The sequence below is a fragment of the Kitasatospora sp. NPDC058243 genome, from assembly GCF_042882025.1.
Lineage (GTDB): Bacteria > Actinomycetota > Actinomycetes > Streptomycetales > Streptomycetaceae > Kitasatospora.
On sequence record NZ_JBHVWW010000049.1, the window covers coordinates 1 to 57,671 of the forward strand.

The 57,671-nt window shown below is 74.1% G+C and carries 36 protein-coding genes (1 of these 36 running past the window's edge); 26 read left to right on the top strand and 10 right to left on the bottom strand.

From position 1 onward, the window contains the following. Nucleotides 1–326 precede the first annotated feature (326 nt). On the top strand, nucleotides 327–1,355 hold the full coding sequence (locus ACFVX9_RS27170; RefSeq protein ID WP_387983962.1) for a YncE family protein: 1,029 nt from the start codon (nucleotides 327–329) through the stop codon (nucleotides 1,353–1,355). Nucleotides 1,356–1,542: 187 nt separating this feature from the next. On the opposite strand, the gene ACFVX9_RS27175 is transcribed toward ACFVX9_RS27170, so the two are convergent. From ACFVX9_RS27175 to ACFVX9_RS27185, 3 genes are all read right to left on the bottom strand, one after another. Further along, nucleotides 1,543–2,514, bottom strand: a complete 972-nt coding sequence (locus ACFVX9_RS27175; protein ID WP_380482822.1) for an NADPH:quinone oxidoreductase family protein — start codon at nucleotides 2,512–2,514, stop codon at nucleotides 1,543–1,545. Then, nucleotides 2,511–3,269, bottom strand: coding sequence for an SDR family oxidoreductase (locus tag ACFVX9_RS27180; protein ID WP_380371597.1), 759 nt, complete (start codon nucleotides 3,267–3,269; stop codon nucleotides 2,511–2,513). The genes ACFVX9_RS27175 and ACFVX9_RS27180 overlap by 4 nt, the downstream gene beginning before the upstream one ends. 80 nt (nucleotides 3,270–3,349) lie before the next feature. Further along, the gene (locus ACFVX9_RS27185) at nucleotides 3,350–4,108 is read right to left on the bottom strand and encodes an SDR family oxidoreductase (protein WP_380371478.1); all 759 of its coding nucleotides are present in this window, start codon (nucleotides 4,106–4,108) and stop codon (nucleotides 3,350–3,352) included. Nucleotides 4,109–4,315: 207 nt separating this feature from the next. On the opposite strand from ACFVX9_RS27185, the gene ACFVX9_RS27190 reads away from it, so the two are divergent. The 5 genes from ACFVX9_RS27190 (at nucleotide 4,316) to ACFVX9_RS27210 (ending at nucleotide 10,772) form a co-directional block, all read left to right on the top strand. Further along, nucleotides 4,316–4,945: a TetR/AcrR family transcriptional regulator gene (locus ACFVX9_RS27190; RefSeq protein ID WP_380371475.1), complete on the top strand. Its 630-nt coding sequence runs from the start codon at nucleotides 4,316–4,318 to the stop codon at nucleotides 4,943–4,945. A gap of 65 nt (nucleotides 4,946–5,010) precedes the next feature. Beyond that, entirely contained in the window at nucleotides 5,011–5,640 is a 630-nt protein-coding gene (locus ACFVX9_RS27195) for a maleylpyruvate isomerase N-terminal domain-containing protein (RefSeq protein WP_380482824.1), read from the top strand. 234 nt (nucleotides 5,641–5,874) lie between these two features. Then, nucleotides 5,875–6,453 (top strand): GNAT family N-acetyltransferase, encoded by a 579-nt coding sequence (locus ACFVX9_RS27200; protein ID WP_387983966.1) that lies wholly within the window; start codon nucleotides 5,875–5,877, stop codon nucleotides 6,451–6,453. Between the two features lie 199 nt (nucleotides 6,454–6,652). After that, on the top strand, nucleotides 6,653–8,380 hold the full coding sequence (locus ACFVX9_RS27205; protein ID WP_380371468.1) for a glycosyltransferase family 2 protein: 1,728 nt from the start codon (nucleotides 6,653–6,655) through the stop codon (nucleotides 8,378–8,380). A gap of 244 nt (nucleotides 8,381–8,624) precedes the next feature. Further along, nucleotides 8,625–10,772, top strand: a complete 2,148-nt coding sequence (locus ACFVX9_RS27210) for an acyltransferase family protein (RefSeq protein WP_159398315.1) — start codon at nucleotides 8,625–8,627, stop codon at nucleotides 10,770–10,772. Between the two features lie 90 nt (nucleotides 10,773–10,862). On the opposite strand, the gene ACFVX9_RS27215 is transcribed toward ACFVX9_RS27210, so the two are convergent. Further along, nucleotides 10,863–11,366 carry a hypothetical protein gene (locus ACFVX9_RS27215; protein ID WP_380371464.1) on the bottom strand — a complete coding sequence of 168 codons (504 nt, stop codon included), beginning with the start codon at nucleotides 11,364–11,366 and terminating at the stop codon, nucleotides 10,863–10,865. Nucleotides 11,367–11,639: 273 nt separating this feature from the next. Between ACFVX9_RS27215 and ACFVX9_RS27220 the strand changes: the two genes are divergently transcribed. The 3 genes from ACFVX9_RS27220 to ACFVX9_RS27230 are packed head-to-tail and all read left to right on the top strand — an operon-like array spanning nucleotide 11,640 to nucleotide 13,112. Next, nucleotides 11,640–11,870: a hypothetical protein gene (locus tag ACFVX9_RS27220; RefSeq protein WP_063350865.1), complete on the top strand. Its 231-nt coding sequence runs from the start codon at nucleotides 11,640–11,642 to the stop codon at nucleotides 11,868–11,870. A gap of 25 nt (nucleotides 11,871–11,895) precedes the next feature. Further along, entirely contained in the window at nucleotides 11,896–12,402 is a 507-nt protein-coding gene (locus tag ACFVX9_RS27225; RefSeq protein ID WP_159398314.1) for a hypothetical protein, read from the top strand. Beyond that, nucleotides 12,399–13,112: a class I SAM-dependent methyltransferase gene (locus ACFVX9_RS27230; protein ID WP_387983971.1), complete on the top strand. Its 714-nt coding sequence runs from the start codon at nucleotides 12,399–12,401 to the stop codon at nucleotides 13,110–13,112. Before ACFVX9_RS27225 ends, ACFVX9_RS27230 begins: the two co-directional genes overlap by 4 nt. A gap of 43 nt (nucleotides 13,113–13,155) precedes the next feature. Here the strand turns inward: ACFVX9_RS27230 and ACFVX9_RS27235 are convergent, their stop codons facing one another. After that, nucleotides 13,156–13,629: a MarR family winged helix-turn-helix transcriptional regulator gene (locus ACFVX9_RS27235; protein ID WP_380371456.1), complete on the bottom strand. Its 474-nt coding sequence runs from the start codon at nucleotides 13,627–13,629 to the stop codon at nucleotides 13,156–13,158. Between the two features lie 404 nt (nucleotides 13,630–14,033). Here ACFVX9_RS27235 and ACFVX9_RS27240 point away from each other — a divergent pair, with 404 nt between their 5' ends. Then, entirely contained in the window at nucleotides 14,034–14,756 is a 723-nt protein-coding gene (locus ACFVX9_RS27240; RefSeq protein WP_387983976.1) for a hypothetical protein, read from the top strand. Between the two features lie 39 nt (nucleotides 14,757–14,795). Here ACFVX9_RS27240 and ACFVX9_RS27245 read toward each other — a convergent pair whose 3' ends face one another. The 5 genes from ACFVX9_RS27245 to ACFVX9_RS27265 all read right to left on the bottom strand — a co-directional run bounded on the left by ACFVX9_RS27245 (nucleotide 14,796) and on the right by ACFVX9_RS27265 (nucleotide 18,623). Beyond that, complete coding sequence (locus tag ACFVX9_RS27245; protein WP_387983979.1) at nucleotides 14,796–15,173, bottom strand: hypothetical protein; 378 nt, start codon at nucleotides 15,171–15,173, stop codon at nucleotides 14,796–14,798. Nucleotides 15,174–15,280: 107 nt separating this feature from the next. Continuing rightward, nucleotides 15,281–16,006 carry a class I SAM-dependent methyltransferase gene (locus ACFVX9_RS27250; protein ID WP_387983982.1) on the bottom strand — a complete coding sequence of 242 codons (726 nt, stop codon included), beginning with the start codon at nucleotides 16,004–16,006 and terminating at the stop codon, nucleotides 15,281–15,283. A gap of 113 nt (nucleotides 16,007–16,119) precedes the next feature. Then, on the bottom strand, nucleotides 16,120–16,626 hold the full coding sequence (locus ACFVX9_RS27255) for a hypothetical protein (RefSeq protein ID WP_387983984.1): 507 nt from the start codon (nucleotides 16,624–16,626) through the stop codon (nucleotides 16,120–16,122). 96 nt (nucleotides 16,627–16,722) lie between these two features. Beyond that, nucleotides 16,723–17,367 (bottom strand): response regulator transcription factor, encoded by a 645-nt coding sequence (locus ACFVX9_RS27260; RefSeq protein WP_363375491.1) that lies wholly within the window; start codon nucleotides 17,365–17,367, stop codon nucleotides 16,723–16,725. After that, entirely contained in the window at nucleotides 17,355–18,623 is a 1,269-nt protein-coding gene (locus tag ACFVX9_RS27265; RefSeq protein WP_244293481.1) for a sensor histidine kinase, read from the bottom strand. The genes ACFVX9_RS27260 and ACFVX9_RS27265 overlap by 13 nt, the downstream gene beginning before the upstream one ends. A gap of 298 nt (nucleotides 18,624–18,921) precedes the next feature. On the opposite strand from ACFVX9_RS27265, the gene ACFVX9_RS27270 reads away from it, so the two are divergent. From ACFVX9_RS27270 to ACFVX9_RS27345, 16 genes are all read left to right on the top strand, one after another. Continuing rightward, on the top strand, nucleotides 18,922–19,656 hold the full coding sequence (locus ACFVX9_RS27270; RefSeq protein ID WP_063351478.1) for an ABC transporter ATP-binding protein: 735 nt from the start codon (nucleotides 18,922–18,924) through the stop codon (nucleotides 19,654–19,656). A gap of 3 nt (nucleotides 19,657–19,659) precedes the next feature. Then, nucleotides 19,660–22,230, top strand: a complete 2,571-nt coding sequence (locus ACFVX9_RS27275; RefSeq protein ID WP_387983987.1) for an ABC transporter permease — start codon at nucleotides 19,660–19,662, stop codon at nucleotides 22,228–22,230. Between the two features lie 298 nt (nucleotides 22,231–22,528). Continuing rightward, a complete protein-coding gene (locus ACFVX9_RS27280) occupies nucleotides 22,529–23,743 on the top strand; it encodes a serine hydrolase domain-containing protein (RefSeq protein WP_387983989.1) in 1,215 nt (404 codons plus the stop codon). Nucleotides 23,744–23,761: 18 nt separating this feature from the next. Continuing rightward, the gene (locus tag ACFVX9_RS27285; protein ID WP_387983992.1) at nucleotides 23,762–30,106 is read left to right on the top strand and encodes an amino acid adenylation domain-containing protein; all 6,345 of its coding nucleotides are present in this window, start codon (nucleotides 23,762–23,764) and stop codon (nucleotides 30,104–30,106) included. After that, entirely contained in the window at nucleotides 30,103–42,579 is a 12,477-nt protein-coding gene (locus ACFVX9_RS27290) for an amino acid adenylation domain-containing protein (RefSeq protein WP_387983994.1), read from the top strand. The genes ACFVX9_RS27285 and ACFVX9_RS27290 overlap by 4 nt, the downstream gene beginning before the upstream one ends. Before the next feature lie 11 nt (nucleotides 42,580–42,590). After that, the gene (locus ACFVX9_RS27295; RefSeq protein WP_387983997.1) at nucleotides 42,591–47,201 is read left to right on the top strand and encodes an amino acid adenylation domain-containing protein; all 4,611 of its coding nucleotides are present in this window, start codon (nucleotides 42,591–42,593) and stop codon (nucleotides 47,199–47,201) included. 55 nt (nucleotides 47,202–47,256) lie between these two features. After that, complete coding sequence (locus ACFVX9_RS27300; protein WP_363375474.1) at nucleotides 47,257–48,030, top strand: alpha/beta fold hydrolase; 774 nt, start codon at nucleotides 47,257–47,259, stop codon at nucleotides 48,028–48,030. Nucleotides 48,031–48,291: 261 nt separating this feature from the next. After that, on the top strand, nucleotides 48,292–49,836 hold the full coding sequence (locus tag ACFVX9_RS27305) for a tryptophan halogenase family protein (protein ID WP_380490491.1): 1,545 nt from the start codon (nucleotides 48,292–48,294) through the stop codon (nucleotides 49,834–49,836). 30 nt (nucleotides 49,837–49,866) lie between these two features. Continuing rightward, nucleotides 49,867–51,129 (top strand): cation:proton antiporter, encoded by a 1,263-nt coding sequence (locus ACFVX9_RS27310; RefSeq protein WP_387984001.1) that lies wholly within the window; start codon nucleotides 49,867–49,869, stop codon nucleotides 51,127–51,129. After that, nucleotides 51,126–51,629 carry a flavin reductase family protein gene (locus ACFVX9_RS27315; RefSeq protein WP_380434202.1) on the top strand — a complete coding sequence of 168 codons (504 nt, stop codon included), beginning with the start codon at nucleotides 51,126–51,128 and terminating at the stop codon, nucleotides 51,627–51,629. The genes ACFVX9_RS27310 and ACFVX9_RS27315 overlap by 4 nt, the downstream gene beginning before the upstream one ends. A gap of 54 nt (nucleotides 51,630–51,683) precedes the next feature. Then, on the top strand, nucleotides 51,684–53,387 hold the full coding sequence (locus ACFVX9_RS27320) for a 2-isopropylmalate synthase (RefSeq protein ID WP_380373348.1): 1,704 nt from the start codon (nucleotides 51,684–51,686) through the stop codon (nucleotides 53,385–53,387). 139 nt (nucleotides 53,388–53,526) lie between these two features. Next, nucleotides 53,527–54,948 carry a PLP-dependent aminotransferase family protein gene (locus tag ACFVX9_RS27325; RefSeq protein WP_350880968.1) on the top strand — a complete coding sequence of 474 codons (1,422 nt, stop codon included), beginning with the start codon at nucleotides 53,527–53,529 and terminating at the stop codon, nucleotides 54,946–54,948. Between the two features lie 102 nt (nucleotides 54,949–55,050). After that, nucleotides 55,051–56,073, top strand: a complete 1,023-nt coding sequence (locus ACFVX9_RS27330; RefSeq protein WP_387984003.1) for a 3-oxoacyl-ACP synthase — start codon at nucleotides 55,051–55,053, stop codon at nucleotides 56,071–56,073. Continuing rightward, entirely contained in the window at nucleotides 56,070–56,351 is a 282-nt protein-coding gene (locus ACFVX9_RS27335; RefSeq protein ID WP_079135959.1) for a phosphopantetheine-binding protein, read from the top strand. Before ACFVX9_RS27330 ends, ACFVX9_RS27335 begins: the two co-directional genes overlap by 4 nt. Beyond that, entirely contained in the window at nucleotides 56,335–57,489 is a 1,155-nt protein-coding gene (locus tag ACFVX9_RS27340) for an acyl-CoA dehydrogenase family protein (RefSeq protein WP_380490488.1), read from the top strand. Before ACFVX9_RS27335 ends, ACFVX9_RS27340 begins: the two co-directional genes overlap by 17 nt. Next, nucleotides 57,486–57,671 carry the 5' end (the start) of an HAD-IIIC family phosphatase gene (locus ACFVX9_RS27345; protein WP_387984006.1) on the top strand. It continues 1,008 nt past the right edge of the window, so only the first 186 of its 1,194 coding nucleotides appear in the window; it begins with the start codon at nucleotides 57,486–57,488; its stop codon lies beyond the right edge, outside the window. Before ACFVX9_RS27340 ends, ACFVX9_RS27345 begins: the two co-directional genes overlap by 4 nt.

Here is a 57,671-nt window from a genome sequence, read left to right on the forward strand (position 1 = left end):
ACCACGACTCAACCTGCTCAACCGTCAACCCATAGGCACACAGTCAAGACAACGAACACCTACACCCACAGTCACGCCCAGATGCGGTTGCAGTATTAGGCGTACTGACCGCCGGGGAGCGAAGGCGAACAGTCGGGAAACTCGCACCCTCCCTCAAGCTCCCGCAATAACCTGTCCGGCATCAGCCCGAGTTGGAGAGGAGCGCCATGAACTCACTTGCTGTATACGGACGTTGTGGAGCATCGCTGGCCGCCTGCGTGCTGCTCCTGGCCTCTGGCGGCGGGACCGCCGTCGCCGACGACAGGGCGCCGGCAGTGGTGGGGGCAGTGGCAGTGGCGGGGGTGGTCACCGTCCCGGTCGGGACCCTGGTCTCCGGGATGGTGGTCAGCCCGGCCGGGGACAAGGTCTACGTCACGGCCGACGGCGCGCTCAAGACCGTCGACACCGGGACGGACACCGTCACCGCGCAGATCCCGCTGGCCAACGCCGAGAGCGACTACCACCAGACCGTGATCAGCCCTGACGGCAGGCGCGTGTACGTCGTGAGCGGTCTCGTCATGAACGTGGTCGACACCACGACCGGCACCCTCCTCGCCGCCGCACCGCTGCCGCCGCAGAACAAGCCCGCCGCCTGGTCCACCGGCCGTACGCACGACATCGCGCTCAGCGCCGACGGCGCGACGGTCTACGTCACCCAGGCCGGCGCGACGGGCTACAACGTGCCGCCGATCCCCCCGCCCGGGGTGCCCGCCGAGACTCCCGGACGGGTGCTGACCTTCTCGACCGCGCAGAACGCGTTCACCGGCGAGGTCGCGCTGCCCGGCAGTTACGCGCAGTCGATCGCCCTGCGGCCCGGCGGTCGCGACGCCTACGTCGCCGCCGGGTCCGGGCTGGTGCACCTTGACACCTCGGGCGCCCCCGGGGCCGCGCCGACCGTGGTCGGCTCGGTGTCGAACCTCCGGCAGGCGATCCGTCAGGCGGCGTTCACCCCCGACGGCACCCACCTGTTCGCCGTCGCCGACAGCGCCGCCAACCAGGTCTTCCCCGTCGACCCCGCCACCGACGCCGCGCAGGCACCCGTCACGCTCGCGCCGGTCGCCTCCGCCGGACTCACCGGTGTCTCCGTCAGTCCGGACGGGACCCGTCTGCGCACCGTTCGGTATGACCGCGATCCGCGGGCGGTCGCGCTGGTGGCCTTCGACACCGCCACCTACGCTCCGGTGCCGACCGAGACGGTCCCCTTCACCCTGGACAGCGTCAGCGACACGGCGGTGAGCGCCGACAGCAGCACCGTCTACGCGTTCGGCTGGCGCAACGCCACCCGCGACACCGCCCTCCAGATCGTCACCCGCTGACCGGAGTCCCCCGCTGACCGGCGGGGGAGCGCCGCCCTCCTGACGAGTACGGACGGAGGGCGGGAACGCGCAGGGCCCTACGGCGGCCTGCGCGTTCCGCGCAGTGCCGGAGGCCCTGCCGGCCTTGGCTCCGCCCGGCCCAGGAACACGAGCCCGCCCGCCGCAACACCTGAACCGCCGCCGGTCGTCAGTCCCCCAGGACGGCGATCCGGCCGGTGCTGCGCCCGGCGGCGACGAGCTCGACGGCGTCGGCGGCCCCGGCGAGCGGCACCCGGGCGCTCACCAGCGGGCGGACCGCGCCCCGGTCGGCGAGCCGGGTCAGCTCGTCATGGGCGGCGCGGACGGCCTGCGGGTCGTGGGTGTTGTAGAGGCCCCAGTGCAGGCCGAGGATGGCGTAGTTCTTCACCAGCGCGTGGTTGAGCGCCGGCGCAGGGATCCGGCCGGCGGCGAAGCCGACCACCACGATCCGGCCCTCGAAGGCGACGCACTTGGTGGAGCCGGTGTAGGCGTCCCCGCCGACCGGGTCGAAGACCACGTCCGCGCCGCGCCCGCCGGTGAACTCCTTGACGGCGGCGACGAAGTCCCCGGCCGTCCGGTCCACCACCAGGTCGGCGCCGAGCGCCCGGGCCGCCTGCGCCTTGGCGGGGCCGCCGACCACGGCGACCACCCGGGCCCCGGCGACCCGGCCCAACTGGACCGCCGCGCTGCCCACGCCGCCCGCCGCCGCGTGCACCAGCAGCGTCTCGCCGGCCGCCAGCCGGGCCCGGCGGTGCAGGGCGAACCACGCGGTCTGGTAGCCGATGTGCAGCGCGGCCGCCTCGGCGTCGTCCAGCGCCCCGGGCGCGGGGAAGGCGGCCGCCGCGTCCAGCAGGGCGTACTCGGCGAAGGCGCCGTGCGGCAGCACCGGGTTGCCGATCAGCCGCTCGCCCCGCCGCGCGCCGTCCGCCACCTCGCCGCACAGCTCCACGCCGGGCGTGAACGGCAGCGGCGGGCGGACCTGGTACTGGCCGCGCACCATCAGCGCGTCCGGGAAGTTGACCGCCGCGGCCCGCACCCGGACCAGCAGCTGCCCCGGCCCGGCCACCGGCCGCGCCACGTCGTCGGCCAGCCGCATCACCTCGCCCGGCTCGCCGAACTGTTCCACCTGCCAGGCCCTCACAGCGCCTCGCTCCTCTCCAGCCCCTGCTGGAGCCGGTTCATCCCGTTGATCCAGCGGTCCGGTTCGGTGGCCCGGACCCGGTAGTACTCGGCGACCTCGGGGTGCGGCAGGATCAGGAAGCGGCCCTCGCGCAGCCCGGCCAGCGCCGCCTCGGCGACGTCCTCCGGGTCCAGCGCGGTGGGTGCGAGCAGCGCCTCGCCGACCGCGCCGGTCGAGGCGAGCATGTCGGTGCGCACGCCCTGCGGGCAGAGCGCGTGCACCCGGACGCCGCGGTGGCGGTACGTCGCGGAGAGCCACTCGGCGAAGGCGAGCGCGCCGTGCTTGGTGACCGCGTACGGGGCCGATCCCAACATGGTGAGCAGCCCGGCGGCGGAGACCGTGGCGAGGAAGCGGCCCCCGCCGCGCTCCAGCCAGCGGGGGAGCAGCAGTTCGGCGGCCCGGACGTGGGCGAGGACGTTGACCTCCCAGGCGCTCGCCCAGGCCGCGGCGGGCGCGTCGGCCCCGCCGACCGGGGCGACGCCCGCGTTGGCGCACCACACGTCGATCTCGCCGAGCGCGGCCCGGGCCTGCCCGACCAGGGCGGCCAGCCCCTCGGGGGAGGCGGCGTCCCCGGGGGCGGCGGTGCCGCCGCAGTCCCTGGCGACGGCGCGGGCGGCCTCGGCGTCCAGGTCGTTGACCACCACCCGGGCGCCGGCCGCGGCGAAGGCCCGGGCCAGGGCGGCGCCGATACCGCGCCCGCCGCCGGTCACCACCACGCCCTGGCCGGCGAAGTCCGTCGCCGGTGCGTCCGCGTCCGCTGCGTCCGCGTCCGCTGCGTCCGCGTCCGCCGTGCCGCTCACAGGCCGCCGCCGAGGGTGACGCCGCCGTCCACGACCAGGGTCTGGCCGGTGATCCAGGCGGCGTCCGCGGAGAGCAGGAAGGCGACCGCGCCCGCGACGTCCTCGGGCACGCCGAGCCGGCCGAGCGGGTAGGCGGCGGCGACCTGCTCCTCCCGGCCCTCGTACAGGGCCTCGGCGAACCTGGTCTTGACCACGGCGGGGGCGACGGCGTTGACCCGGATGCCCTGGCCGCCCAGTTCGGCGGCGAGTTCGGTGGTGAGCCGGATCAGCGCGGCCTTGCTGACCCCGTACATGCCGATCCCGAGCGAGGAGCGGATGCCCGCGACGGAGGCCACGTTGACCACCGAACCGCCGTGCTCGCCCATCCAGGCGGCGTGCGCGCGGCGGGTCCAGGCCAGCGGGGCCAGCACGTTGACGGCGAGGATCTTGGCGGCGGCGGCCTCGTCGGCGTCGAGGACCGGGCCGTAGAGGGGGTTGATGCCGGTGTTGTTGACCAGGTGGTCGAGCCGGCCGAAGGCCTCCAGGGTGCTGGTGACGGCCTCCTCCTGGTGGACCGGGTCGTCGGTCCTGCCGGCGACGGCGATGGCGTTCTCCGGCCCGCCCAGGTCGTGGACGGCCTCGGCGAGCGGCTCGGGGTTGCGGGCGGTCAGGCAGACCTTGGCGCCGCGGGCGACCAGCTCGCGTGCGATGCCGAGGCCGATGCCCCGGCTCGATCCGGTGACGACGGCCACCCGGCCCTTGAAGGAGTACGCCACGGAGGGTCCTGCCTTTCGCGCGGAACGTTCGACGGGGGTGCCGGGTGGGCGCAGGCGCCGGTTCGGCGGGGATGCCCGGTCGGCGGGTGTGCCGGTCCACCGGCTGACTAAGCGCTTGCTCAGCATGGTGTCGGTGCGGGAGCCTGTCAACAGTCCGTCGACCGGGCGGCGGGAATGTGTGTACGAGTTCTCTGGGAGGATGGCGCCATGACCAGCACGCCCATCGCCGACCTCTGGCGCACCCTGCCCGGCGGCGCCGACTCCCGCCCCGAGGCGGCGTACCGGCTGCTCCAGGCGGCCGTCGAATCCTTCGCGGAGCGCGGTTTCCACGCCACCACCACCCGGGACATCGCCACCGCCGCCGGGATGAGCCCGGCGGCGCTGTACATCCACTACCAGTCCAAGGCCGCGCTGCTGGCCGAGATCAGCCAGGCCGGGCACGCGGCCACGCTGGAACTGGTCCGGGCGGCGGCGGCCGGTGAGGGCGGCCCGGTGGACCGGATGCGCCGGCTGGTCGAGGAGTTCACCACCTGGCACGCCCGGGCCCGCACGGTCGGCCGGGTGGTCAACTACGAGCTGCACGCGCTGCCCGAGGACGCCTACGCGGTGGTCGCGGCGCTGCGGCTGGACATCGAGCGCGAGGTCAGCGCGCTGATCGAGGCGGGCGTGGCGGCCGGCGCCTTCCAGGTGTCCGAAGTCCGGACGGCGGCCCGTGCGGTCACCTCGCTGGGCATCGACGTCTCCCGCTGGTTCACCGACCGATCCACCGAGACGCCGGATGAACTCGGCCGCCGCTACGGCGAGTTGGTGCTGCGGATGCTCGGCGCCCGGGTCTGATCCGCCGGTCCGCCCGGCGACCGGTAAGGTGACAACTCAGTTGCCATGTGCTCCGAGGAGGACCGATGACACGTCAGATCGGTGATGTACCCGCCCTGTTGGCCGAAGCCTGGGTCTCCTGGGCGGAACGCGGCGCGGCCCTGGACGACGCGTCGTGGGGGCTCGCCACCCGGCTGCCCGGCTGGACCGTCCGGGATCTGTACGCGCACGTGGCGCCGGTGCCGGAGATGTTCGCCGGGCTGCGCGGGGCCCTGGTGGACGGCCCGGCCGAGGTGACCACCGGGGTCGGCATCCTGCGGGCCTACAACCGGCCGGGCGGGATCGCGCACACCGCCGCCGAGCAGGTCGCCGAGGCGGCGAAGCAGACCGCCGCGGCAGCCGAACCGGCCGAGCTGGTCGCCCGCTTCGGGGCCGAGGGCCCGGCGGCCCTGGCCGGCATCGCCGACCTGCCGCCCGCCGCCGCGGTGGCCCACCCGCTGCTCGGCTCGGTGACGGTCGGCGCGCTCGGCGAGGTGGCGCTGATGGAGGCGACCGTCCACCTGCTCGACCTGATCGCGACGATCGGCGGCCCGCCGCCGTCCGACGGCGCCCTGCACTTCACCCGCACCCTGCTCGCCGAGGTCGCCGACCCGGTGGCCTTCATCGAGGCGGCAGCCGGTCGCGACACCACGGCGGTCCTGCCCGTCATCCGCTGACACCGGGGCGCGGCGCGTAGGCCGCGACGGCGGAGCCGGGCTCGGGGTGGACGGCGGCCGGGCCCGCGCTCCCGCCGGGCGGGCCCGCGGGGGCCGTCGCCGCAGGTCCTGCGGCTCGGGGCCGGTTCGCGGGCTGTGGCACGATGCCCGCAGGCCGGTCACCAGGGACGGCCCGCGCCACGCCGCAGGCACGAGCGGCGGGCGGTTCCACCGCACGCAGAATGAGGACCCGCCATGTCCGAGACCATCCCCAGCCACGCCCGGCCCACCGGGCAGCCCGCCTTCCGCCCCGCCACGCTCGCCGACGTACCGGCGCTGGTCGAGCTGGTCGAGTCCGCCTACCGCGGCGACGCCAGCCGGGCCGGCTGGACCACCGAGGCGGACCTGCTGGAGGGCCAGCGCACCGACGCCGAGGGCGTCGCCGCGGTCATCGGTCGCTCCGACGGGGTGCTGCTGGTCGCCGAGCGGGACGGCCGGCTGGTCGCCTGCTGCCAGCTGGAGCACCGCGGGGACCGCGCGTACTTCGGCATGTTCTCGGTGCGCCCCGGGCTCCAGGGCGGAGGCCTCGGCCGGGCCGTGCTCGCCGAGGCCGAGCGGCTGGCCGGCCAGGAGTGGGGCGTGGGCGAGCTGGAGATGACCGTGATCGAGCAGCGCGTCGACCTGATCGCCTGGTACGAGCGGCGGGGCTTCCGCCGGACCGGGGTCTTCACCCCGTTCCCGTACGGCGACGAGCGTTTCGGCGTCCCGCTGCGCCCCGATCTGCGCTTCGAGAAGCTGACGAAGGCGCTGAAGGAGTCGCTGGGGGAGGCCTGACCGCAGGGGTGCGGGCCGGCGGTGCTCGGGGTCGAATCCATGATCGCTTGACGGTTCGTCGGTACGTGATGACATGTCAAGTCACTGACCAGGGGCGATGCGGAGATGTCATACCTCGTTCATGATTGGTCTAGGCCAATGTGAGAGGCTGAGGGCGAACGGCCACGTTCCGTCCCATGCCCAGGGGGGCCACTTCCGCATGCCCGTACTCCATGGCACCGCCATGCCCGCGCCCGTCCCCGGCCCGCGCCGGATCCCCGCGGACCCCGACCTCCGCCTGCCCAGCCCGCCCGACGACGAGGAGCTCTACTGGTACTTCGGCCCGCAGCGCCGCTGGGTGCTGCTCTGCGCCACCCTCTCCTACGCGGGAGCCACCGCCACCCTCGGCCTGTTCGCCCTCAGCCGGCCGCTGCTCTGGCCCTTCCTGGTGCTCACCGTGCTCAACGCGGCCACCTGGCTGCTCTCGCTCACCGACGGCCAGCGCGCCCGCCGCTACACCCGCGACTCGCACGACCTGCTGATGCGCGCCTGGCAGCCCGCCCGCCACCCGAGCGTCGACCTGCTGCTGCCGACCGCCGGCGAGCCGCTGGCCGTCCTGGAGAACGCCTACCGCCACACCGTCGCCGTCCAGTGGGCCGGCGCGCTGACCGTCATCGTCCTCGACGACGCCGCCCGCCCCGAGGTGCGCGAACTCGCCGAGTCCTACGGCTTCCAGTACCGGGCCCGCCCCGACCGCGGCCGGTTCAAGAAGGCCGGCAACCTCAACCACGGCCTGGCCGAGGGCAACGGCGAGATCGTCGCCGTCCTGGACGCCGACTTCTGCCCCCGCCCCGACTTCCTGCACCACCTGGTGCCCTACCTCGACAACCCCGAGGTCGGCATCGTGCAGAGCCCGCAGTGCTTCGACACGGACGCCGACATGTCCTGGCTCGAACGCGCCGCGGGAGCCACCCAGGAGATCTTCTACCGCTGGATCCAGCCCTCCCGGGACGCGCAGGACGGCACCGTCTGCTGCGGCACCAACGCCCTCTACCGCCGCGCCGCACTCATGCGCGTCGGAGGCTTCGCCGAGATCGACCACAGCGAGGACCTCTACACCGGCCTCTCGCTCGCCCGCGCCGGGTGGACCACCCGGTACGTGCCCGCCCTGGTCGCCAAGGGCATGTCGCCCACCGGCCTGCCCGCCTTCATCAGCCAGCAGTACCGCTGGTGCCTCGGCTCCCTGGCGCTCGTCCGCGACCCGGACTTCCGCCGCGGACCGCTCCCTCGCTCCGCCCGGCTCTGCTTCTGGAACGGCATCCTCGGCTACGTCACCAGCGCGGTGAACGTCTTCGCCGTCCCGCTGCCCGCCCTGATCATGCTGTTCTTCGCCCCCGGTGAGATCCAGCCGTGGCAGGTGCTGCCGTTCCTGCCGCCGATCTGGGTCTCGCTCGTCCTGCTGCCCGCGATGTCCCGCACCCGCTGGCGCTTCGAGGTCACCCGGGTCCAACTCCTCGGCGGGCTCTGCCACGTGGTCGCCATCGCGCACGCGCTGCGCCGCCGCAGTGCCGACTGGGTGCCCACCGGCGCCGTGTCGGGCGGCAGTTCACTGGCCAAGGCGGTCGCCCGGATCGGCGTCGGCTGGCTGGGGTTCGTCGTCCTCGCGGGCATCGCCGGACTCGTGCGCGCGGCCATGCTGTACGGCTGGCAGCCCTTCTGGGCGCTCACCGCGCTGCTCGCGCTCACCGCGTACACCATGATCCCGCTGATCCGGTCCCTGTGGCCGCTCCTGCGCGGTGGCAACGGGGCCGCCGTCGGAGAGGTCGCCGCGCCCGTGCGGCGCCGGTCCGACCTGGGCTTCGGCCACGCGGAGGCCGTCGCCGTCACCGCCGTGCTGCTGCTCTGCGGACTGCTGGCCTCCGGCTGGGCCGATCCGCTGATCTTCTGACGCTCCGTCAACTCCGCTCCGTCAACTCCGCTCCGTCAACTCCGCTCCGTCAACTCCGCTCCGTCAACTTCATGAGCTCCATCAATTCCTGACGTCAAAGTCGATGTCTGACGACCCATCAACTTCGTTCGGATCCACCGCGTTTCCCAGCGCGTCGCCCCACCGGCGCGGATGCGCCGCCCGGCCGCCCCATCGGCCCGGCGGTCCCGACCACCCGCTGCCTGCCCCTGCGAGGAGCACCGCCGTGTCAACGGCCGTACCACCACCGTCGTCGTCCCCTTCCTCCCCTGCCGCCACCGCCTCGGCCGAACTGCTGCCCGGCGTCGTCCGAATGGACCGGCAGGCCGCGCCCGAGCGGCGCCCCTCCGCAGAAGCCGTCGCACCGCCGCAGGCCCAGCGGCGTACCGGCTTCCGCCCCGACATCGAGGGCCTGCGCGGAGTCGCCGTCCTCTCCGTCCTCGCCTACCACGCCGCCGTTCCCGGCTTCGCCGGCGGCTACGTCGGCGTCGACGTCTTCTTCGTCATATCCGGCTTCCTCATCACCGGACTGCTGCTCGGCCGCCCGATCGGCCTGTGGGACTTCGCCGCCCGCCGCGCCCGCCGCATCCTGCCCGCCGCCGCCACCGTCCTGGTCGCCACCGCCGTCGCCGGCGGCGCGCTGCTCGACCCGCTGCGCGGCACCGACCTCGCCCGCGACCTGATCGCCTCCGCCGGACAGGTCGTCAACTGGCGCTTCGTCGGCCAGCAGACCGACTACCTGGCCGCCGAACACGCCCCGAGCCCGCTCCAGCACTTCTGGTCGCTCGGCGTGGAGAACCAGTTCTACCTGCTGTGGGGCGTTCTGCTGCTCGGCCTCGCCCGCTTCCTGCACGGCCGCCGCCGCACCGTCGCGATCACCCTGGCCACCACGGCCATCGGCGCGGTCTCGCTGCTGCTGTGCGTCCGGTGGACGGCGACCTCGGCGCCGCTCGCCTACTTCTCCACCGGCAGCCGGCTCTGGGAGTTCGCGGCCGGCGCGTGCGCTGCGCTGCTCGGCGGCGCCCTGGCCGGCCGTGTGCAGCGGCGCGGGACGGCCTGGTCGCTGCGACTGCTCGGCTGGGCCGGCGCCGCCGCCGTCCTCGCATCGATCCTGCTCTACGACCGGAACACCCCCTTCCCCGGCACCGCCGCGCTGGTGCCCGTCCTCGGCGCCGCCGCCGTCCTGCTCGCCGGCCCCGCCCACCGCGCGCTCGGCGCCACCGACGCCGGACGCCTCCTCGACAACCGGCCGCTGCGCGCCGCCGGTCGCCTGTCGTACGCCTGGTACCTCTGGCACTGGCCGGTGCTGACCATCGCCCAGGCCCGCTACGGCGCCCTGCCCTGGACCACCCTGGCCGCCCTCGCCGCAGCCAGCGCGCTGCCCGCCTGGCTCACCATGCGGCTCGTCGAGCAGCCGCTGCGGTACGGCAGCAGCCCGGCGCCGCGCCGGGGCCTCGCGGTCGGCGCCAGCGCCCTCGTCATCCCGCTGATCGCCGCCCTCACCCTCGGCGGCGGCACGGTCCGCGCCCTCGGCGGCACCGCCGACACCCCCGCCGCCGCCCCGGCCGGGGCCCCGACCGGCCCCACCCTGCTCGCCCCCGGTGCGCGGGTGCTCGGCCTGACCCCCTCGCTGGCCCGCGCCCGGGAGGACTTCCCGCCCGGCAAGGGCTGCGAGATCCCGCTGAACGCCGACAGCAGCCCGCGCTGCCTGTTCGGCGCCGAGGACAGCCCCGACCGGATCGTGCTGCTCGGCGACTCGCACGCCGGCCAGTGGATATCGTCCGCACTCGCGATGGCCGAGCAGCGGCACTGGGCCCTGGAGGTCCTGGTCAAGCCCGGCTGCCCGCTCGCCACCCTCACCGTGCGCAACAACGTCCTCGGCCGCACCTTCGAGGAGTGCGACCGCTGGCGCGAGAACACCCTCACCCGGCTCACCTCCGGGCCCAGGCCGCGCCTCGTCCTGATGGCCGGCCTCAACAGGTACGGCAGCCAGGAGGAACGCACCCAGGGCTGGACCCGCACCCTGGACCGCCTCGCCGCCGTCGGCGCCCCGCTCGCCTACCTCGGCGACACCCCGATGCCCGGCAAGGACATCCCGACCTGCCTCGCCGCCTCCGACGGCCGCTCGGACGCCTGCTTCTTCCCGCGCGACACCGCCTTCGAGCCGGACCCGATGCTCGACGGCGGGCTCGCCGCCCGCTACGGCGTCCGCACCCTCGACCTGGGCCCGCTGCTGTGCCCCGGCAGCGGACCGGACTGCCCGGCGGTGCTGGAGGGCGTGGTGCTGTACCGCGACACCGGCCACATCACCGACACCCTGGCCCGCGTCCTGGCGCCGCGCCTGGACAAGGGAATCCTGGAGGCGGCCGGGTAGCGTGGCTCCGCCACCTGGGGCGCCCCGCCGGATCGATCCGGCGGGGCGCCCTCGTCGTGCGGGTGCGGGTGTGGCCGCGCAGGCGTTTTCTCAGCCGTAGATGCTGTGGCAGAGGCGGGCCTGCTCCGAGCCCGCGGGCCAGCGGCCGACGCGTTCGGCCTGGTCGCAGATGCCGCCCGGGCCGAGGGTGGGTAGCGCCACGCCGGTAGCCGGAGCCGCCGGGGTGGCGGCGGCCGGGGCGGGGGCGCCGTGGGTCGACGGCGAGGGGCGCGCGGTGCGGCCGGGCTTCGGGTGCGCGGTCGTCGCGTGCTGGGCGTCGGCCGGCTCGTCCTCGTTCGGCGCGGCCGCCGCCGTGGCCGGGACCAGGGCCGGGGCCGGTCCGGCGCGCTCCGGCGTGGGCGGCGGGAGCGGGGACGGCGCGGGTGTGGTGGGGAGCGGCGAGAACGCGGGCGGGTCCGGCGCCGCCGGGTCGGACGCGGAGGGGGAGGTGTGCGGCAGGGCCACCACGTCCAGGTCGTCTCCCGTCCCCGGCCCGCACATCGCCAGGACGGCGGCGAGGACGGCGACCGTCCCGACGGTCGCGGCGGCCCACACCTTCCGCGACCGCCGCGACGTCGGTGCGGGCGGCCGAACGGGGGCCGGCGCGAACGCGGTGGGTACCGGGGGTGGCTGCCAAGCGTCCTGCGGCCACTGCCACTGTCCTCCGGTGGACTGCCCAGTCATCTTGTCGTCCTTCCAGCGCCGAACCCCCCGTCGAATCCCCCGCCATGCCTTCCCCGTGCTCAACGAGCGCGCCGACGCCGGGACATGACCCGGAAGAGGGGTCTGGAGGGGCGCCGATTGCCGCCGCGCCACATGCTGGGGGGCATGGAGACCAACAGCACGTCCAAGCACCTGGTCGAGGTGGCCGACTTCCGGACCGACAGCCGCTACCGCCTGGTCCACTTCGAGGGCCACGGCTGGGAGCCGCTCGCCCCCGAGGAGTTCGAACCCCGGATCCACCAGCTCTTTCCGGACCTCGACCCGCGAGATCCGGTCCGCGTCCACTGGGCGGATCGCCCCTGGGAGTGGCCCCTCTGGCACCCCGGCGAGGCGTGAGCCGCGCTTTCGTTACGCTGTCCGGGTGAGCGTGGATCATTTCTGGCGCCGCCTGCCCGGCCAGGAGGTCGACACCTGCTCGCCGACGGAACTCGGCGAGCTCGTCCCCGACCGGCAGGACGTCCGCTACGGCCAGCTGGCCTCCGCCGGACTTCTCCTCGGCGTGCGGAGCACCGCCCGGCTGATGGAACTGGCCCTCACCGAGAACGGCCTGCACCCCGACCCGGCCGCGCGCCTGCCCGTGTACGGCGGCGAGCGCCGCGAACCCGACGCCGCGCAGACCGATCCGCTGGTGCTGAGCCCCGCGCAGGTCGCGGCCGCCTTCACCTTCCTGCGCGACTCGGCGCTCGGCGAACTCGTGCGCCAGCAGGACACCGTGCTGGCCCGGACGGTCGCGCGCCTCGGGTACCCGACGCCGTGGTCCGAGACGTGGGCGACCCGGGTGGTCGCCGACCTGCGGGAGCTGCGGGACTTCTTCGCCGACGCGGCGGCGGCCGGTGACGCGGTGGTCGTCCGGGACCGGAAGGCATGATCGGGGTGACCGGGGCGGCGGACACGAACGGGGTGGACGAGTTGGACGGGGTGGAGGACGTGAACGGGGTGGACGAGTTGGATGAGTTGAACGGGGTGGACGAGGCGGAAGGCCTGAACGGGCTTTCGAGCACTGCCGGTTACGCCGAGGCGGCGGAGGAGCTCGCCGTCCAGTACGAGAGCGTGACCTTCGCCGAGGTCCACGCGGACCTGCTGCACAGCTACCCGCCCCCGCCCGCCGCCGTCCTCGACGTGGGCGCCGGCACCGGGCGGGACGCGGCCGCCCTCGCCGCCCTCGGCCATCCGGTGGTGGCCGTCGAGCCGACCGCCGAACTCCGTTCCGTCGCCGAGCGGTTGCACGCGGGCTCCGGTGTGCGCTGGGTCGCCGACGAGCTGCCCGAGCTGCCGCAGCTGAGCGCCGGCACCGAACGCTTCGACCTCGTCCTGCTGACCGCCGTCTGGATGCATCTCGCCCCCGCCGAGCGGGCGTTGGCGATGGCCGCCCTCGGCCGGCTGCTCGCCCCGGGCGGGCGCCTCGCCCTGACCCTGCGCCACGGCCCCGTCCCGCCGGGCCGCCGGATGTTCGACGTCCCGCCCGAGGAGACCGTCGCGCTCGCCGCCGCCCAGGGCCTGCGGCTGCTCCACCGCACCGAACGCGGCGACCTGCACGGCCGGTCCGGCGTCCGCTGGACGAGCCTGGTCTTCGGGTAGGTCGCCCTCCTGGCGTCCGGGCCGCGCTCGCGCGGTGCGGGGGTCAGTTCACGTCGACGTTGTCGAAGAGTTCGAGCATCTGCGTGAGGACGTGCACGCAGGCGGTCAGGTCGGCGTCGGTCAGCTCGCCGCCGACCTGGCGGAGCAGGGCGTGCTCGCGGGCGCTCGCCGCGGAGACGGCGGCCCTGCCGTGGCCGGTCAGCCGGATCAGCGAGGATCGCTGGTGGGCGGGGTTCGGGGTGATCTCGACCAGGTCCAGGGCTGCCGCGTCGTTGACCATGCGTTGCACGAACTGCCTGCTCAGCGCCTGTGCGCGGCCCATCTGAGGGACGGTCATGGGCCCGTGTTCCGCGAGCAGGAGCAGTACGGCGCGCACGCCGACGGACAGCCCCTCGATGGGAGCCGCGAGTTCCACCGTGCGGAGCACCCGTCGGTACAGCGGGCCGACCAGGTCGAACACGTCCATGAGCCGGTGGGCGAGGACGTCGGGCGGGAGCGGGGCATCGGTATCGGTCACCCCGCCATCATGACACCCGGGTTGCCAATCCCCGTACGAGATGGCAACCGCCGGGTGATCGCGCCGGACGCCCGCGGCCACGGCGGATCCTCCAACGCGACCGGCCCGTTCCGGCACGCAGCCGACCTCGCGACCGGGCCCGCGCCGCACCCTCGACGACGTCGACCAGGACATCGTGCGCGCCTTGAAGGACATGACCCGGCGGACCCTCGCCAAGCACACTCCCGCCGAACCCGACCACGTCGTATCCGCACCTGCGACAACCTGAATATCCATCTGGGCAGTTCAAGCTGTCAGCGGCATGCGGATGACATCCGCGGAGCGGTTTCCTGGTTCAGTTGGAGAGCTTCGCTGTAGGATGCCGATCCTGGTGCTATTCCCCACCTCTGGAAACGAAGTACAGGATGCACATCCTGGACGATCCCTCCGAACTATCAGAGCGGGCACAGGATCTCCTCCGCCGTACAGGCCACCGCGAGAGACCGGTCAGGTTCGAAGTCCCGATCGAGATGTGGCGAGTGCGTGACCGCACGGGACGTCTCGTCCCAGCACCCATGGAACTCATCATCCGATGCGAGGGCTTCGAGCAGAGATTCGGCGGCCTGCGCTACCAGGTGCGGCGCAGTTGGACCCTGGACGGGGCGCGGTACGAGACGGGCCGCAGCTGGGAATACGACCACTTCGGTGTGAAGACAGGAGCCTGGCAGGATCCCGTGCGAGGCGGGTGGTATTTCGAGTGGCTCGGAGAACGCGTGTCGAAGCCGTGCCGGGACTTGCTTCACACCGACGGAGGTGTCGGCACGGACGTGGACGGCGGCAGTCCCTACCTCCCCGTCGCCCCCTCGGTCACGCACCTGATCGAGTCCCATGCCCTGACGGACGCCGTCTCCGTCTGGAGGCCCTGGCCTGTCGCAGGTTCCGCTGCTGATTCGGCCGCCGAGGCTCTCGGCGGACTCGTCGAGGTGCCGGAAGCTTCCTGGGAGACCTCACGATGGCGGCTTTCGGACTCGGTCGCAGTCTTCGACTGTGGAAGCTGGGACCGGGAGAATCCGAGTCGTCGTGTGCGGATCTGGTCGCGGAACGAGGTCGGACACCGTGAGGTTCGGAACGCCTTCAGGTTCGGGTGAGCGAAACTGCGACTTCGCGGGATACGAATACTCAACAGCTCAGTCAGTCCCGAATCGGGCCAACCGTCTGCGTAGCAGAAGGTTCTCACCTTGGGCAACCTCCAGGGCCTTGCGGAGTTTCTCCACTTCCTCCTGGTGGGCCGTCTTCTCCTGGGCGAGACGTGCGGTCAGCGCTCGCACCGCGGACGAGGTGGGCGAGGAGGCCGTTGGCTCGGGAACGGCGGCGCCAGGGCCTCCGCCCTTCGCGCGGTGACGCTCCACGAGGGCACACAGCCCCGGGTGTCGATAGAGGAAGTCGGTGCTCACACCTGCGGCACGGGCAACCGTGGTGAAGTTGATCCGCTTGCCGTTCTTGACGAGGCCCGCGAGCGCCGCGCGCCCGTTCCTTCGCTCCCTCACTCCGGGATCGGGTTGCATCCCACAGGTGGTCCGGCAATCCGGTCATGAAGTGGACTCCTCATATGGTGGAGTCGGGTATTGGAACTCTCGGAATTCCCAGGCTCAGGAGCTGTTCCTCCCGAAGGTCACAGTCGTTGAGCGACGAAGACGAACTCTTTGCCGGGACGGTCGGGAGCGTCTCGGACCTCTCGCAGCACGTAGCCCTGCGCGATCAAATCGGCCTCGACCTCCTGACGGTCCCGGAATCTCAGGGTCGAATCGGATATGAGGTGCTGCCCGTCCGCAGCGAACGCGTAGTTCCACCGAAACGTCACGACGGGTTGGCTCACGTCGACCAGCTCAACCCAGCTCTCGACCGTGCCAACACCCGGGATCTCCGTGACTCGGTGCGATGCTGTGCGGTTCCATGACTCCCAGGCGCGTGCAGCCGGGTTCCTGGTCTCGAACACCAGGTGCCCACCGGGTCGCAGAATCCTGTGAGTCCCCTTCAGCGTCTGCAGCCAGGCATCCGGGGCGACGATCGCCTGTGCGACGTTCGCCGTCATGGTGGCGAGGTCCACTTTCAGAGGCGGAAGGACTGCCGCGTCACCGCAGATCCAGTGGACGCGATCGCTGCCCGGCTTTTCCCTGGCCACGTCGATGGAGGCCTGGGCGGGATCGACGCCGACGACCTTGATCCCGCGATCGGCCAGAAGGAGTGCGAACTCGCCGGTGCCGCAGCCGATGTCCAGTACCCGCTTCGCGTCGAGTTGCTGGGCGAGGACGAGGTAGGCGTGGAGGTCAGTGCGATCTGGATCAAGCGGGTCATAGATTGCAGCCAGCCGTGGATGTCCGAAGATCTCATCAGCCATGCGCCCGACGGTATAGGCAGCGTGAAGCGGCTGCCGCTCAATTCGGCGGCAGGTGGACCGCTGTATGGGCTGCTGCAGACCAACTGAGGTAATCACCCTGGGTGATTGAGCGGTCAGTTTCGGTTCCGGCGGCTGACGTCTGCGGCGTAGGCGGCCCAGTCGCCGGCGGAGGCCTTCTGCCACTGGACGGCGACTTGGATGTGGGTGCCGAGCATCCGGGCCAGGATCGCGGCCGGGACTTCTTCGGCGAGGGCGAACAGGGCCGTCGACCGGGCCTGGCCGGGTTGGATTCCGATGGCGATCAGCTGTAGGCCGAGCCGGTCGGCGCTGATGTGTTGGCCTGGACGTTGGCCTGGAAACAGCCAGGGCGTCTGGGCGGCGTGTCCGATCACGGTGTAGGGGCGGCGTGTTGCGATCGCGTTCCGTGCCTGCGACCGCTGTTCCAGGAAGGACCACCACAGCGCAAGGCCTCGGGCGTAGATCTTGATCGTGTTGGGCGAGCAGTCGGCCGAGCGCAGGTACTCCAGGTACTGCTCGACCGGCCCTGCAACGCTGAAGTCGTCCGCGAGGACCGTCCACGTCGACCCGTCGCCGAGCCTCATCCGCTGACTGGCCGCCAACGTCCCTTCCCCCACAGCGTCGGGGGGGGGGGGAAAAGAGGGGGGGGCCGGCGCCCGACCGGCGCCGCCCCTCTCCGCACGTCTTCCTCCGGGCGTTCAGGCCCGCAGGTAGGTGAGCACGGCGAGCACCCGGCGGTGGCCGCTGTCCGGCGTGGGCATGTTCAGCTTGGCGAAGATGTTGCCGATGTGCTTGTTCACCGAACTCTCCGCGATGAACAGCATCTCGGCGATGGTGCCGTTGTTGCGCCCCTCCGCCATCAGCGCCAGGACCTCGCGCTCGCGCTGGGTCAGCGAGGATAGCGGGTCGTCGCCGGCCCGGCGGACCATCAGCTGCGAGATGACCTCCGGGTCCATCGCGGTGCCGCCGTCGGCGACCCGCTCCAGCGCGAGCAGGAACTCCTCGGCGCGCCCCACCCGGTCCTTCAGCAGGTAGCCGACCCCGGAGGCGCTCTGCGCCAGCAGCTCCGTCGCGTAAGCCCGTTCGACGTACTGCGAGAGCACCAGGACGGGCAGGTTGGGCAGTTGCTTGCGGGCCTCGACGACGGCCCGCAGGCCCTCGTCGCGGAACGTCGGCGGCAGCCGGACGTCCACCACGGCGACGTCCGGGCGGTGTTCGAGCAGCGCGGGCAGCAGGTCGTCCCCGTTGTCCACGGTGACGCACACCTCGTGCCCCTCGCTGTTCAGCAGCAGTACCAGCCCCTCACGGAGCAGGGCGTTGTCTTCGGCGATCAGGATCCGCATGGAATCTCCACCTTCAGTACGGTCGGGCCCCCGGGCGGGCTGAACAGGTCGGTGGTCCCGTCGAAGGCGGCGACCCGGCGCCGGAGTCCGAGGATCCCGCTCCCCGTGCCCTCGGTGGCGCCGCCCTTGCCGTCGTCCTCGACCCTGATCGAGATGGCGTCCGACGCGATCCGCAGCCACACCAGCGCGCTGCGCGCCCCGCTGTGCTTCGTGATGTTGGTGAGCGCCTCGGAGATCACGAAGTAGGCCGCGGCCTCGGCGGCGGCGGGCGCGCGGGGCGCCGCGCCGGCCGACTCGTCGATGTCTATCCGGGTCGGGACCCCGCACAGCGCGGTGAGCGCCCGGACGGCGTCGGTCAGCCCGCGGTCGGCGAGCACCGGCGGGTAGATGCCGCGGACGAGGTGGCGCAGCGACTCCAGCGCCTGCTCGGCGAGGTTCTGGGCCGCGTCCACCATCTCCGGGACCTGCTCGGGCCGTTGGCCGAGCGCGCGCTTGATCATGCCGAGCCGCAGCGAGACGGCGACGATGCCGGCCTGCGCCCCGTCGTGCAGATCGCGTTCGATCCGGCGCAGTTCGGCGTCGTGCGCGTCGAGCGCCTCGGCGCGGGTCACCGAGAGTTCGCGGACCCGCTGCGCGAGCGCGACCCGGGGGCGGGCGGTCAGCAGCCGGCGGGACATCCGGGCGTGCACGAGGGCCAGCCCGCGCATCGCGGCCATCGCCACCACGGCGTAGCCGACGCCGATGAACACCGCGACGAAGGACTTCAGCCACGAGTCGACGTTCATCAGGATGATCGAGTTGCGCTCGCCCGACGCGAGCTTCCACCACACCGGTGCGGACAGCCAGTTGAAGGCGTTGCCGCAGATGCTCAGGGCGAAGATGCACAGGGCCGAGCCGACGACGCCGTGGGTGATCACCCAGACCAGGTCCTTGCGGACGGCCGGGTCGCGCAGGGAGGGCTTGCGGGGGCCGGTGCGGCCGGGCTCCAGGTCGCGGTAGGGCGTGCGGACCTCGGTCTCCAGCAGCCGGCCGACCCACCGGCGGTGGACCTCCGCGTACCTGCGCAGCACCCGCAGTGTCCTGGGCAGCAGCAGGAAGCCCGTTCCGACCAGGCAGAGCGCGAAGATGATGGCGATCAGGTAGAACAGCAGCAGCCCGGCGAGTCCGGTCATCAGGCAGAGCAGGACGTAGCCCGCGGCCGGAGGGAAACGGATCACCGTCTGGCGGACCCACTGCTCGGGTTGTAAGCGTCGCAACTCGGCAATGCTGGGGGCGCGCACGGCTCCTAAAACCCTCCGAGTCGTCATCCCGATCACCCTACCACCGTCCCAAATGCGGCGGTGGGTGGCACTTTTCTGCACCATCGACTCTCCAGTTCGTGCCCTGGTTCCGCACCTGCTCCAGGACTTACCTTCGTGAACGTCAAGTAGTGCGTGCGAGTGGTGGAGGCCGGAAGTGAGCAGAAAGGGACGCGGAGCGCGGACGGAGGAGTTCCAGAGCGCGGCCGCGGAGGAGGAGTACGCGGCGCCGCCGCGGCCGGACGGCAGTGCCGCTCTGGACGCCCACTGGGTCGTCCGCCTCGACGGGGTCCGGAAGACGTACGGCAAGGGCGCCGGGGCCGTGCACGCGCTGCGCGATCTGTCCCTCGCCTTCGCCCGGGGCACCTTCACCGCGGTGATGGGTCCGTCCGGGGCGGGCAAGAGCACCTTCCTGCACTGCGCCGCCGGGCTGGACCGCCCGGACGCCGGCTCGGTGGTGCTCGGCGGTACCGAGCTGGCGCAGCTGAGCGAGGTCGATTTGACCATCATGCGCCGGGAGCGGGTCGGCTTCATCTTCCAGGCGTACAACCTGATGGCGGCGTTGACCGTCGCGGACAACATCACCCTGCCGCTGATGCTGGCCGGCCGCCAGCCGGACCACCAGTGGTTGCAGCAGGTCGTGACGCAGGTGGGTCTCGCCGACCGGATGAGCCACCGGCCCTCGGAGCTGTCCGGCGGCCAGCAGCAGCGGGTGGCCATCGCCCGGGCGCTGGCGGCGCGGCCCGAGGTGGTCTTCGCGGACGAGCCGACCGGCGCGCTGGACACCCGCACCGCCAAGCAGGTGCTGACGCTGCTGCGCGAGGTCGTGGACAGCCTCGGACAGACGGTGATCATGGTGACCCACGACCCGATCGCCGCCTCCTACGCGCACCGCGTGGTGTTCCTCGCGGACGGGAGCTACGCGGAGGAGATGACGCACCCCACTCCGGACCGGGTGGCCGAGCGCATGACCCGGCTGGGGGAGTGGTGAGACGTGTTCAGGCTCGTCGTACAGACCGTCAAGGAGCGTAAGGCCGGGTTCGTCGGGGCGTTCGTCGCCCTGTTCGGCGCGTCCGTGCTCGTCACGGCCTTCGGAATCATCCTCCAGTCCGGCATCGGCAACGGGGTGCCGGTCCAGCGCTACTCCGGCGCTGCGGTCGTGGTCGGCGGTCAGAAGCACTTCACGGTCCACGAGGCCAAGAAGAGCAAGTCCAAGGACCTCAAGGACGCCGTCGGCGTCCCGATCGACCTGGTCGACAAGGTCGCCAGGACCGAGGGCGTCGACAAGGCCGTCCCGGTGCTCACCTTCCCCGCGCAGGTCGTCTCCAACGACGGCGAGGAGCTGGTCAAGGGCGCCGACGACCGGACGTCCAACGGCACCAACTGGGGCGCGGCCGCGCTCGGCCCGTACGACCGCAACGGCGACGAGCCGAAGCGCGCCGGCGAGGTGGTGCTGGAGAAGTCCGTCGCGGACCACCGCAAGGTGAAGGTGGGCGACAGCGTCAAGATCGCCTCCACCCGGGACGCCAGCTCGTACAAGATCGTCGGCATCGTCACCTACAAGGGCGGCGGCGGGGCGCTGCGCACCCCGCCGGTGTTCTTCTCCGACGACGAGGCGCGCACCCTGTTCGGCCGCACCGACCAGGTCAGCGCCATCGGCGTGCTGGCGCCCAAGGACACCAACGCCGGCAAGCTCGGCGACCGGATCGACAAGGCGCTCAAGGGCTCCGCGATCGACGTCTACACCGGTGACGGGCGCAGCAGCGTCGAGAACCCGGACGTCGCCTCGGCCCGGGGCAGCCTGAAGGAGCTGGCGGGCTCGCTCGGCGGCACCGTCGTGCTGATCACCATGATGGTGGTGGGCAGCACCCTGGCGCTCAGCGTGCACCAGCGCCGGCGCGAGCTGGCGCTGCTGCGCGCGGTCGGCGCGACGCCCAAGCAGATCCACAAGATGATCTCGGGCGAGGCCCTGGTGATCTCGCTGGTGGCCTCGATCCTGGGCTGCTTCCCCGGCATGCTGGCCGCCGGGGTGCTGCGCGGGGCGCTCGGGGCGATCGGCATCCTGCCGGACGACTTCGAGTTCTCCTACGGCCCGATCCCGGCGATCGCCGCGGTCGGCATCGGCGTGATCGCCGCGCAGGTGGCGGCGTTCGCGGTGGCCCGCCGGGTGGTGTCGATCCGGCCGGTGGAGGCGCTCAGCGAGGCCCAGACCGAGCAGCCGGGCATCGGCGGCGCCCGGGTGGCCATCGGGATCCTGCTGTTCGTCCTCGGCTTCTGCGCGTCGCTGCTGCCGCTGTTCTTCGGCAGCATCTTCGCGGTGGCCGCGGCCGGCAGCGGCGGTCTGATCATGGTGATCGCGATCCTCATGCTGGCCCCGCCGGTGGTGGCGAAGGCGACCAGGCTGATGGCCGCGCCGTTCCAGCGGCGGTTCGGGACCCTCGGGTTCCTGGCCGTGGCCAACACCCGGGCCAACGCCCGGCGGCTGGCGGCCGGTATCGGCCCGCTGATCCTGGCGATCGGCTTCGCCTCGGTGCAGCTGTTCATCCCGACCACCACGTCGGGTGCGGCCGAGGCGCAGGCCCAGGCGGGCGTCGTCGCCGACTACACGGTGACCAGCGATTCCGGCGGCCTGCCGGTCACCGCGCCGAAGTTCATCGCCGGCCTGGACGGGGTGGACGCCGCGGCCGGGACGGTGCGGGTCGACCTGTTCGCCTCGACGAAGATGCTCGGCTCGCCGGAGATCTTCGACTACAAGGCGCAGGGGCTGACCCCGGGCAACCTGAGCCGGGTCGTCGACCTGGACGTCTCCGAGGGCTCCCTGGACAACCTGTCCACGGACACGGTGGCGATCAGCAGCGGGGCTTCGGCCACGCTCGGCGCGAACGTCGGCGGCCAGATCAAGGTGCACATGCCCGACGGGCAGACGCTGGAGCCGAAGGTGATCGCCGTGTACAAGCGCGGCCTGGGCTTCGGCGACATCACCCTGTCCTACGACACCGTGCTCCAGCACAGTTCGCGCCGGATGTACGACTCGGTGCTGGTGCGGGCCAAGGACGGCGCCGACAAGAAGAAGGTGATCGGGGAGCTCACCGGGCTCAACGACCGCTACCCCGGGGTGCACGTCCAGGACAAGGGCGGCCTGTCCGCCGCCCAGGAGAAGGCCGGCACGGCCAACCTGTTCGGCAGCGCGCTGCCGCTGGTCCTGGTCTTCGGGTACATCGCGGTGGCCGTCGCCAACACCCTGGTGATGACCACGCTGTCCAGAGCACGGGAGTTCGCGCTGCTGCGGCTGGTGGGCGCGACCCCCGAACAGGTCATGCGGATGATGCGCACCGAGACGCTGATGCTGATCCTGATCGCGGTGGTGGTCGGCAGCCTGGTGCCCATCGTGCCGTTGATGACGGTGAGCATGGGCCTGACCGGGTCCCTGGTTCCGCACATTCCGCCGCTGCTCTACCTGGCGATCGTGGCGGCGACCTCGGCCCTGGCCGCGGCGGCCGTTCTGGTGCCGACCAAGCTCGCCCTGCGCGCCCGCCCGGTGGAGGCCATCGGACTGCGCGAGTAGCTCCGCCCCCACCATTGCCACACCGACCCGCCGATGGGGTCCGCGACCGCGGACCCCATCGGCGTTTTCGGGTTTCCGGGCAGGTCGAACGGCGTTTCGCAGTGCGGCAACCAGGGTCATTCGGCTGCCGCTTAACGACCCTGACCGGCCCCGCCGCCCGGTGTTAGCCTGCATTCACCAGAGCGAATTCCCCTTTTGCGTAATCCCCGTACCGACGAGCCGTGGACGGAACACGGCCGAACGGGGCTGTTGTGCTGCGCCTTTTTCGGATTCCGGTGAATGCGGTGGGTGGGTTTTAGTGAATTCACAGTCATGGCGTGAAAAGGCCGGACGGCTCGCGCGCGAACACGGTGTGCGCTCCCTCCGGTGCGCGTTCTACGACGCCGGCGAACTCCACGTCGCCGAGGCGGGTGCGGAGCCCGGGCCGGCGTCCGCCGCGCCGTTCGCCTCGCTCACCAAGCTCTTCACCGCGACGCTGGCCATGCAGCTGGCCTTCGACGGCGACCTCGACCTGGACCTGCCGGTCGGCGAGTACCTGACCGAACCACCCTTCGCCGAGCTGGGACTGACGACCCGCCACCTGCTCAGTCACTCCTCCGGGCTGGTCTGCGACGGCCCCGGCGACGGCGGGCTGAGGGCCGCCGTCGCGGCCGGCCCGCTGTTCGCCCCAGGCACCGCGTTCTCGTACTCCAACGCCGGGTTCGCGCTGGCCGGAAAGGTCATCGAGGCCGCCGCCGGGGTGAGTTGGCGCAACGCCGTGACGGACTTCCTGCTCCGGCCGCTGGACATCGAGCCGGCCTTCCTGGCGGCCGACGAGATCCCCCGCGACCTCGCCCCCGCCGCCGCGATCGCCGGCACCGTCACCGACCTGGTCGCGTTCGCCCGGCTCCACCTGGACGACCGCGACGCCTCGCACGCCGCCCTGCTCGACCAGGAGGCCGTCCGGGAGCTGGCCGAACCGCCCTTCGACACCCTGCCGTTCGGCCTGGCCGACGGTTGGGGCCACGGCTGGGCCCGGTACGGCAACGGCGCCGACCGCTGGCTCGGCCTCGACGGCGTGGGCGCGGGCGCCACCTGCCACCTGCGGATCCAGCCGGAACGCGGCACCGTGATCGCCCTCCAGGCCGACTCCGCGGCCGGCCTCGGCGCCTGGCAGGACCTGCTGGCCCAGCTCCGGGCCGAGGGCGTGGACGTCGCCGGCTACGCGCCGGGCCCCGCCGCCGGCGCCGCGCAGGACCTGTCGGACCGCGTCGGGCAGTGGGCCAACGGCGAGACCGTCTACCGGATCCGCCCCGGCGCCGACACGGCGGACGGCGCACACCCCGGCGCCACCGTCCTGGTCGACGACGACGGGATGGAGTACGACCTGACCGGCCGAGGCGAGCGCTTCTTCGCCGCCCGGCACCCGCGGCTGCCCGAGGTGGAACACCTCGGCCGCTTCCTGCTCGACCCGGAGACCGGGCGCGCGGACCACATGCAGTTCGGCGGCCGCGTCCTGCGACGCGTCGCCTGAACAGGCTGGAGAGCGAACGTGACGATCACCAACGACAGTGTCCTGTCGCCGGCGCAGCAGCGCCTGTGGTTCCTGAACCGCTTCCAGGAGGGCGCCGCCGGCCACACCCACACGGTGGCGCTGCGGCTGGCCGGCGGTCTGGCTCCGGAGCAGCTGCGCGCCGCGCTGGACGCCCTGGTCCGGCGGCACCCGCTGCTGGGCACCGTGCACCGCGAGGCCGAGGGTCGCTGCCGCCCCGAACCCGCCCCCGACGGCGGGGCGTTCGCCGGGCTGCGGCCCGAGCCGGTCGCCCCCGACGAGCTCGACGAGGCGCTGACCCGGGCGGCCGGCCAGGGCCTGGACCTCACCCGGGAGCCCCCGCTGCGGGCCCGGCTGCTGGCCACCGGTCCGGACGCCCACGTGCTGGTCCTGGCGGTGCACGAGATCGCGGCCGACGAGCGCTCGCTCGCCGTGATCGTCGACGACCTGGCCCGGGCGTACGCGGCGGCCACCGCCCCGGCCGCCCCCGGCGCGCTCGAGCCCGCCCCGCAGTACGCCGCGGCCGCCGCCGCCGACCGGGAGCTGAACGGCGCCCCCGAGCGGCCCACCGAGCACGCCGCGGCCGAACTCGCCCACTGGCGCGCCACCCTGGACGGCGCGCCGGCGCAGCTCGACCTGCCCGTCGACCGGCCGCGCCCGGCCGTCACCCGCTACGCCGCCGACGAGTACCGCAGCGAGCTGGACGGCCCGCTGGCCGCGGCCCTCGCCGACCTGGCCGCCGACTGCGGCGCAGGCGTCGAGGCGGTGCTGCACGCCGCCGTCGTGGCGCTGCTCGGCCGCTTCGGCGCCGGCGTCGACGTCCCGCTGGTCGGCAGCCTGCCCGGCCGCGACGGCGGGCGGCGCGCCGCCGTGGTCGGCCCGCTGGCCAACCCGGTGGTGCTGCGGGTCCTGCGCCGCCCCGGCGCCTCCTTCCGCGAGCTGGTCGGCGACTGCGCGGCGGTCGCCGACACGGCCCGGCGCCACGGCGGCGTCCCGTTCGAGACCGTGGTCGGCGAGCTGCGGCCCGAGCGCGCGCTCAACCGCCACCCGCTGGCCCAGGTGGCCTTCGACCTCGCCGAGGACCTGCCCGCCCGGCTCGACTTCGGCGCGCTCGACGCCCAGGTGGCCCAACTTCCCCGCCAGCACTCCCCGTTCGACCTCCAGCTGCGCTTCCGCAGCGCACCCGACGGCTCCGGGCTGCGGCTGGCCGCGACCTTCAGCACCGAGCTGTTCGACCCGGCGACCGTCCGGCGGCTCACCGACGCGCTGCCGCGCCTGCTGGCCGCCGCCGTCGCCGCGCCGGACGCCGACCCGGACGGCTACGAGGTGCTGGACCCGGCCGAGCGGCACGCCCTGCTGACAGCGTGGAACGCCACCGACCGGCCGGTGCCCGACGCCGACGTCTCCGCGCTGTTCCGGGCCCGGGCCGCCGCCCAGCCCGCGCGGACCGCCCTGATCGCCGGCGACACCGTGCTCAGCTACGCCGAACTCGACGACCGGGCCGAGCGGCTGGCCGGCGAGCTGCGCCGCCACGGCGCCGCCCCGGGCCGGCTCGTCGCCCTGGCGCTGCCGCGCTCCGCCGACCTCGTCGTCGCCCTGCTCGCGGTGGCCCGCACCGGCGCCGCCTACGTGCCGCTCGACCCCGACTACCCGGCCGACCGGATCGGCTACATCCTCGACCACGCCGCCCCCTCGGCACTGGTCACCGACAGTGCGACGGCCGGGCGGCTGCCCGCCACCGCCGCCCACCGGCTGCTGCTGGACGACGAGGAGGTGCGCGCCAGGCTGGCGACGGAGCCCGCCGGGCCGCAGGGCCCCGCCGCGACCGCCGCCGACCCGGCCTACGTCATCTACACCTCCGGCTCCACCGGCCGCCCCAAGGGCGTCGTCATCAGCCGCCACGCGCTGACCAACTTCCTGGTCTCGATGGCCGACCTCTTCCCGCTCGCCGCCGAGGACGTCTGGACCTCCGTCACCACGATCGCCTTCGACATCGCCGCCCTGGAGCTCTACCTGCCGCTGGTCGGCGGCGCCACCGTGGTCCTCGCCGACCGCGCGACCGTCACCGACCCCGCCGGGCTGGGCGCCCTGGTCGGCCGCACCGGCACCACGATCATGCAGGCCACCCCCAGCCTCTGGCAGGCCCTGTGCGACGAAGTCCCGCAGGCGCTGCGCGGCCTGCGGATGCTGGTCGGCGGGGAGGCCCTGCCGGCCGCCCTCGCCGAGCGGATGCGCGCGCTCGGCAGCGAGGTCACCAACCTGTACGGGCCCACCGAGACCACCATCTGGTCCACCGCCGCCCGCCTGGACGACCGCCCCGGCGCGCCGACCATCGGCCGGCCGATCGGCAACACCCGGGTCCGGGTCCTCGACGAGGCGCTGCGCCTGGTGCCGATCGGCGCCGCCGGCGAGCTTTACATCGCCGGGGACGGCGTCGGCACCGGCTACCTGCACCGCGAGGACCTCACCCGGGACCGCTTCCTGCCCGACCCGTACGGCGCCGAGGGCGAGCGCATGTACCGCACCGGCGACATCGTCCGCTGGGCCGCCGACGGCAACCTGGAGTACGTCGGCCGCGCCGACTTCCAGCTGAAGGTCCGCGGCTTCCGGATCGAGCCCGGCGAGATCGACGCCGTCCTGGAGCGGCACCCCGCGGTGGCCCGCGCCGTCACCGTCGCCCGCGAGTACGGGGCCGGCGACACCCGGCTGGTCTCCTACGTGGTGCCGGCCGGCGAGGGCGGCGCCGACCCGGCCGAACTGCGCGCGCACGCCGCCGCCACGCTGCCCGGCTACATGGTCCCGGCCGTGGTGGTGCCGATCCCCGAGATCCCGCTGACCCCCAACGGCAAGACCGACCGGGCCGCGCTCCCGGACCCGGGCACCGCCGCCGCCGGCAGCGGGCACGGGCCGCGCAGCGCCCGCGAGGAGCAGCTCTGCGACCTGTTCTGCGAGGTGCTCGGCGTCGCCTCGATCGGCGTCGACGACAGCTTCTTCGACCTCGGCGGCCACTCGCTGCTCGCCACCCGGCTGATCGGGCGCATCCGCTCGGTGCTGGACGTCGAGGTGCCGATCCGCACCCTGTTCGAGTCGCCCACCGTCGCCGGGCTGGCCGGCCGGCTGGGCAGTGAGCCCGCCCGCCGGGCCGGGCTGGTGCCGGTCGGCCGCGACCGGCCGCTGCCGCTCTCCTACGGCCAGCAGCGGCTCTGGTTCCTGTACGACTACGAGTCCCAGGGCACCGAGTACAACTCGCCGCTCGGCCTGCGGCTGACCGGGCCGCTCGACCGGGACGCCCTCGGGCGCGCCGTCGACGCCCTGGTGGCCCGGCACGAGGCGCTGCGCACCACCTTCGCCACCGAGGGCGGCCAGGGCGTGCAGGTCGTCCACGCCCCCGGCCCCCGGCCGGTGCGCTTCACCGACCTCGCGGCCGAGGGGCGCGTCGACGACCTCGACCAGCTGCTGCGCACCGAGCTGAGCCGCTCCTTCGACCTGCGCGGCGGCCCGCTGCTGCGCCCCTGGCTGATCCGGCTGGCCGACGCCGAGCACCTGCTCGTCCTCGACATGCACCACGTCGTCACCGACGGCTGGTCCAAGGAGGTGATGGCCCGCGAGCTCGTCGCCCTGCTCGGCCAGGAGGCCACCGGCCGGCCCGCCGCGCTGAGCGAACTGCCCCTTCAGTACGCCGACTTCGCCGTACACCAGCACGGCGAGCGGGGCGCCCGGGAGGCCGCCGACCTCGCCTACTGGAAGCGCCGGCTGGACGGCGTGGTGCCGCTGGAGCTGCCGACCGACCGGCCCCGGCCCGCCACCCGCGCCACCCGGGGCGCCGGTCACCCCTTCGAGCTGAGCCCCGAGCTGGTGGCCGCCCTCACCCGGCTCTGCCGCCGGGAGGGCGTCACCCTGTTCACCGTCCTCACGGCGGGCGTCCAACTGCTGCTGTCCCGGTACGCGCGCCAGCGCGACATCGCCGTCGGCACCATCGTCTCCGGCCGCGAGCACAGCGAACTGGAGGACGTGCTCGGCTTCTTCGTCAACACGCTGGTGCTGCGCTCCCGGACCACCCCCGACACGACCGTCGGCGCCTTCCTGGCCGACGTCCGGCAGGGCGTGCTGGAGGCCTTCACCCACCAGCACCTGCCGTACGACCGGCTGATCGACGAGCTCAAGCCGGACCGCGACCCCAGCCGCACCCCGCTGATCCAGGCCGCGCTGATGCTCAAGCGGGCCCAGGACGCGCTGCCCGGCCCCGACGGCCTGCGGGTCGAGGAGAGCGCCCTGCCGCGGATGCACGCGCTGTTCGACATCGGCTTCGAGTTCGAGGAGCGCGACGGGCGGCTCGGCGGCCTGGTCGAGTACAGCACGGCGCTCTTCGACCCGGAGACCGTCGCCCGGACCGCCCGCCACCTCACCGTGCTGCTGGAGGGCATGGCGGCGGCCGACCCGGACCGGCTCGTCGACGAGCTGCCGCTGATGGACGAGCAGGAACGCCGGCTGGTCACCACCGGCTGGAACGCCACCGCGACCGGCGCCCGGTTCCACACGGCGACCGTCCACGGCCTGGTCGCCGACCAGGCCCGGCGCACCCCGGACGCCGCGGCCGTCACCACCGAGGACCGCAGCCTGACCTTCGCCGAACTCGACGCGCTGACGGACGCGCTGGCCCACCGGCTGGCCGACCGCGGCGTCGGCCCGGGCACCGTCGTCGGCGTCCGGACCCGGCGCGCCGCCGAGATGACGATCGCCCAGCTCGCCGTGCTCAAGGCCGGCGCCGCCTACCTGCCGCTCGACCCCGAACTGCCCGACGACCGGACGGTCTACGTGCTCCAGGACGCCGGGGTGCCGGTACTCCTCACCCAGCGCGACCTGCCCGGGCCCGAGGCGCCGGAAGGCGTCGAGGTGCTGTACGTCGAGGACACCGGGCCCGGCACGCACGACGGGCCGCCCGAGGTCGCCGTCGGCCCGTCCGACCTCGCGTACGTGATCTACACCTCGGGCTCCACCGGCAAGGCCAAGGGCGTGCTGATCGAGCACCGCGGCGTGGTCAACCTGTGCGACTGGTACCGGGACTTCTTCGACGCCGGGCCCGGCGACCGGGCCACCCAGATGGTGCCGCCCGGCTTCGACCCGACGGTGCTGGAGCAGTGGGGCGCCCTCGCCTGCGGCGTGGAGATCCGGTTCGCCTCCGACCGCGTCCTGGAGGACCCGCACCTGCTCGCCGGCTGGATCGTCGAGCAGGGGATCACCCTCATCCTCATCCCGGCCCCGCGCCTGGAGGCCCTGCTCGACCAGCCCGCGCTCCACCAGGGCCGGGTGCGCCACATCCTCACCGGCGCCGACGTGGTGCGCCGCCGGCTGCCGCGCGGCTCCGCGATGGCGCTGTCCAACCTGTACGGCCCGACCGAGACCACCGTGCTCACCACCGGCACGGTGCTGGAGGCGGAGGAGGACGCCCCGGTCGGGCGGCTGCCCTCGATCGGCCGGCCCATCGCCAACACCACCGGCTACGTGCTCGACGAGCACCGCGAGCCCGTCCCGGTGGGCGTGCCCGGCGAACTGTACGTCGGCGGCGCCGGGGTGGCCCGCGGCTACCTGGGCCGCCCGGAGCTCACCGAGGAGCGGTTCGTCCCGGACCACCTCGCCGCCACCGCCGGCGCGAGGCTCTACCGCACCGGCGACCTGGTCCGCTGGCTGCCCGACGGCACGCTCGAATTCCTCGGGCGGATCGACAACCAGGTCAAGGTGCGCGGCTACCGGATCGAGCTGGGCGAGATCGAGACCGCGCTGCTCGACGACGAGAGCGTCGAGCAGACCGCGGTGGTCGCCCGGACCAGGCCGTCCGGGCAGACCGTGCTGACCGGCTACGTGGTGCCCGCGGACGGCGCCGCCGACCCGGAGAAGATCCGGGCCCGGCTCGCCGAGCGGCTGCCCGGCTACATGGTCCCGCCGGTCGTCATCGTCCTGGACGCGTTCCCGATGACCACGAGCGGCAAGATCGACCGGCGGGCCCTGCCGGAACCGGAGGAGCAGCGGCCGGCCGCCGAGCCCACCGCGCCCCGGGACGAGACCGAGGCGGCGCTGGCCGGGATCTGGGCCGAGGTGCTGGGCGTGCCCGTCGTGGGGGCCGAGGACAACGTCTTCGACCACGGCGCCAACTCGGTGCTCACCCTCCAGGTCACCGCCCGGATCCGGGAGGTGTTCGGCGTCGGGGTCTCGGCCCGGCACGTGTTCGCCGCCCGCACCGTGGCGGCCCTCGCGGACCAGGTCCGCAAGCAAGTACTCGAAGACGTGCGCCGGACACCGGCGGACCGGACGACGACGCGCGGTGGCGCGCGGGGGAGCAACCGATGACAGACCAGCGACACAGCGAGGGCCAGGACGCCGACGAGATCCTGCGGCAGCGACTGGCAGCCGCCGGCGCCGGCGGCGGCGACCGCGACGCGATCCGGCCCGGCGGCGACGGCCCGGCCCCGCTCTCCTTCGGCCAGGAACGGCTCTGGTTCCTCCAGGAGTTCGAGACCGACGCGGTCGAGTACACCACCTCCTTCGGCCTGCGGCTGCGCGGCGGCCTCGACCTGGCCGCGCTGCGCACCGCGCTGACCGGCCTGGTCGAGCGGCACGAGCCGCTGCGCACCGTCTTCACCACCGAGGACGGCGTGGCCCGCCAGGAGGTCCGGCCCGCCTACGCCCCGGACACCGAGCCGGTGGACCTGAGCGCGCTGGGCGCCGAGGAGCGCGAGGCCGAGTTCGCCGCGCTGCTGCGCCGCGAACTCGCCACCCCCTTCGACCTCGCCAGCGGCCCGCTGCTGCGCTCCACGGTCGTGCGGCACGGCCCGGACGACCACGCGCTCTTCCTCAACCTGCACCACATCGCCGCCGACGGCTGGTCCAAGGGCCTGCTGACCGGCGAGCTCGGCGAGCTCTACCGGGCCGCCGTCGAGGGCCGCCCGCACACCCTCGCCCCGCTGCCGGTCAGCTACCGCGACTACTCCCGCTGGCAGCGCGAGCGCTGCACCGAAGACCGCCTGGCCGGGCAACTGGACTACTGGCGCGACGAGTTGGCGGACATCCAGCCGCTGGAGCTGCCCACCGACCGGCCCCGCCCGGCGGTGCGCACCACCGTCGGCGCCCTGCACACCTTCCAGGTCGACGCCGAGGTCGCCACCGGCCTCGACACGCTCGGCGCCGAACGCGGCACCACGCTCTTCGCCGTGCTCGCCGCCGCCACCCAGGTCCTGCTGGCCCGGCACACCGGCCAGCGCACCGTGGGCCTGGGCACCGTGTCGGTCGGCCGCGACCGCACCGAACTGGAGCCGCTGGTCGGCTTCTTCGTCAACACCCTGGTCCTGCACGGCCGGATCGACCTGGACGAGGCCTTCGGCGACCTGCTGGAGCGCACCACCGACCAGCTCTGGGACGCCCTCAGCAACCAGGACGTCCCCTTCCACCGGCTGGTGGACGAGATCCAGCCCGAGCGCGACCCGAGCCGCACCCCGCTGGTGCAGGCCGCCCTCGTGCTCCAGAACGACCCCGGGGCCCTGCCCGACTTCGGCGGCCCGGCCGTCGAGGAGTTCCGCGCGCCCTCGGTGTCCTCCATCTTCGACCTGACGCTGGAGTTCACCCCGGCCGCCGACGGCACGCTGGGCGGGACGGTGGAGTACAACACCGACCTGTTCGACGCCTCGACCGTCGACGCGCTCTGCGCCCGACTGCTGCTCCTGCTGGCGGGCGTCGCCGCCGACGCCGACCGCCCGGTCGGCGACCTGCCGCTGCTCACCGCCGCCGAACTCGACACCGTCACCCGCGACTGGGCCGAGAACCGAGTGCCCTACCCGGCCGACCGGACCGTCCACTCGCTGGTCGCCGAGCAGGCCGCGGCCACCCCCGACGCCATCGCCGTCACCGCCGCCGAAGGCGAGCTGACCTACCGTCAGCTCGACGAGCAGGCCGACCGGTTGGCCCGGCTGCTGCTCGACCGCGGCGCCCGCCCCGGCCAGCACGTCGCGGTCTGCCTGCCCCGCGGCACCGGCCTGGTCGTCGCCCTGCTGGCCGTGCTCAAGGCCGGCTGCACCTACGTGCCGCTGGACCCGGACTACCCGGCCGACCGGCTGGAGTTCATGCTCGCGGACACCGGGGCCGCGCTCTGCGTCACCGACCGGGAGCTGCTCGAACGGCTGCCCGACCTGGCCGTCCCGGCCCTGCTGCCCGCCGAGCGCACCGCCGAGCTGGCCGCCCTCCCGGCCGGGCCGCCGGCCACCGACGCGGGGCCCGAGAGCGCCGCCTACGTCATCTACACCTCCGGCTCCACCGGCCGGCCCAAGGGCGTCGTGGTCGAGCACCGCTCCATCGTCCGGCTGGTCCGCGGCGCCGACTACGCCCCGCTGGCGGCCGACGACGTGGTGGCGCAGGTCGCCGACGCCACCTTCGACGCGGCGACCTTCGAGTTCTGGGGCCCGCTGGTGGCCGGGGCGCGGATCGCCGTCATCACCAAGGACGTCCTGCTCGACCCGCCGGCCTTCGCCGCCGCACTGCGCTCGACCGGCGCCACCGCGATGTTCCTCACCGCCGGCGTCTTCAACCAGGTCGTCGGCCTGGAGCCCACCGCCTTCGGCGGCATGCGCCACCTGCTGGTCGGCGGCGAGGCGCTCAACCCGCGCCGGATCGCCGAACTGCTGGCCGGCGGCGCCCCGCCGCAGCGGCTGGTCAACGGCTACGGCCCGACCGAGACCACCACCTTCGCCGTCTCCCACCTGATCCGCGAGACCGACGGCGTGCGCGCCATCCCGATCGGCCGCCCGATCTCCAACACGGCGGTGTACGTCCTCGACGAGCGCCGCCGCCCCGTCCCGCCCGGCACGCCCGGCGAACTCTGGATCGCCGGCCCCGGCGTCGCCCGCGGCTACCTGGGCCGCCCGGAGCTGACCGAGGAGCGCTTCCAGCCCTCGCCGTTCGCGGCGGAGCCCGGCGAGCGGATGTACCGCACCGGGGACGTGGTGCGCTGGGCCGACGGCCTGGTCGAGTACCTCGGCCGCGCCGACACCCAGGTCAAGGTCCGCGGCTACCGGATCGAGCCCGGCGAGGTCGAAGCCGTCCTGGAGGCCCACCCCGCGGTGGCCGAGGCCCTGGTGGTCGCCCTCGCGGACGGCGACCACAAGCGGCTGGTCGGCTACCTGCGAGCCGAGCCCGGCGCCGTCATCGCGCCGCTGGACCTGCGCGCCTTCGCCGAGCAGCGGCTGCCCTCCTACAGCGTCCCGACCGCCTTCGCCACCCTCGACGCCTTCCCGCTCACCCCCAACGGCAAGGTCGACGTCCGGGCCCTGCCGGCGCCGGACGCCCCCCTGGAGCGGGAGGACTACCGGGCCCCCGAGGACCCGGCCGAGCAGGCGCTCGCCGAGGTCTGGTCGGAGGTGCTCGGCATCGGCAAGGTCGGCGCCGACGACAACTTCTTCGAACTCGGCGGCGACTCCATCCTGAGCATCCAGGTGGTCGCCCGCGCCCGCCGGGCCGGCCTCGTCATCACCTCGAAGGACATCTTCTCCCGGCAGTCGCTCGCCGACCTCGCCCGCGCCGCCCGCCCGGTGGAGCAGGCCCCGGTCGTCCAGGTCGACGCCGACGACCACGAGCCGGCCCCGCTCGGCCCCGTCCAGGAGTGGTTCTTCGCCCACCACACCCGCGGCGCCCACCACTTCAACCAGTCCGTGCTGATCACCCTGGACGGCGCGGTCGACGAACCCGCGCTGGCCCGCGCCCTGGCCGGCCTGGTCCGCCGGCACGAGGCCCTGCGCACCCGCTTCGCCACCGGCCCCGACGGCCGGCGGGTCCAGACCGTCACCGCGCCGGACACCGACGCCGTGCCGGCCGAGGCCCGGATCGAGCGGATCACCCTCGACCAGGCCGCCCCCGGCGAGCGCGCCGCCGCCATGCGCACCCTCGCCGAGGCCGCGCAGGCCTCGCTGGACCCGGCCGAAGGGCCGCTGGTGCGCACCCTGCTGTTCGACCACGGCGCCGGCGAGCCCGCGCGGCTGCTGATCACCGTGCACCACCTCGCCGTGGACGGCGTCTCCTGGCGGATCCTCCTGGAGGACCTGGAGAGCGCCTACCGGCAGGCCGTCCGCGGCGAGGACGTCGACCTCGGCCCGGCCGGCACCTCGTACCGCGGCTGGGCGCGCCGCCTCGCCGCCTTCACCCGGGACGGCGGCCTGGACGACGAACTGGCGCACTGGGCCCGCCCGGTGCCGGCCGGCTCCGCCGACCTGCCCACCGACCGGGAGGGCCGCAACAGCGTCGGCGACACCCGCGCCGTCTCGGCCGGCCTCGACGCCGAGCGCACCCGGCAACTGCTCCAGGACGTGCCCGCCGTCTACCGCACCCAGGTCAACGACGTCCTGCTGACCGCCCTCGGCCGCGCGCTCGCCCGCTTCACCGGCCGGGCCCGCACCCTGATCACCCTGGAGGGCCACGGCCGCGAGGAGATCCTCGACGGCACCGACGTCTCCCGGACGGTCGGCTGGTTCACCTCGATCTTCCCGGTGCTGCTGGAGTCCCCGGCCGACCGCCCGCTCGGCCGGCTCATCCGCGACACCAAGGAACTGCTGCGCGCCGTGCCCGGCCGCGGCGCCGGCTACGGCCCGCTGCGCTACCTGCGCGGCGACCAGCCGCAGGCCGCCGCCCTGGCCGCGGCGCCGCAGCCGCAGGTCAGCTTCAACTACCTCGGCCAGTGGAGCGACGCCGCGGCCGGGAGCGAGCTGTTCCGCGCCGTCGAACCCGACTACGGCCTGGACCACCACCCGGACGAGGAGCGGCCGCACCTGCTGGACATCGTCGGCGAGGTCCGGCACGGCGTGCTGACCTTCGACTTCCACTACGCGCCGCAGCGCCACGACCAGGCCACCGTGCAGCGGCTCGCCGACGACTTCGCGGCGGCCCTGACCGAACTCGTCGAGCACTGCCTGACCCCCGGCGCCGGCGGCGCCACCCCCGGCGACTTCCCGCTGCTCACCCTCGACCAGGCGACCGTCGACCGGCTGGTGCCGGCCGGCTCCGCCGTCGAGGACATCCACCCGCTGACCCCGATGCAGAGCGGGATGCTCTTCCACACCCTCAACCAGGACGGCGTCGGCGCCTACTCCGACCACGTCGCCTTCCGGCTGGAGGGCGTCCGCGACGTCGACGCGCTGGCCGCCGCCTGGCAGCAGGTGGTCGACCGCACCCCCGCGCTGCGCACCCGGCTGGTCTGGGACGGCGTCCCCGAGCCCGTCCAGGTGGTCGAGCGCTCCGCCCGGCTGACGGTGCGCCACCTCGACTGGACCGGCCTGCCCGCCGCCGAACTGGACCGCCGGCTCAAGGCGCTGATCGACGAGGAGCGCGCCACCGGGATCGAGCTGTCCCGGGCGCCGCTGATGCGCCTCGCCCTCGCCCGCGAGGACGAGCGGACCGTCCGCGTCGTGTGGACCTTCCACCACGCCGTCCTGGACGGCTGGAGCACCTCGCACCTGTTCGCCGACCTGTTCGCCGCCTACCAGGCGCTCACCGACGGCAGGGGCAAGGCCCCGGCCCTGCCCGAGCGCCGGCCGTTCCGCGACTACGTCGCCTGGCTGGCCCGGCAGGACAAGGCCGCGGCCGCCGCCCACTGGAGCGCCCTGCTGGGCGACCTGGACGCGCCGACCCAGCTGCCCTTCGGCCGCTCGGTGCCCCAGGGCCACGAGTCCCAGTCCGCCGGGCAGGTCCGGGTGGGCCTGTCCGGCGCCGAGACCGACGCGCTGGTCGCGATGGTCCGCCGCCACCGGCTCACCCTCAACACCGCCGTCCAGGGCGCCTGGGCGATCCTGCTGGCCCGCCACTCCGGGCAGCGCGACGTCTGCTTCGGCACCACCGTGGCCGGCCGCCCGACCGAGCTGCCCGGCGCCGACACCATGGTCGGCAACCTGCTCAACACCCTGCCGCTGCGCACCGAGGTCGACCAGGACGCCCCGCTGGTGGAGTGGCTGGCGGCCCTCCAGGCCGAGCAGGCCGAATCCCGGCGCTTCGAGTACTCCTCGATCGCCGAGATCCAGCGCAGCAGCAAGGTCCCGCGCGGCAGCGCGCTGTTCCAGACCCTGGTGGTGTTCGAGAACTACCCGGGCAACGGGGCCGCCGCCGAACGCCACGGACTGCGCCTCAGCGACGTCCGCGCCGTCGACACCACCAGCTTCACGCTGGACCTCACCGCCTACGACGACGACGGCTCGCTGACCCTGCTGCTCTCCTACGACCCGGCGCTCTACGACCGCGCCCAGGCCGAGGTGCTCGCCGACCAGCTCGCCGTCCTGCTCGGCAGCATGCCCACCGCCCCCGGCCAGCGGGTCGGCGACGTCCCGATGCTGTCGCTGCGCGCCCGCGACCGCGTCCTGTACGAGTGGAACGACACCGGCACCCCGGGCGCCGACGCCTGCCTGCACGAGCTGATCGCCGAGCAGGCGCAGCAGACCCCGGACGCCGAGGCGGTGGTCTTCGAGGAGACCGTGCTGACCTACGCGGAACTGGAGGCCCGGGCCAACCGGCTGGCCCAGCACCTCGTCGGCCAGGGCATCGGCCCGGAGACCGTCGTCGCGATCTGCCTGGACCGCGGCCCGGACACCGTCGTCGCCGCCCTCGGCGTCCTCAAGGCCGGCGCCGCCTACCTGCCGCTGGACCCCGCCCACCCCGCCGAGCGGCTGCGCCTGGTGCTGGACGACAGCGCCGCCGCCATGCTCGTCACCCAACGGGACCTCGCCGAGCGGCTCCCGCTGTGCGACGCGACCGTGCTCTGCCTGGACGCCGACCGCGAGGAGATCGACAGCTGGCCCGCCGAGGCGCCCAGCACCGAGGTGACCCCGGACAACCTCGCCTACGTCATCTACACCTCCGGCTCCACCGGCAAGCCCAAGGGCGTCACGGTCGAGCACCGCAGCGTCGCCCGGGCCGCCGCGGCCTGGCGCGAGGCCTACCGGCTCGACCGCGGCCCCGTCCGCCAGCTCAACCTCGCCAGCATGGCCTTCGACGTCTTCGTCTCCGACCTGACGCACGCGCTGACCACCGGCGGCGCCCTGGTGCTCTGCCCGAAGGACGCCACCACCGACCCGGTGCGCCTGCTCGACCTGATGGAGCGCCAGCGCGTCACCCACGTCGAGACGGTGCCCTCGCTGGCCAACGCGCTGGCCGACGAGGCCGCCCGCACCGGCCGGGCCTTCCCGCCGCTGCGCTACCTGGCCGTCGGCTCGGACAACTGGCGCACCGACGACTGCCGGCGGCTGCTGAAGAGCGTCGCCCCCGGCACCGTCGTGCTCAACTCCTACGGCGTCACCGAGGCCACCGTCGAGTCCTCGTACTTCACCGTCACCCCGCAGAGCCTGCCGGACGTCGCGTCCGTGCCGATCGGCCGGCCCATCCCGGGCACCCGGATGTACGTCCTGGACGCGGACCTGGAGCCGCTGCCGGTCGGCGTCGTCGGCGAGCTCTTCCTCGGCGGCACCGGCGTCACCCGGGGCTACCTGGGCCGCCCCGACCTCACCGAGGAGCGCTTCTCCGCCGACCCGTTCACGCCCCACCCCGACGGCCGGCTCTACCGCACCGGCGACCAGGCCCGCTTCCTGCCCACCGGCGACGTCGAGTTCCTCGGCCGCGGCGACGACCAGGTCAAGATCCGCGGGTTCCGGGTGGAACTCGCCGAGATCGAGGCCGTCCTGCGCCGCCACCCCGACGTCCTGGAGGCCGTCGCGGCGCTGCGCTCCGAGCCGGGCGCCGTCCTGACCGGGTACGTCGTGCCCCGGCCCGGCACCGCACCGGAGAGCGCCGAGCTGCGCCGCTACCTGGAGGGCTCGCTGCCCCGCCACATGGTGCCGCAGGCCTTCGTCCGGCTCGACCGGCTGCCGCTGAACGCCAACGGCAAGGTGGACCGGCGGGCGCTGCCGGCCGCGGCCGCCGACGACCGCCCGGCCACCACCAGGACGGCCCCCCGCAACCCCGCCGAGCAGGCGCTCGCCGGGCTCTGGGCGGAGGTCTTCCGGGTGCCCGAGGTCGGCGTCGACGACAACTTCTTCGACCTGGGCGGTGACTCGATCCTGAGCATCCAGGTCGTCTCCCGGGCGCGGCAGTTGGGACTGCGCCTCAGCTCGCAGGACATCTTCAGCCACCAGACCATCGCCGGGATCGCCGCCGCGATCTCGACCCACGAACCCGAGGAGCCGGCCGGCGTGAACACCGAACCCGTCACCGGAAGGGCGCCGCTGACCCCGATCCAGCGCGCTTTCTTCCAACACCACACCGAGGCCCCCCAGCACAGCACCATGTCCGTGCTGGCCGAGCTGCGCGAACTCCCCGACGAGGCGCACCTGCGCACCGCGCTCGACGCCCTCCTCACCCACCACGACGCCCTGCGCACCCGCTTCCGCACCGTCTACGGCCGCTGGCAGCAGGAGATCGCCGCCCCCGGCGACGGCTGGCCGCTGGAGCGGCTGGACCTCACCCTGGAGGCCGACCCGGAGGGCGCGCTGCTGGCCGCCGCCACCGCCGCCCAGTCCGGCTTCGACCTGGCCGAGGGCCCGCTGGTGCGGGCCGTGCTGGCCGACCTCGGCGGCACCGCCGGCGCCCGGCTCTTCCTCACCGCCCACCACCTGGTGGTCGACGCGGTCTCCTGGCAGACCCTGCTCGGCGACCTGGAGACGGCCTACCGGCAGGCCGCCGAGGGCCGGCCGGTCGACCTCGGCTCGCGCGGCACCTCCTTCCTCGACTGGTCCCGCCGGCTCTCCGAGCACACCGCGGTCGGCGGCTTCGACGAGGAGCTGGACCACTGGTTCGCGGCCGGCCGCGCCGGCGGCGAGCCGCTGCCCGCCGACCTCACCGGCACCCCGACCGTCGCCACCGCCGCCGCCGTCCGGGTCGGCCTGGACGCGGAGAGCACCGACGCGCTGCTGCGCGAGGTCCCCGCGGTCTACCGCACCCAGGTCAACGACGTCCTGCTGACCGCGCTCGCCCGGGTGCTCGCCGACTGGACCGGCCGCTCCGCCGTCCTGGTGGACCTGGAGGGCCACGGCCGCGAGGAGATCTTCGACGACGTCGACCTGAGCCGCACCACCGGCTGGTTCACCACCTCCTTCCCGGTCGCCCTGGACACCGCCGACGGCGCCGACTGGGGCGCCCGGCTCCGCTCCGTCAAGGAGCAGCTGCGGGCCGTCCCCCAGCGCGGCATCGGCTACGGCGCGCTGCGCCACCTCAGCCCGGCCGGGGCGCCCGGCGAACTGCTCGCCGAAGGCCCCCGCGCCCAGGTCGGCTTCAACTACCTCGGCCGGGTCGTCGACGGCCACGACGGCGGCCTGCTGCACGACGTGCGGCTCGGCTACGGCACCGAGCAGGCGCCCGGGGAACTGCTGGAGTACCCGCTCGACATCGTGGCGTACGTGCGCGACGGCAAGCTCGGCTTCGAGCTGTTCCACTCCACCGCGACCCACACCACCGAGACCGTCCAGCGGGTCGGCGACCAGCTCGTCGAGGCCCTGCGCGGGATCGTCGCGCACTGCCGCGAGGTCGGCGCCGCCGCCTCCGGGGCCACCCCCTCGGACTTCCCGCTCGCCCGGGTCGACCAGCCGCTGCTGGACGAACTGACCGCCCTGGGCCGGATCGCCGACCTCTACCCGGCCACGCCGATGCAGCACGGCCTGCTGTTCCACAGCCTCACCGAGGAGGGCGAGGGCGTCTACCTCGGCCAGCTGTCCTTCCTGCTGGAGGGCGGCGTGGACGCGGACGCCTTCGCCGAGGCCTGGCAGCGCCTCGCCGACCGGACCCCGATGCTGCGCACCGGCTTCGCCCGGGTCGACACCGACCAGCCGCTCCAGGTGGTCCGCGAGCACGTCACCGTGCCCGTCGAGCGGCTGGACTGGAGCGCCCTGCCGGCGGCCGAGCGCGAGCAGCGGTTCGCCGCCTACCTCGCCGAGGACCGCACCCGCGGCATCGACCTGGCCGTGGCGCCGCTGATGCGCCTGGCCCTGATCGACGAGCCGGACGGCGCCCTGCGGGTCGTCTGGACCTCGCACCACCTGCTGCTGGACGGCTGGAGCAGCGCCGAACTGGTCTCCGAGGTGGTCGACGACTACCTCCGGCTCACCGGCCACGACCGGCCCGGCCCGGTCGCCCGCCGCCCGTTCCGCGACTACGTCGCCTGGCTCGGCGAGCAGGACCTGGCCGACGCCGAGCGCTACTGGCGCGAGCTGCTCGACGGCTTCACCGCCCCGACCGCCCTGCCGGCCGACCGGGCCGGCGAGGAGGCGGCCCGCCAGGGCAGCGAGGCGACCAGCGTCTTCCAGCTGGAGCCCGAGGTCACCGAGCGGCTCGCCGAGGTCGCCCGGCGCCACCGGCTCACCACCAACACGCTCGCCCAGGGCGCCTGGGCGCTGACGCTCTCGCGCTACGCGGGGGAGCGGGAGGTCTGCTTCGGCTCGGCCGTCTCCGGCCGCCCCGCCGACCTGCCCGACGTCGAGTCGATGATCGGCCTGTTCATCAACAACCTGCCGGTGCGGGTCGAGGTCCGCCCCGAGCAGCCCGTCCTCGACTGGCTGGGCGACCTCCAGCGCGACCAGGTCCAGGCCCGCAGCTACGAGTACGTCTCGCTGGCCCAGATCCGCGGCTGGACCGGGCTGCCCGCCGGGGTCGACCTGTTCGACAGCTACGTGGTCGTCGAGAACTACCCCTTCGACGGCGAACTGGGCTCCGACCAGGGCATCCGGATCCGCGACGTGCGCTCCCAGGAGCCCACCAGCTACGCCATGGTGCTCGCGGTCTTCGCCGGCGAGCAGCTCTCCTTCCGGCTCGCCTACGACCCCGGGCTCTTCGACGCCGACACCGCCGACCGGGTCACCGGCGACCTGCGCGCCCTGCTGGAGGAGATCGCGGCCGAGCCCGAGCGCACCCTCGCCGAGCTGCGCGCGCTGGCCCCCGCCCACCGGGAGCGGCTGCTCACCGGCCACAACGAGACCGCCACCGCGCTCACCACCGACGCCCTGGTGCCCGAGCGGTTCGCCCGCCAGGCCGCCGCCACCCCGCAGGCCGTCGCCCTGGTCCACGGCGGCGAGCGGATCACCTTCGCAGAGCTGGACGAGCGGGCCAACCGGCTCGCCCACCACCTCGCCGACCGGGGCGTCGGCCCCGAGGTGCCGGTCGCGGTCTGCCTGCGGCGCGGCCCCGGCCTGATCACCGCGCTGCTCGCGGTGCTCAAGGCGGGCGGCGTCTACACCCCGCTGGACCCGGCCGCCCCGGCCGAGCGCCTGCGGCTGCTGGTCGAGGACGTCAAGCCCCGGGTGGTGATCGCCGACGAGGCCGCGAGCACCACGCTGGCGCTGCCCGCCGACGTCGCCCTGGTCGTCCCCGAGCGCGAGCGGGACGCGATCGCGGCCCGGCCCGCCACCGCCCCCGACCCGGACCTCGCCCCGGAGCACGCCGCCTACGTCATCCACACCTCCGGCTCCACCGGCAAGCCCAAGGGCGTGCTGGTCGAGCACGGCAGCCTGGCGAACCTGCTCGACAGCCACCTGCGGACCGTCTTCGAGCCGCTGCGCGAGGCCTGCGGCGACCGGCAGGTCCGGGTCGCCCACCTGGCGCCCGCGTCCTTCGACGCCTCCTGGAACCCGGTGCTGTGGATGGTCGCCGGCCACGAACTGCACCTGGTCGACGACGAGGTGCGGCGCGACGCGCACGCCCTGGTCGCCTACCGCGCCGAGCAGCGGATCGACTTCCTGCAGACCACCCCGTCCTGGTTCCGCCAGCTCGACGACGCCGGACTGCTCGCCCCCGGCACCCACCCGCTGCGCGGCGCGGCGCTCGGCGGCGAGGCGATCGGCCAGGCCCAGTGGGACCGGCTGCGCGCCCAGTCCGACCTGATCGCCTACAACTTCTACGGGCCCACCGAGGCCACCGTGGACGCGCTGGTCTGCCGGGTCGCCGACAGCCCCCGGCCCGTCCTCGGCCTGCCCGTCCAGAACGTCCGGGCCTACGTCCTGGACCCGGAGCGCAACCTCGCCCCGGTCGGCGCGCCCGGCGAGCTGTACCTGGCCGGCGACGGCCTGGCCCGCGGCTACCTGGGCCGCCCCGACCTGACCGAACAGGCCTTCCTGGCCGCGCCGTTCGACCCCAAGGAGCGGCTGTACCGCACCGGCGACCGGGTCCGCCGGCTGTCCGACGGCCGGCTGGAGTTCCTCGGCCGGCTCGACGACCAGGTCAAGCTGCGCGGCTACCGGATCGAGCCGGGCGAGATCACCGCGGCCCTGGACGCCCACCCGGGCGTCGCCGAGTCCGTCGTCCTGGTCCGCGGCGAGGCCGAGCACGCCCGCCTGGTCGCCTACCTGCGGCCGGCCGCGGGCGGCGTCCCCGGCGCCGCCGAGCTCGCCGGCTACCTCGCCGAGCGGCTCCCGGCCCACCTGGTGCCGGCCGCCTTCGCCGAGGTGGAGTCCTTCCCGCTCACCCGGCACGGCAAGATCGACCGGGCCGCGCTGCCCGACCCCGCCGAGACGGCCGTCGAGGCCGCCGAGGAGTGGGTGGAGCCGCGCGACGAGACCGAGAAGCTGATCGCCGGGATCTGGTCCGAGACCCTGCACGTGGAGCGGGTCGGCGCGCACGACAGCTTCTTCGCCCTCGGCGGGCAGTCCCTGACCAGCGTGCAGGCGATCACCAGGATCAAGCAGACCTTCGGCATCCGGATCGCCTTCCGCAGCCTCCTGGAGAACCCCACCGTGGCGGGGGTGGCGCGACTCGTCGAGGACGCGCTGCTGGAGGAACTGGAGCGAGAGGCCGCGCGCCAGTCGGCGCCGGCGGCGGAGTAGGGGCAGCCGACATGAGTGAAACCCAGACGTCCACGTCCCGCGAGGACCGCATAGCGGCCCTGCCCGAGCACCTGCGGGCCCTGCTGCGGGACCGCCTGGCGGGCGCCGAGACACCCGCCCCCGAGGCCGCCGCGAGCACCGCGCTGCGCCCCGCCGACCGCGACCGCCCGCTGCCGATGTCCTTCGCCCAGCAGCGGATGTGGTTCCTGTACGAGTTCGACCCGGAGTCGGTCGGCTACAACTCCTCCTTCGCGCTGCGGCTGCGCGGCGACCTCGACCGCGCCGCGCTGCAGGGCGCGCTGGCCGCCGTCGTCGACCGGCACGAGGCGCTGCGCACCACCTACGACCAGGTGGACGGCGTCCCGGTGCAGGTCCCGCACCCGAGCGTGGACATCCCGCTGCCGGTCGTGGAGGCCGGCGGCGGGACGCCCGAGGAGCGGGAGGAGGAACTGCTGCGACTGGTCCGCGAGGAGGCCGGCCGGCCCTTCGACCTGCGCACCGGCCCGGTGCTGCGGACCCTCCTCGTCCGGCTCTCCGACCGCGAGCACGTGCTCGTCCTGAGCATCCACCACATCGCGCACGACGGCTGGTCGCTGTCGATCGTCACCCGCGAGCTGGGCCAGTACTACGCGGCCGCGCTCCAGGGGCGCGAACCCGACCTGCCCGCGACGGGGCCGCAGTACGCGGACTACTCGGTGTGGCAGCGCGAGCGGGCCTCCGGCGGGCGGCTCGACGAGCAGCTCGACTACTGGCGCGAGCAGCTCGACGGCGTCCCCGTGCTGGAGCTGCCGACCGACCGGCAGCGCCCCGCCGTGCCCACCGGGGCGGGCGCCTTCCACGAGTTCAGCGTCCCGGCGGAGACCGTCGCCGGGCTGCGCGAGCTCACCGAGTCCGCCGCGGCGACGCTGTTCATGACGCTCACCGCGGCCACCCAGCTGCTGCTGGCCCGGCTCTCCCGGCAGGAGGACGTCGCGATCGGCACCCCGGTGGCCGGCCGCGACGAGCCCGAACTCGCCGACCTGGTCGGCCTGTTCCTCAACACCCTGGTGCTGCGCGCCCGGACCGGGCCGGGCCTGGGCTTCCGGGACTTCCTGGGCCAGGTCCGCGACACCGTGCTGGCCGGCTTCGACCACGCGGAGGTCCCGTTCGAGCGGGTGGTGGACGCCGTCCAGCCCGAGCGCGACCCCAGCCGGATGCCGCTCGCCCAGGTGCTCATCGTCCTGCAGAACGCCCCCGAGGCGACCCTCGACCTGCCCGGGCTGACCATGGAGCAGCTCGCCCTGCCGCAGGCGAGCACCGGCTTCGACCTCGTGGTGGCCTTCGAGGAGCGCCCCGACGGCAGCCTCTGGTCCGCCCTGGAGTACAGCACCGACCTGTACGACGAGGCCACGGTGCGCCGCTTCGCCGGCCACCTGACCACCCTGCTCGGCTCGATCGCCGCCGACCCCGACCAGGAGCTGGGCCGGCTCGACCTGCTCGACCCGAAGCAGCACAACCGGCTCACCGTGGACTGGGCCCGCAACCCGGTGGCCTTCCCCGAACAGGACCCGGTGCACCTGCTGGTGGCCAAGCGGGCCGCCGAACGCCCCGACGGCCTCGCGGTGGTGCGCGGCGACGAGCGCCTCAGCTACGCCGAACTCGACCGCCGGGCCGGGCTGTTGGCCGAGCTGCTGCGCTCCCGCGGCACCCGCCCCGGCGACGTCGTCGGCGTGTGCTGCGAGCGCGGCCCCGACCAGGTGGCCGCCACCCTCGCGGTGCTCAAGGCCGGCGCCGCCTTCCTGCCGCTGAACCCGCGCTTCCCGGCCGCCCGCCGGGAGCTGATGCTGGCCGAGACCGGCGCCCGGTTCGTCTTCACCGAACGCGCGCTGGCCGCCGACGCGGGCGAGTCCGCCGCCGAGCCGCTGATCCTGGAGGACCTGCGCCCGCAGCTCGACGCGCACACCGGACCGGTGCCCGAGGGCGACCGGGTGGGGCCGGACGCGCTCGCCTACATCGTCTACACCTCCGGCTCCACCGGGACGCCCAAGGGCGTGCTGCTGGGCCACGGCGGCCTGACCAACGTCGTCAACGCCTCCCGGCTGATCGTCGGCACCGGCCCCGAGAACACGGTGACCCAGCTCTCCTCGCCCAGCTTCGACGGCGCGGTCTGGGAGACCTTCCTCGCCCTGGTCTCCGGCGCGGCGCTCGCCCTCCCGGCGAACGAGTCCGAGGCGCTGGGCAGCGAGCAGCTGCGCGCCATGGCGGGAGGCCGGCCCACCGTCCTCGCGCTGCCGCCCGCGGCCCTCGCGGCGGTCGAGCCCGAGGCGCTGCCCGCAGGCTCGGTGGTGCTCGCCGTCGGCGACCGGTGCCCGGTCGGCCTGGCCCGCAAGTGGTCGCGGGTCCACCGCTTCATCAACGGCTACGGCCCGACCGAGAACACCGTCGGCGCCACCATGTTCGAGGTCCAGGACGAGGAGGCCGGCAGCCGGCTGTCGATCGGCCGGCCGCTGCCCAACACCGAGGTCTACCTGCTGGACCCGCACGGCAACCCGGTGCCGCCCGCCGTCACCGGCGAGATCCACCTCGGCGGCCGCGGCGTCGCCCAGGGCTACCTGGGACGCCCGGAGCTGACCGAGCAGCGGTTCGTCCCGCACCCCTTCGCGGACGACCCCGGGGCCCGGCTCTACCGCACCGGCGACCTCGGCGCCTGGCTGCCCGACGGGCGGATCGACTTCCGCGGCCGGGCCGACGACCAGGTCAAGATCCGCGGCTTCCGGGTCGAGCCCGGCGAGATCGAGTCGGCCATGCAGCGCCACCCCGCGGTCGACCAGGCCGCCGTGGTGGTCCGCGAGAGCGACCGCGGCAAGCAGCTCGTCGGCTACCTGGTCGCCGCGCCCGGCCGCGACCGGGGCGAGGCGGTCCGCGAGGTCCGCGAGGCCCTGACCGAGGAACTGCCCGCCTTCATGGTGCCGGCCGCGCTGATCCCGATGGACGCGATGCCGCTCACCACCAACGGCAAGGTCGACCGGGACGCCCTGCCGGACGCCCGGGAGGCCCTGACCAGGGTCTCCACCCCGCCGAAGGGCCCGGTGGAGACCGCGCTGGCCGAGGTGTTCCGCTCGGTGCTGGGCATCGAGGACGTCGGCGCCGAGGACGACTTCTTCCTGCTCGGCGGCGACTCCATCCTCTCCACCCAGGTGGTCGCCCGGGCCCGCCAGGAGGGCCTGCACTTCACCGCCCGGGACCTCTTCCAGCACAAGACCGTCGCCGCGCTCGCCAAGGCCGCCGGGACGGGGGAGAGCGGGCCGGCCGAGGAGGACCCGTACGCCACCGGGCCCGTGCCGCTGACCGCCGTGCAGCAGTGGTTCTTCGAGCACCACACCGTCAACCCGGGCCACTTCAACCAGTCGCTGCTGTTCGAACTCGTCCCGGGCACCGACACCGAGGCCCTGCGCGCCGCCCTGGCCGCGCTGGTCGGGCAGCACGACATGCTGCGCGCCCGCTACACCCGCGACGCCGAGGGCGCCTGGTCCCAGGAGGTGGCGGCCGAGGCCGACGGCTGCTGGGACTTCCAGCGGCTCGACCTCGCCGGGGCGCCGGACGCCGAGGAGCGCGCCACCGAGGCGTTCCGGCAGGCCCAGAGCGGCCTGCGGCTGGCCGACGGGCCGCTGCTGCGCGCCGTCCTGGCCGACCTCGGGCCGGACCGCCCGGCCCGGCTGTTCCTCACCGCGCACCACCTGGTGGTCGACGGCGTCTCCTGGCGCATCCTGCTCGACGACCTGCGCTCCGCCTACGCCGACCTGGCGGCCGGCCGCCCCGCCAGGCCCGCCCCGCGCTCCACCTCCTTCGGCCAGTGGTCCCGCCGACTGCGCGAGCACGCCCTGACCGGCGGCTTCGACGACGAGCTGGCGCACTGGCGGTCGCTGCCCGAGCCCGCCGGGGAGCCCCTGGACACCGGCCTGTTCGGCGACCGCCGCACCGCGCGGCACACCCTGACCGGGGACGAGACGGAGGCGCTGCTGCGCCGGGTGCCCGGCGTGCTGCGCGCGCAGGTCCACGAGGTGCTGCTGACCGCCCTCGCCCAGGCGCTCGCCGCCCAGGGCCACGCCGGCGACGGCGGCACCGTGATCGACCTGGAGGGGCACGGCCGCGAGGAGATCCTGGACGGCGTCGACCTGTCCCGCACCGTCGGCTGGTTCACCACGATCTACCCGGTGCTGCTCGACGTGCCCGCGGAGCTGGCGCCGACCGCCGCCGTCCGGGTGGCCAAGCGCCGGCTGCGGGCCGTCCCGCGCCGCGGCATCGGCCACGGCGTTCTGCGGCTGGCGGCGGCCGCCGAGGCCCGGGAGGACCTGCTGGTCCCCGCGCCCAAGGCCCGGATCGGCTTCAACTACCTCGGCCAGTGGGACAACCAGCTGCCCGAGGGGGACCGGCTGATCCTGCGCCACCTGGACCACGGCGGCGGCGACCACGAGCCGGGCGAGACCCGCACCTACGAGCTGGACGTCGCCGCCGCGGTCGAGGGCGGCCGGATGGAGCTGTCCTGCGTGTACGCGGGCGGCCGGTTCGACGAGGCGGCGGCCACCGCCCTGCTCCAGCGCATGCACGAGGCCCTGCGCGAGATCGTCCGGGCCTGCGGATGACCGGCCGGGCCGGTACGGACACGGCCCCGCGGGGCCGACGGAAGGAAGTGACCGTTTGAACGACGACCAACCCTGGCTGGTGATCCCCCGGCCGCGCCCGGAGGCGACCCGGCGGCTGGTCTGCCTGCCGCACGCCGGCGGCAGCGCGGGCTTCTACCGGCCCTGGGCCAACCACCTCTCGGCGGCCGTCGAACTCCAGCTCGTCCAGTACCCGGGGCGGGAGGAGCGGATCGAGGACCCCTTCGTCCAGGACGCCGCGACCCTGGTGGCCCAGCTGACGCAGGCGCTGCTGGAGACCGACCGCCCCGGTGTCGAGACGGTCGTCTTCGGCCACAGCATGGGCGCGCTGCTCGCGTACGAGACCGTGCAGTCCCTGCACGCGCAGGGCCTGCCGGTGGCCCGGCTGGTGCTCTCCGGCTACCCGCCGCCGCAGGCGCCGGCCGGCTCCGGCGACGGACCGGCCGGGCGGGCGCCGGCCCTGCCCCGCGGCGACGACGAGCTCCTCGCCACGGTCGCGGGCCACGGCGGGACCCAGATGTCGATCTTCGACGACCCGGACATCCGGGAGATGGTGCTGCCGATCCTGCGCAACGACTACCTGCTGATCGACTCCTACCGGCCGACCGCGCTGCGCCCGGTGGACTGCGGGGTCGTGGTGCTCACCGGGGACTCCGACGTCACGGTGAGCGTCGAGCGGGCCCGCGGCTGGGAGGCGCTGGCCGGCAAGGAGTTCGCGTTCCACGTGCTGCCCGGCGGGCACTTCTACCTGACCGCGCAGCGGGCCCGGGTCATCTCCCTGCTGCACGACTACCTGCTGGACGGTGGCTGAGCCGGCCCTGCCGGTCAGGCTCAGCCACTGCCGAACCCCCGCCGAATTCCGGCGAGTTCCGCCGAACAGATGGCACCCCCAACCATCGGGTGTCATCTGTTCGGCATGCCGGAAAACACCCGGCGAAGGCCGGGACGCGCTGGAGTGCGTGTTTCCGCTGAGGCTTAAAAGCCTGTTTTCCGGAGGCTCCGCTGCCGCAGGATTTCGAGCCATGGGACAGCCCGGGGCTCCGGGTTGAACGACCGGCTGAGAGGGTCAGGAATGCTGGGCAACGTCGTCATCGTCGGTGGTGGGACATCCGGTTGGATGACCGCCTCGTACCTGCGCGCCGCATTCGGCGATCGCATTTCCGTCACGCTGGTGGAATCCAAGCGAATCAAGTCCATCGGGGTCGGCGAGGCGACCTTCAGCACCGTCCGGCATTTCTTCAACTACCTGGGCCTGCCGGAGCACGTCTGGATGCCCAAGTGCAATGCCACCTACAAGCTGGGCATCCGATTCGAGAACTGGCGGCGCAAGGGCCACTACTTCTACCACCCCTTCGAGCGCCTCCGGGTCGTCGACGGCCTGCCGCTCACCGACTGGTGGCTGAACAGCCGCTCCGGCGACCGCTTCGACCAGGACGTGTTCCTGATGGCCGCGATCTGCGACGCCGAGAAGTCCCCGCGCTACCTCGACGGCACCCTCTTCGAGCAGGACTTCAAGGAGGGCGGCAACACGACCGAGCGCGACACCCTCACGGAGCAGGACACCCAGTTCCCGTACGCCTACCAGTTCGACGCCTCGCTGCTCGCCGACTTCCTCTCCGGGTACGCCACCGAGCGCGGCGCCAAGCACATCGAGGACGACGTCGTCGAGGTCGTCCAGGACGACCGCGGCTGGATCAGCGGCGTGCGCACCAAGGAGCACGGCCTGATCGAGGGCGACCTCTTCATCGACTGCACCGGCTTCCGCGGCCTGCTGATCAACCAGACCCTGGAGGAGCCGTTCACCTCCTTCCAGGACACCCTGCCCAACAACCGCGCGGTGGCGCTGCGCGTCCCGGTCGACATGGAGAAGCGCGGCCTGCGCCCCTGCACCACCGCCACCGCCTCGGACGCCGGCTGGATCTGGACCATCCCGCTGTTCGGCCGCATCGGCACCGGCTACGTCTACTCCGACGAGTACGCGACGCCCGAGGAGGCCGAGGCCACGCTGCGGGCCAAGGTCGGCCCGGAGTCGGAGGGCCTGGAGGCCAACCACATCAGGATGCGGATCGGCCGCACCCGCAACGCCTGGGTCAACAACTGCGTCGCCATCGGCCTGTCCAGCGGCTTCGTCGAGCCCCTGGAGTCGACCGGCATCTTCTTCATCCAGCAGGGCATCGAGGAACTGGTCAAGCACTTCCCGGACGCCAACTGGGACCCGGGGCTGCGCCGCTCCTACAACCGCATCGTCGGCAACACCATCGACGGCGTACGGGAGTTCCTCGTCCTGCACTACAAGGCCGCGGCCCGCGAGGACAACGCCTACTGGCGGGACGCCAAGACCCGGGTGATGCCCGACGGCCTGGCCGAGCGGATCGAGCTGTGGAAGGCCAAGCCTCCGACGGAGGCCACCATCTTCCCGCACTTCCACGGGTTCGAGTCCTACTCCTACCTGGCCATGCTGCTCGGCCTCGGCGGCATCGAGCTCAAGGCCCCGCCCGCACTCGCCCTGCAGGACGGCAGCCGCGCGGAGAAGGAGTTCCAGCTGCTGAGCGACCAGTCCGCCGAGCTCCTGAAGCGCCTGCCCAGCCAGTACGAGTACCTCGCCCAGATGCACTGACCCCTTCGGCGCCCCGAGAAAGGAGGCACCATGGACAGTCTTCCGTACGTACCGGCCGCGGTGACGCTCGCTCTGCTCGTCCCCGTGGCACTGCTCGGACGCCGGCTGGCGAAGCTGCTGCGGCAGCCGGAGATCGTCGGCGAGATCATGGCCTGCCTCCTGCTCGGGGCGCTGCTGGCGAGCCAGTGGCACTGGAAGCCGGCCACCATGGACGGCGGGGCCGTCCTGGAGAAGGCGGGCCACCTCGGCCTCGCGCTCTTCCTGGTGGGCGCCGTCCACGAGATCCGGGCCGGCGGCAGCCGGCTGGGCGGGCGCACCATCGCGATGACCGCCGTGGGCTCGCTGCTGCTGCCGCTCGGCTGCGGCGTCGCGTTCGCCGCGTGGGTGCTGGCCGACGGCTCCCCGGCGCTGCGCGGCGGCGCCCCGGCCGGGGTGCTGGTCCTGATGCTGGCGATCGCGCTGGCGGTCACCGCCGTCCCGGTGCTGGCCGGCATCCTGGACGACCGCGGCATGCTCAACACCGCGATCGGCCGGCTCTGCATGGCGGTCGCGGTCTCCATCGACGCCGTCACCTGGTCGCTGCTGGCGATCGCGGTCGGCCTGGCGCACGGCGGCGGGAAGATCACCCCGTACCTGGTGTTCGTCGTCGGCCTGCTGGGCGCCTGGCTGATCCGCCGGGCCGGGGCCCTGCCCGGGCCCCGGGCCTGGGCCGAGCGGATCCCGGTGGCGGTGCCGATCGGGCTGACCGCCGCCGCGGCCGTGGCCGCGGCGCTGACCACCTCGCGGCTGGGCCTCACCGATGTGCTCGGCGCCGTCCTGGTCGCCCTGGCGCTGCCGGGCGACGACGGCGCGGGCCCCTGGACCAGGGCCGCCCACACCGTCGGCGGCTGGGGCCGGATCGTGCTGCCGCTGCTGTTCACGGTGACCGGCATGGGCCTCGCCTCGGCGCCGCTCAGCGTGTTCTCCTGGCAGGCCGTCGTCCTGTCCGTGGTGCTCGCGATCTTCGGCAAGCTGGTCGGCAGCTACTACGGCGCCCGGGCGGCCGGCCGGCCCCCGGTGGAGAGCATGCGGATCGCGGTGTTCCTCAACGCCCGCGGCCTGACCGAGCTCGCCGTCCTCCAGACGGGTTACCAGGCCGGGATCCTCACCCCGGCGCTCTTCCTCGCCCTCGTCGTGATGGCCCTGTTCACGACGGTGCTCAGCGGCCCGCTGCTGTGGGTCATCGACCGGCGCACGGCGAGCGTGGACGCGCCCCGGACCGCGGAGCCGGTCCCCTACCCAGTCGAGCGGTGAATCACGTGGAACTCGTCACCTCAACCCCCTCCGACTTCCGGACCTTCATGTCCGGCTTCCCGAGCGGCGTCGCCATCGTCACCTCGCTGGACGACGCCGGCCGGCCCTGGGGCATGACCTGCTCCGCCCTGTGCAGCGTCACCGTCGAACCGCCCACCCTGCTGGTCGGCATGCGGGCGGAGAGCCCGACCCTGAAGGCCGTGCTGCGCAGCGGCCAGTTCGCGGTGAACCTGCTGCACGCCGAGGGCCGCGGCACCGCCGAACTGTTCGCCTCCGGCGACCCGGACCGGTTCGACGCCACCACCTGGCGGCTGCCCCCCGGCGCGGGCGGACCCCACCTCGTCCACGACGCCCACGCGGTGGCCGACTGCCGGGTCAGCCAGCTGGTCCCCGTCGGCGGCCAGCGGATGGTCTTCGGCGAGGTCATCCGGATCACCGAGCTCAGCGACGCGTCGCCGCTGCTCTACGGGAGGAGACAGTTCAGCTCCTGGCCCGCCTAGCAGAGCTAGCAGAGCGTCCCCACAAGACGCCCAGACCACCGTTGTGGAGGAGAGATGACCGCTCAACCCACCGACGCGGACACGCCGCAGGGCACACCCGCCCGCGACCAGGGCATCCAGCGCCACAGCGCGATGCCGGTCCGGAAGTACCAGCCGTACCAGGCGGTCGGGCTGCCCGACCGCGGCTGGCCGGGCCGCCGCGCGGAACAGGCCCCGCTGTGGTGCAGCGTCGACCTGCGGGACGGCAACCAGGCCCTGACCGACCCCATGGACATCACCCGCAAGCGGCGGATGTTCGACCTGCTGGTCGCCATGGGGTTCAAGGAGATCGAGGTCGGCTTCCCCACCTCCTCGCAGGACGACCACGCCTTCCTCCGCCACCTCGTCGACACCGGCGCGATCCCGGACGACGTCGTCGTCCAGGTCATGACGCCGATCCGCGGCGACTTCATCGAACGCACCGTCAAGGCCCTGGAGGGCGTGCCCCGCGCCGTCCTCCAGATCTTCAACCCGACCTCGGAGGTCCAGCGCCGCCTGGTCTTCCGCAAGGACCGCCGGCAGACCACCGCCATGGCGCTCGACGGGGCCGAACAGGCCCTCAAACTCCAGGACTCGATCCCCGGCACGGAGATCTACCTCCAGTACGCGCCGGAGTCCTACACCCAGACCGAGCCGGACTACGCGCTCGAACTCTGCAACGCCGTCCTCGACTTCTGGGCCCCGCGGGCCGCGCACACGCTGCGGATCAACCTGCCCTCCACCGTCGAGGTGTTCCCGCCGCAGGAGTTCGCCGACCGGATCGAGTACACCCACCGCAACCTGCTCCACCGCGAGCGCACCATCCTCAGCGTGCACCCGCACAACGACCGCGGCAGCGGCGTCGCCGCCGCCGAACTCGCCGTCCTCGCCGGGGCCGACCGGGTCGAGGGCACCCTGTTCGGCAACGGCGAGCGCTCCGGCAACGTCTGTCTGGTCACCCTGGCCATGAACCTGTTCTCCCAGGGCGTCGACCCGATGCTGGACCTGAGCGACATCGACGGCATCCGCCGCATCGTCGAGAGCTGCAACCAGATGCCCGTCCCCGCCCGCCACCCGTGGGCCGGCGACTTCGTCTACACCTCCTTCGCCGGCTCCCACCAGGACGCCATCGCCAAGGGCCTGCGCGCCCGCGAGGAGTCCGGGCAGGAGGTCTGGGACGTGCCGTACCTGCCGATCGACCCGCGCGACATCGGCCGCGACTACCAGGCGCTGATCCGGATCAACACCCAGTCCGGCAAGGGCGGCATCGCCCACCTGCTGCGCACCGAGTACGGCATCGAGCTGCCGCGCCGCCTCCAGATCGACTTCGCCGCCGAGATGCAGGCGGTCTGCGAGGAGATCGGCGGCGAGATCACCGGCGACCAGCTGTGGGAGCACTTCGTCGAACGGTACGTGGCGCTGGGCACCGAGACCGTGCCCGGCCTGCCGGAGCCGGAGCCGCTGGCGGCGGAGCCCGGCGACACCCGCTGGAGCGGGGCCACCGCCGAGGCGGTGGCCGGCTACGGGCTCGACGCCGTCATCCAGGGCCTCGTCGTGGAACGGGCCGGCGCACCGCTGAACGCGGTCACCGCCGCCTTCGAGATCGTCGTGGACTCCCACTCCTACTGGGGGGTCGGCATCGCCCAGGAGGAGGGCGAGGCCGTCGGCCGGGCCGTCCGGGTCGCGTCCCTGCGGGCGCTGCTGGACACCGAGCGGTCCGGTCTGTCCGAGGCCCGCTAGGGCCGGCGGGCCGGACCGGGCCGACGGGCTGAGCAGGTCCGCAGGTCCGCAGGTCCGGAGGGCTGAACAGGGCCGACGGGCCGGACAGGCCCGCAGGGCTCAACAGGGCCGCCGTGGGCGGGGGAGGGAGGAGCCGAACATGCCCTGGAACACCTTGATCGACGTGGCACGGGAGGACGTGCTCCCGCTGACCGCCCAGATCCGGGACGGCATCAAGCGGGAGATCGCCGAGGGGGCGCTGCACCCCGGCACCCGGCTGCCGTCGAGCCGTCAGCTCGCCGAGGACCTCCGGGTGTCCCGCAGCGTCGTCGTCGAGGCCTACGGGCAACTCGTCGCCGGCGGCTACCTGGAGGCCACCCGGGGATCGGGCACCCGGGTCGCCACCCACCTGGACCGGGGCACCCGGATGCCGACCCTGCTCGGCGACGCCCGCCCCGCCCCGGTGATCCGCTGGGACCTGCGGGCCGGCGGCGCCGACGCCTCCGCCTTCCCCCAGCGCGAGTGGCTGGCCGCCTACCAGCGGGCCGCGCGCCGGCTCGGCCCGCGAGACCTCGGGTACCCGCCGGTGTCCGGCGTCCCGGCGCTGCGCGCCGAACTCGCCCGCTACCTCGGGCGGGCGCGCGGCGTGCACACCACCCCCGAGCACGTCATGGTGGTCTCCGGGTTCGCCCAGACGCTCGGCCTGGTCTGCGCCACGCTGCCCCGCACCGGCCTCGGCGCGCTCGCCGTCGAGGACCCGTGCCACCCGCAGCAGCGCCAGTTCATCGTCGAGTCGGGCCTGGACTGCCCGTCCGTCCCGGTCGACGAGCACGGCATCGACGTGGCCGCGCTCGCCCGCACCGGCGCCCGCGCGGTGCTGGTCACCCCCGCCCACCAGTTCCCCACCGGCGCCGTGCTCAGCGCCGAGCGGCGGGCCGCCCTGGTCCGCTGGGCGGAGGACGTGGACGGCTGGATCATCGAGGACGACTACGACGGCGACCTCTGGCTGGACCACGGCCGCCGGCCCACCGCGCTGCAACGGCTGTCCCCCTCCCGGGTGCTCTACGCGGGCACCGCGAGCAAGTCGCTGGCCTCCGGGATGCGGCTGGGCTGGCTGGTCGCCCCGCCCCGGCTGCGCCGCCGTCTGGAGGAGGTCCGCTCCCAACGGGACCTCGGCTGCGACGTGTTCACCCAGCACGCGTTCGCCGAACTGCTGGACGGCGGCGAACTCGACCGGCACCTGCGGCGCCAGCGCGAACGGCTGCGGGCCCGCCGCGAGGTCTTCCACGAGGCCGTGCGGCGCCGGCTGCCCGGGGCCCGGATCGTGGGCGCCTTCGCCGGCCTGCACGCCTACGTCCAGCTCCCGCACCGGGTGGACGAGGCCGCGCTGGTCGCCCGGGCGCTGCGCCGCTCGGTGCTGGTGCGCGGCGGCCGCTCGTACCACCACCGGTCCTGGCAGTCCGGGCCGGCCCTGGTGGTGGGGTACGCCGGGGTGCCCCGCAGCGGCGTCGCCGAGGCGGTGCGGGAACTGGGGGAGGCCTACGCCGAGTCGGCGGCGGACGGCTGCCTGCGCAGTGCCTGAGCCACACCCCGGCTTTGCCCGGAATGCGGCCGGGGAGGCACCGAGAGACGGCCGGACGCCCGGCCGGACAGCGGACAGACAGCGGAGAGTCGAGGACACGGCATGGTGACGACGAGGACGGGTGGCGCCCCCGCGCCGCTCGCGGTGCGCGAGGCGGCCTGGCACCTGCCGGAGCAGCGGGTGCCGGTCGGCGAGCTGCCCGAACTGGCGGGCCTGGACGGCGAGCGCAGAACCACGCTGGCCGGCCTGGGCATCGACACCGTGGCCGTCGATCGCGAGCTCGGCCCGACCGGGCTGGCCGAGCGGGCGGCCCGCAGTGCGTTGGCCGGCGCCGGGCTCGCCGCCCAGGACCTGGACGCCCTGATCGTCGTCGACTCCCGGGCCCCCGAGACCCTGCTCAGCTCCGAGGCGACCAGGCTCCAGGCCCGGCTCGGCGCCGACCGGGCCGTCACCTTCGGCGTCGGCGGCCTCGGCTGCGTCTCGCTCGGCCCGGCCCTGCTCGCCGCCCGCGGACTGCTCGCCGCCGACCCCGACGTCCGGCACGTCCTGGTCGCCCACGCCTCCACCCCGGCCACCCCCGGCCGCTACCGGCACCCCGTCACCGTCAACGGGGACGCCGGGCAGGCCCTGCTGCTCGCCCGCACCGGCCCGGTGCGGGTGCTCGACCTGGTCCAGGAGACCAACGGCGCGTACTGGGACCTCTTCCGGGTGGACTACCGGGACCGCCCCTGGGAGAGCTGGCAGGAGGAGTGCCGGGACCTGCCCGGCTACTCCTTCCGGCTCGCGGTGGAGACCAGGAACCGGCTCACCGCGCTCCTGGAGCGGCTGCTCAAGCGGCACGGCCTCGACCGCGCCGACGTCGCCGGCTACGCCAGCCAGAACCTCTCGGCGGGCGGACTGCGCTTCCTGGCGGAGTCGCTGGGCGTCGACCTCCTGCCGGAGTGCCGGGAGAACCTGGCCCGGTACGGCCACCTGGGGCCGAACGACGTCTTCCTCAACCTCTGGACGGCGCTGGCGAACGGGCGGCTGGCCGAGGGCGACCGGGTCGTCCTGGCCAACGTCAGCCCGGTGGCGGCCTGGAACCTGCTGCTGGTGGAAATCGGACCCTGGGAGAGCACCGCGTGACCGACACGGCAATCGAGATACGGGAGTTCCTGACCGTCGCACTGCGCCGGCCGGTGGCGCCGGACGAGGACTACTTCGCACTGGGGCTCGCGGACTCGCTGTTCGCGCTGGAGCTGGTGGTCTTCGTCGAGGAGCGGTTCGACATCCGGATCGAGGTGGACGACCTCGACCTGGACTCCTTCCGCACCGCCGAGCGGATCGCCGCGCTGGTCGAGCGCAAGCGGGCCGGCCTGGGCACGGGCGAGGAGACGGGGGCCGGCTGTGCCGCCCACGGCTAGCGAGACCAGGCCGTCCACTGCGGGGGCTTCGGCGGTCGACGCTGCCGCCGACCTGGCTGCCGCCGTCCGCGACGAGGCCGCCCGCTGGGACGAGCAGGGCGCGCTGCCCGACGAGGCCGTCCGCGCGGTGGCCGCCGCCGGGCTGCTCGGCCTCGACCTGCCCGCCCGCCACGGCGGCGCCGGCGCCACCCCGGCCCAGCTGGGCGAGGCCGTCGCGCACCTGGGCGGCGTCTGCGGCGCCCTGCGCGCGCTGCTCACCGTCCAGGGCATGACGGCCGCGGCGCTGCTGCGCTGGGGCGGCGAGGAGCAGCGCGCGCGGTGGCTGCCCGCACTGGCCTCCGGCGAACGCCTGGCCGGCTTCGCCGCCACCGAACGGGAGGCCGGCAGCGCGCTCGCCGAGGTCGGCACGCGGATCGAGGACGACGGCGAACGGCTGGTCGTCACCGGCGCCAAGCGCTGGGTGACCTTCGGGCAGAGCGCCGACGTGTTCCTGGTGCTGGGGCGCACCGACGCCGGCCCGACGGCCGTCCTGGTGGAGGCGGACCGTCCCGGGATCGTCCGCGAGCCCGTCAGCGGCCAACTCGGCCTGCGCGCCGCGCGGATCGCCCACCTCACCTTCGACCGGGTGCGGGTGCCCCGGGAGAACCTGGTGGCGCCGCCCGGGCTGGGCCTGACCCACACCGCCGCCGTGGCGCTGGACCACGGCCGGTTCACGGTGGCCTGGGGCTGCGTCGGCATGGCGGAGGCCTGCCTGGCCGACGCCGCCGAGCACGCCGCGCACCGGGTCCAGGGCGGCGTGCCGCTGGCCGGGCACCAGCTGGTGCGCTCGCTGCTCGCCCGCTCCGCCGTCGACACGGCGGCCGCCCGGGCGCTGGCCGAGCGGGCCGCCGAGGCCCGGGCCGGCTCGCCGCTGGGCGCCGCCACCGAGACCGTGGTCGCCAAGTACGCGGCGGCCGGGGCGGCGAAGGCGGTCGCCGACCGGGCCGTCCAGATCCTCGGCTCGGCGGGCTGCGAGCCCGGCGTCCGGGCCGGCCGGTTCTACCGGGACGCCAAGGTGATGGAGATCATCGAGGGCAGCCCGCAGGTCGCCGAACTGCACATCGCCGACCGCCTGTTGCGCCAGGGGGTGCGCCGATGACCGGGCCGCAGCCGGGGCCGCAGCGGAGTGGGGCGGAGCAGAGCAGGCCGCAGCGGAGTGGGCCGCAGCAGAGTAGGGCGGAGCCGACCGTCAAGGTCCTGGTCTGGGACCTCGACGACACCCTCTGGGACGGCACCGTGCTGGAGGGCGACGATCCGGCGCCGTTCCCCGCCGCGACCGCC

Excerpts from the sequence above, each read along its gene's own strand:
- ACFVX9_RS27290 (WP_387983994.1), top strand. The coding sequence starts at position 30,103 with ATGACAGACCAGCGACACAGCGAGGGCCAGGACGCCGACGAGATCCTG.
- ACFVX9_RS27310 (WP_387984001.1), top strand. The coding sequence starts at position 49,867 with ATGGACAGTCTTCCGTACGTACCGGCCGCGGTGACGCTCGCTCTGCTC.
- ACFVX9_RS27320 (WP_380373348.1), top strand. The coding sequence starts at position 51,684 with ATGACCGCTCAACCCACCGACGCGGACACGCCGCAGGGCACACCCGCC.
- ACFVX9_RS27195 (WP_380482824.1), top strand. The coding sequence starts at position 5,011 with ATGACACGTCAGATCGGTGATGTACCCGCCCTGTTGGCCGAAGCCTGG.
- ACFVX9_RS27250 (WP_387983982.1), bottom strand. The coding sequence starts at position 16,006 with ATGGCTGATGAGATCTTCGGACATCCACGGCTGGCTGCAATCTATGAC.
- ACFVX9_RS27245 (WP_387983979.1), bottom strand. The coding sequence starts at position 15,173 with ATGCAACCCGATCCCGGAGTGAGGGAGCGAAGGAACGGGCGCGCGGCG.
- ACFVX9_RS27295 (WP_387983997.1), top strand. The coding sequence starts at position 42,591 with ATGAGTGAAACCCAGACGTCCACGTCCCGCGAGGACCGCATAGCGGCC.
- ACFVX9_RS27325 (WP_350880968.1), top strand. The coding sequence starts at position 53,527 with ATGCCCTGGAACACCTTGATCGACGTGGCACGGGAGGACGTGCTCCCG.
- ACFVX9_RS27230 (WP_387983971.1), top strand. The coding sequence starts at position 12,399 with ATGATCGGGGTGACCGGGGCGGCGGACACGAACGGGGTGGACGAGTTG.
- ACFVX9_RS27305 (WP_380490491.1), top strand. The coding sequence starts at position 48,292 with ATGCTGGGCAACGTCGTCATCGTCGGTGGTGGGACATCCGGTTGGATG.
- ACFVX9_RS27260 (WP_363375491.1), bottom strand. The coding sequence starts at position 17,367 with ATGCGGATCCTGATCGCCGAAGACAACGCCCTGCTCCGTGAGGGGCTG.
- ACFVX9_RS27220 (WP_063350865.1), top strand. The coding sequence starts at position 11,640 with ATGGAGACCAACAGCACGTCCAAGCACCTGGTCGAGGTGGCCGACTTC.
- ACFVX9_RS27330 (WP_387984003.1), top strand. The coding sequence starts at position 55,051 with ATGGTGACGACGAGGACGGGTGGCGCCCCCGCGCCGCTCGCGGTGCGC.
- ACFVX9_RS27205 (WP_380371468.1), top strand. The coding sequence starts at position 6,653 with ATGCCCGTACTCCATGGCACCGCCATGCCCGCGCCCGTCCCCGGCCCG.
- ACFVX9_RS27240 (WP_387983976.1), top strand. The coding sequence starts at position 14,034 with ATGCACATCCTGGACGATCCCTCCGAACTATCAGAGCGGGCACAGGAT.
- ACFVX9_RS27190 (WP_380371475.1), top strand. The coding sequence starts at position 4,316 with ATGACCAGCACGCCCATCGCCGACCTCTGGCGCACCCTGCCCGGCGGC.
- ACFVX9_RS27200 (WP_387983966.1), top strand. The coding sequence starts at position 5,875 with ATGTCCGAGACCATCCCCAGCCACGCCCGGCCCACCGGGCAGCCCGCC.